The following is a 57,671-nucleotide window of genomic DNA, read 5'->3' on the forward strand; positions in this document are numbered from 1 at the left end:
CGTTTCACTGGGATGGATTTCTTCTAAATAGCGGCAAATAGCCACGGATTCACATAGGTAGCTACCATCATCGAGTTCGAGCAGTGGAATGCGTCCGTTTAAGCTTTTGGCTTTAAATTCAGGGCTGAGATTTTCACCGCCGCGAATATCAACATTCACACGTGGGATATCGATGCCTTTTTCGGCGAGGAAAATACTCACGCGTCTTGCGCTTGGCGTAGGGGCTAATTCATAAAGCTTCATGCTCTTTCCTTCTGTTAATCTTTAAGTTTGGCTAAATAGAGCTTTAACGGAACGATCGGTTAGGATAAAATTTACGCCATATCTAAACGATCAGTCAAGAATGTTTTGCCGTATGCACTCCGTTTAATACAGGCATCAATGTAGGTTTGAACCATGGCACGCAGTTGTAATTTTGATAGACAAGAAAAGCTTATTCAGGCGATGGAGCTATTTTGGCAGAAGGGATTTGCCGAGACATCGATTGCCGATCTGGTCGAACACTTAGGGATTAATCGCTTCAGCTTGTATAACAGTTTTGGTGATAAACAGAGTTTATATCGTGAATGTTTACGTTTTTATCTTGACCATTATTCCTTTGGGGCGAAGGAGAAAATCCTGCATGCACAGGCGGGATTAAATGAGATCTTGACCTATTTAGCGCGATTTGTGGCCTTGCAGCGCGAGCAAGAGTATGGCTGCTTTATGCAGAATGCAGTATTAGAAAAATGTCTCGATGATGACTGCGTGCAGCAAGAGTGCCAGCGCTTATTTGCCCAGTTGCAGACTCACTTCACCGGTGTATTACGCTACAGTCAGCTAGAGGGTGAGTTATCTCAATCGGTTCAGCCTGAGTCGCTAGCGGCTTTTTTAGTGCTTCAATTACAAGGGATTAGAGTGTTAGGTAAGGCGAAGGAATACGCCCTGTTGGATAATGCATTTACGGTATTAAGCGAATATCTTAAGAGTCTCGCGCTGACGCCACTTAAGCCCGTCGATGTGAAATAGGGCGTAGGTTAAACCGATAAGCATGAGACCAAGCGCATGCTTGGCCTCGTGAACCGCAAAACTGATGCAAAAACTAAAAGTCCAACTCGAGGGCAAAGCACAAGTAGGCCATTAATTGGCTACAGTGGGCGAATTGTTCGGCGCAGTAGCGGGCGGCATCGGCTTGGCAGAGCCGTTCAAAGGGAATGGGTTTTAGCGCGATAAAGTCCTTACGTTTGAGCTCGGTTAGCATGGGGTGGTGTTTATCGAATCCCTTTGGCGGGCGAGTCAAGCTATCACCATCCATCATAAATCCATGGTCTATTAAGGTTTGCAGCGCCTTTTTGTAGCCATTGGGATTTTCATCAATACAAGTCCGAATCGCATTGAGCGCCTTCGACTCGGGGTGCCAAATACCCGCGGCAATAAAACAACCGTCTTCGGCAATGTGTAAATACAGCCCCGGCGCATGCACATCTTTGCCCTGAAAATGTCGAAACTGGATCCCCACATTGGTTTTGTAGGGTGTCTTATCGTTGCTAAAGCGACTATCGCGCTGTGGGCGCATTAAGCTGCCACCGACTTTTTTGGCAACCGCGGTCAGTCTTGGCGAAATCGCAATTATATGAGGCTGAATTTGTTCAATAAAACGCAGAGCGGGCGTTCTGACGTTATCTTCATATTCATCCTGATGAGCTTTAAACCAGTCGCGGGAATTATTGAGCGAAAGCCGTTTGAGAAAATCTAAGCTGGCAGCGGTAAATGCCAACTCGGTTTGAGGTTGTGCGGTGAGCTTAGTCATATCCATAAAACCTTTGAGGTGCTTGAGACTGAGATTCCGACTGTTAGTCAAAACAGGTTAGTGCGAGTTGAACAAATGTGTGTGGATATTGCAAATTCTTCGAGTATTTCCCTGCAGTTACCATCAGGTTGTGATTTACATGTAAAGCTAGGTGAGAATTATTCTCATTTTTAACGTTGATGCCTATAATGCCGCCCTATTTTTTACACTATGTAACAGGGGATGGGGAGATGGGATATCAACCTAAGAGCACGATATCAAAAGCAATCATGGGCTGTTTGGGCTTAAGCGTATTGCCCGCGTTGCCACTCAATGCCAAGGAAGTATTAGGAGCGCCTAAGGTCGAGCCAATTGAGATATTACAAGTACATGGCCAGCAATACCGCCGAGCGACCACTATGACTAAGCCGGGCGAGGCGATCATCTCGATGGAGCAAATTGAAGAGATGCAAGCGACCACATTTGCTGAAGTTATCGATGATATGGCCGGTGCCCATGTTGATGGTGGTACTCGCAGTGGCGGCGAGCGCATTAACGTATGGGGATTTGGCGAAACCGAAGATTTCAACATTTATGTCGATAACGCCCCCGTGGGATTTGAGCAGTATCGCTATGGGTCGTTTTTCTTAGATCCCGATTTAATCAAGCGAGTCGAAGTGATTAAAGGGGCCTACGATGTCCGCTCAGGTAACGGCGGCTTTGGCGGCTCCATGTATGTTGTGACTAAATCTGCTGATGATTTTTTAAATTACAATCAAAACCTTGGCGCCCGAGTCAAAGCCAGTTACGCCAGTAATAACGACGCCAAAAGTTACACGGGAACGGTTTATGGACGAGCGAATCAACAACTTTCAGGTTTATTACATGTCACCCGCCGTGATGCGGGGGATGTGACGCTCGCCAATGGTGAAGCATTTGAATACTCAGGTTATGAGCAAAATAATTACCTTGGCAAACTGGATTATGAGCAAGGTGACCATCAACTCATGTTGAGCCTGACCCATTATCTCGACGAAGGCCGAAAGCCTTGGGCCAATCGCCGCGGTCCTATGCCCGCGATTTCTGATTATAACATCCGTAAATATGGCTCCTATGAACTGGCGCTCTATGCCACCACGGCCTACAACACCTATGAAGACAATACCTGGTCGGCGAATTATCGCTATTCCCCGAGTAATCCTTTAATTGATACCCAAATTGTGGTTTCCCATTCTGCCAATGCACGCCATTGGGTCAGGCCGCCAATCGCGTGGGAAAAGATGATAGTCTCCGTCGGCAACTTCGGCCATGAATCTTGGTTGGATTACAAGCGTGACTACATTGACATCAACAACTTAAGTATTGTTGGTAATCATGAAATCACCACTGGATTGCAGTTCCGCAGTCTCGATAGGGATTCAATGGTCTTTAACAAAAGTTATGAGAAAAATCCCGAGAAAAACTACGGTTGGTACACTCCTTACTATCAGCCCGAAGGGCGTCAGGATACCTATGCAGTCTATTTGCGCGATGCGATTAGTGTGACGGATGAGCTGACCATCACTCCTTCGCTACGATATGACTTTATCTACAGCATTGGTCGCCCCAACATTGCCCCCGATTACAACGATATCGAGGCAGGGCACGACTACAGTTCGACTCACCATTCGGGCTTTTCACCGCGATTGGGTATCGACTACCAGTTAACAGCGAATACTCGAGTGAATTTCGATTACGCCTACAGCTTACAGGCGCCAGTGGTCGATGAAATCTATGCAGTGCAATACGCCAAGGCGAGCATTACTGGCACGAGTCGAGATATCGATGTGGAGCGTCTGCACGCCTTTAAACTGGGCTTAATGACGCAGCAAACGAGTCTTTTTGCCGCCCAAGATACGCTTTCAACCCAAGTGACCCTCTTTGCCAACTTGGGACGGGACGATATTGCTCAGCGCCGCGGTGCAAAGTCCGACCCAAATCAAGCGATTCAAAGTGGTTATACCAATCTTGACGGCTATGAGATCTACGGCGCCGATCTCGAGTCCCAATACCGTTATCAGGATTTCTTCAGTGACTTAGCCGTTTCTTGGTTACAGGGCGAGCATCAGGGATCGCTCAGAGACAGCCAAGGCGAGGATGAATACCTTGCGAATATCGCGCCGCTGGATATTCGCCTGCGTGTGGGCATGTACATTACCGATGACATTTCAGTTGCTTGGCAGGGGACTTGGTATGATGCACAGGATAATGTGCCTGAAGATGATATTTTTAATGCAGAATCCCCAAGTGAGAATTACTTCTTACAAAATATATATTTAGCCTACGAGCCTCAAGAAACACTGAAAGGGCTCAGCGTGCGCTTAATGGCAAAAAATCTCACAAATCAGCAGGTGACGCCGTTTCTGTCGGATGGCATCCCCGCGGCGGGGCGAGATATCAGACTCAGTTTAGCTTATGAATTTTAAGGATTAAATGGCAATTCCAAGGGTGAAGAAATAGATAACTCATATAAAAAATAGGGTTATCTTGCCTTCCCCCCTGCCGTGAAAAGCCAATTTATGGCATAATCCGCGTTTTATTACGCATGTAGACAGAAAAAATGACTGAAAATGAATTGCTAACTCGCTGTGGCGGCAAATGTGAACTCTGCGCAAGTGACGTCGAACTCTCTATTTATGACTTACCGGTTTCCGATGGTCATGAAAACGAGATTATGATTTGTGAAAATTGCAGCAGCCAAATTGCAGCGCCGGATACTATGGACATGAACCACTGGCGTTGTCTGAACGACAGCATGTGGAGCCAAGTCCCTGCGGTTCAAGTGATGTCATATCGCATGCTGAAACGCTTAAGCGGTGAAAGCTGGGCGCAGGATCTGCTCGATATGTTGTATCTTGAAGATGATTTACGCGCTTGGGGTGATGCCGAAGCCGCTGCCGCCAGTGATGATACGCCACCGACTTTAGACAGCAACGGTGCCGTGCTTAACGCCGGCGATACCGTGGTCATCATTAAAGATCTTAACGTCAAAGGTACCAGCTTTGTGGCAAAACGTGGCACCGCAGTACGCAATATTTCGTTGACCAACAATCCAGAGCATATCGAAGGTCGTGTGAATGGTACTCGCATTGTGATCCTGACCTGTTTTGTGAAAAAGTCTTAAGTCATTTCGCTTAAACTTGCTTAAACGTAAAACCGCCCAATTTGTATAAATTGGGCGGTTTTTTTATGCAGAATTTAATCTTATCTACCCACTAAAAGTAGCCACATATACAAATCATTAAATTAGGCGATAAAATGGTTAGCATGTGAAGAATCTTTATATAGAGATAAACCTATGGCAAACGACTCGCAACTACTCGACGCAAAGCAAATGTCGGCTTCAGTTGAAGATGGATTAGATAAAATCCTCGGCCAGTGGCGGGCTGAAGGGGTGACAGAGGATTTAGTCCCCATGGCGGTGATAGGGCGCATCGCAAGGCTGACCAAATATATGGAAAACGCTATCGCCTTATGCCACGGCGAATTTGGCTTAGGTCAGGGGGAGTTTGATGTGCTCGCGACACTCAGACGCTCAGGTAAGCCTTATACTTTATCGCCTTCGCAGCTGTATCAAAGCATGATGTTAAGTTCAGGCGCCATGACCAGTCGTTTAGACCGGCTGGAAAATAAAGGCTTGATTGCCCGTGAGCACTGTAAGGAAGATCGCCGTGCCGTGCATGTTTCGCTCACTTCGGCAGGTAAAGCACTGATTGAGGCTGCGCTCCCCAAACATATCCAATGTCAGAGCGCGCTATTATCGGGGGTCCAGACTGCTGAGCGTGTGGCATTGCAGCAAATTTTAAAACACTGGTTAACCCAGTTTGAAGGCGAATAATAGCTTGGGCGTGTTAAGGCTTAATACTAGAGTTATCACATACAGCGCAATGCAGATCAGGGAGTGACCATGGTTAAAAAACGCGAAGCGTTTGAGATTGAAGGCAAACGAGTCATTGCGGGTACTCAAATGGGGATTAAATTACCCGCTGCCAAGCTTTATACCGATACCCAACTCGATATTCATGTCGAAGTCTTTCACGGCCTCAAACCTGGGCCGACACTCTTAGTCTGTGCTGCTATCCATGGCGATGAGCTCAATGGTATTGAGATCTGTCGGCGGTTACTTGGACGGGTTAACCCTAAAAATTTAGCCGGTACTCTGATTGTAGTGCCCATAGTCAATGTGTTTGGTTTTATTCAACAATCCCGTTATTTACCCGATAGGCGCGATCTCAACCGTTGCTTCCCAGGCTCCAGTAAAGGGGCGTTGGCAAGCCGGTTAGCCAACCTGTTTGCTACTCAGTTATTAGTCCATGCAACCCATGTGATTGATTTGCATACGGGGGCTATCCATAGAGATAACTTACCGCAAATCCGTTGCGATACCGGTGATGAAACTATGTTAGCCATGGCGAATGCCTTTGGCGCACCGCTTATTATGCACTCTAAGGCGCGTAGCGTGTCGATGCGCGGCTATGCGAATCAGCAGGGCATTCCCTGTATTTTGTATGAGGCAGGCGAGGCGCTGCGCTTTAGTGAGCTTGCAATTAAGTCGGGTCTTAAGGGCGTGCTCAATGTGATGCGTAGCCTTGGTATGCTTAAGGGGCGAGTCAGTAATAAGATCGCGAGTGTCAGTGCGATACGCAGCTATTGGATCCGCAGTGAGTCCGATGGCTTAGTCAATATGAAGCTCAAACTCGGTCAACGGGTTAATAAGGGCTATATTATTGCCCATATTGTCAGTCCGCATGGCGGTGATAGTGTGGCGATCCGCGCGCCAACGGATGGCATTATCATCGGGATCAGTAATATTCCTGTGACGAATGAAGGCGAGGGCATGTTTCATATTGCGCAGTTCGAAGGCGATGAGATCGAAATTGCTAACGAGCAACTCGATGAGTTTTTAATGGAATATGCTTAGGCTGTTATTCTGCCAGTATTTGCTAAAAAAGCAGCCATCAGTTTACTGATGGCTGTTGTTTTTATGTGGTTATCTCGGCTCTGATACATTTAGCCATATAAGTATCAATGCACTTATTGCTACAGTGTAAAGCGTTCGACAGAGCGGGTGAGCGAGTGGGCTAATTGAGTCACTTGGTCACTGCGTTTTGCCATATCCATTGCCTCATGGGCATTTTGATCTGCCGCGAAGGCGACCTCCCCCATACTGGACTCAATATGTCGGCTGTAATCGAGTTGTTGGTGGGCTGCTTGGGTAATTTGTAAACTCATCTCATTAATGGCACTGAGTGTGACTTCAATCTGTGCTATTGCATGGTGTAGTGTTTTACTTTGCTCCACACAGTCGTTGGCTTGTGTTTGCCCTGAGCTTATGGCCGTTGAGGCCGTGGTAGTTTCCTGCTGTAACGCTAAGATCATCTGTTGGATTTCGGCGGTTGAGGCTTGTGTCCTTGAGGCTAATGAGCGTACTTCATCGGCAACGACCGCAAAACCTCGACCATGTTCGCCAGCCCTTGCGGCTTCGATGGCGGCATTGAGGGCGAGTAGGTTAGTTTGTTCTGCAATGCTACTAATGGTGGTGAGAATCCCACCAATATTGTGGCTGTGTGCACTAAGGCGCGACATGATAGCAACAGAATCACTTAGCTTTGTGCTTAACTCCGCTATTTTGGCTTGATTATCGGCGGCAATAAGCTGTGCTTGTTGGCTATGTTTCGATGCTTGGGTGATTTGTGTTGCCGAACTACTGGCTTGTTCAGCAACAAGGTTAGAGCTGGTAAACATTTGTTCTGTTAAGGATTTCGTGCCATTGATGCGCTCAATTTGTGCGGTAGCTGCATTAGCGATGTCTTGACCTTGCTGATGTGTTTGTGTGGCTGAATTATCTAAAGAGTGGGCGTCATTGCTGATATGGGTTAATAATTTAGCCAGATCATCACAAAGAGTATTCATATTATCAATAAGTACCCCAAATTCATCATTGTGACGTTTAGGTATTCTCTTGGATAAGTCTCCCCTCGCAATATTTGCTAGTGCACTATTTGCCAAGGTGAGTGGTACTAACATGGCCCTTAGGGTAAAGAAGGATATTGAACTGACCATAAACACAAACATGGCCGCTAGTACAATGGCCAATGTTTGACCGCGTTGAATATCGTCATTTGCAATGTTTTGCAACAGACTAAAACGTCTGTCAGCTAGGGCTAATAATTTATCTAACGCAAGGGTATTGGCATTAAATTCTTGTTCCGTATTTTTAAAATGCTGTTCTGCTTGAGTGTGATTATCAACCACTTGCTGTTGTGCCAGATATAGCTCGCCTGGGATTGAAAGTAACCGATTGAATATGGTGGCTTGTTGCTCAAAAATCTCCAGTAACCCTAGGGTGTTTATCCCCGAAGCTTGTTGTTTTAAAAAGGTAAAGTTAGTACTTAGATTCCCTAGCAATAGGGCTATATCCTGTTTATGCGAGTTTATAGAAAGAGAATCCTGAGCATGCGTTAGCTCTGACATTGTGTTGGTTAATGTGTAAAGCATATCGTCAATGCGGGTTCCTGTTCCGATTATCTCCTCCAAAAGTGCCGGATTATCGGGCAATGAGATCGTTTCTAAATCGATCATTGCATTACTTGCTTGCGTTTTTGCCTCAATAAACTGATTAAAAAGTGTTTGATAATGTTGTTTTGCTTGTTCGTTCGCGAGCTTAGCGCTAAACATATCTTGGCTTTGTTGCTGGTAGGCTTGGTAGCGTTTTTGAGCTTCATTCAGTGATGCTTGCATCTGGGGTTGGTCGCTAACCATCTGTTTCAGCTCGTTTTCAATACTTTGATATTTATGCTCTAGCGCATTGAATCCTTTTTGGCTTTGCATTAGCTCTGCGGTGTCATTTTGGCTATGGGCTAAAGTTGCAAGGCGCGACATTTTAACGAGCACAAGTTGTAAGTTATTGCTTTGCTTCTGAACCGGTATGGCGAGTGTCTCGATATTGCTATAACTGATTTGAACTTGATAGAGCGAATAGTAGAAGAAGCTATTGCCAGCTAAGAGCAGGATACCAATTGCGCTGAAGCTTAAGAGCATTTTTTGCTTGATACTGAGTGTTAACATTGAGTCATCGACCTTTTCGTCTATGATGTCAGCCAAATAAGGCGATAACATCGCGTGGACAAGGGAAGAATACGCCGTAGTACAAGTACTTAGTTGCTTGTTTTTATTGGGGTATAAAAATAAGTGTAGCAGAGAGTTGTCAGAGTAAAGTCTTAACGAAGAAGGCTTGGATAATTATGTTGTCCCGCTGATGTTTAAAGGAGCATTAATGAAAACGGTGATGTTAGAAAATAAGGCTATTGCTCCCAGCAAAATCCTTTGTATTGGGCGTAACTATGTTGACCATATCCATGAGCTTGGCAATGAAATCCCCGATGATATGGTGGTGTTTTTTAAGCCTAATTCGGCCATCAGTACTCAATTATATTCCCAGCACCTTGGTGAGACGCTGTACTATGAAACCGAGCTGTGTTTTTTGTATCAGCAGGGGCGCTTTAGCCATGTGGGCGTGGGGCTGGATCTGACTAAGCGGGAACTACAAAGCAAACTTAAGGCCAAGGGATTACCGTGGGAAAAAGCCAAAGCCTTTGATGGTGCAGCGCTTTTTAGCCCTTTTGTTGCGATTGATGATCCGAGCGCGCAATTTCAATTTAGCTTAAGTATTGATGGGGTGTTAACCCAAGAAGGCGATATTGATTTAATGATCTATCCGCCGCAAACCATTTTGTCGGAGTTGCAACGCTTTACTCGTTTAGAAGATGGCGACATTGTGATGACGGGCACCCCAAAAGGCGTCGGCATCATTCCTCCGAATCGCGTCTTTAAGGTGACCTTAGGATTAAAGGATGCGTCACACCAAGCGCCCTTGGTCGAATATGAATGGCAAAGCCAGTAATCAGCAATGACGACGTTATCACCAGATACGCTTAAGGCAACTGAGCAGGCAATCAAACCCCTTTGGCAATATTTGCTCGCTTTAGGGGCCGAGCCTGAGCATTTAGCGCCGCTACTCACCCAAGCAAGGGCGTTTTCATATCAGCCCGGGGAGTGCTTATTACCCCAAGGCGAGCACCAAACCTTTGCCTATTTTGTGGTGGATGGCATAGTGCGCGCTTGCCACTATACCCAAGAGGGGAGTGAGCGCTGCAAGGAGTTTTACTTCGAAGGAGAGCTTTGTTTCTTATATAGCAGCTGGCTAAAGCAGGATGTTGCGCCCTATCAGTTAGAAACCGTCGGTGCTTGCAGGTTAGTGCAAATACCACTTGCCGTGCTAAATGAGCCATTTATGCAACAGGTACAACTTGCGCTACTTAAACAGCAGTTATTGTATAAAGAACAAAAAGAAGCCTTTTTACTCCTCAATACGCCAGAGCAGCGTTACTTACATTTACTCGAATATTTTCCCCTCTGGGTTGAGCGCCTAACCCATGCCCAACTGGCTAATTATATTGGTATTACCGCCATTAGCTTGTCGCGTATCCGTAAACGTTTACAAGATTCGCCGTAAAATTTCCTGCCAATTAACTTAAGTTAATGCGCCTAAAAGTGATTCCCTTCATGCTCCTTAGCGATTGCTAATCCAAGCAAATCCGTTTGTTGTTGGGCGACGTCTAAGCCTATACCGAACTTTTAAGGAGCTTATTGTGGATGCTTTTACTCTGTCGCAATTGTTGGTGGCCTTTGCCATCGTATTTGACGTGATATCGTTTCAATTTAAAGCGCGCGAACGCATTGTCGCTTGCTTATTTATGTCGGGGATCTTGATTTCGATCCACTTTTGCTTGTTAGCGCAATGGACTGCGGCGGGATTGATGGGGATTGCCACAGTGCGTTACCTCACCAGTATTTTTACCACGTCTAAAAAGGCCATGTGGGGTTTTAGTGGGGCAGCGGTACTGATGAGTAGCTTGACCTTCAGCGGGCTTGTGAGTGTGATCAGTTGTATCGGTACACTATTTCAAACCCGTGCGGCATTTTGTCAGCGTGATAAAGACTTGCGGCTACTGATGATAGTCGGCACCAGTTTTTGGTTAGTCCACAATATCTTAGTAGGCTCGCCAGTGGCGGTCTTAATGGAAATGTTGTTTATTGGCAGCAATTTAGTGGGATATTATCGCCATTATTTTCGCGAGAAATTAACCCCATGGTAATGCGAAAGCTGTCGATTAAATCCCCGTCACGGCTTCCATATCGAGTTCGATATCAGTACACCCCTTAGGGCAGAAAATGCCTGCGGCTTGCTCGGCTTTGGCGGTCTCGGGCAAGATGACTTTGAGGGTTTGATTGCAGCTTGGACATTGCACTGGTTTGCCCTTAAAGACGCGCTTAATTAAGTTTTTTTGTTCATTAAACGAGTGTGCCGTAGTTTGGTTTAACACGGCAAATGGGCTAGTAGAGGCATTGGTCATTGGCAATTAAATCCTTAATACTCGATCGTTTTTTAAGACTGCTGGTGTCGTTTAAGCCAAGGAATTATAGCCCGATTGCGAACATTAATGAAAAGGCTGAATCATATATATGCCAGCATGGGTTAACTTGCTGAACTTGTGCTGACTAAAGCAAAAATATGCGATTTTGGCCTTGTAGAAAGAGCGATTTTTTGATGCTATCAGCAAGGCTGGTTTTGCCATCAGCGCAAATGATACAGCACTTAGGCTATTGGGGGAGAAAATGAGTATGTTTGTTAAAGTCACCATCGCGGCGACAGTCCTAGTGCTGAGTATTCTTGCCGTGGGAGTTTATCGCTTTAACATGACCAATGATGATATTTACATGGTCATGGAAGATGGCCAAGTATTGCAATACGATGAGGCCATGGCGCAGGCTGATGCTAAGGCAAAAGCCCAAGAAGCCAAATTATTAAGCAGTGAAGATGCGCTTGAATCTGTGGTACCCAGTGAAGTCAAGCCCGTTGCTAATGCCTCGGAAGTGATGCTTAAGCTGTTTAGCTTAAATACCGCTAATAAATTTGAAGTGAGCTTACCGGACAGCCACAAAGCCGTAGTGTTAACCCACTTTATTAACGTTAAACAAACGGAGTTTGCTATTGGGGATTATCAGGATGGCGAGGCTAAAGGCCGAGTGTTATTAGATTATTTACGAGTTACTCCGCTTAATTTTGACCCCGCTTTAGAGCCTGATACCCAAAGTGATGCGCCATTACAGGATGATCCACAGCAGCAAACCATGCCCTTTGTGGCGCCTTTTATTGTGACTAACCAAGGTTCAGGTGTGTTCTGGTATCTCGGCTTGTTTAGCCTAGATTATGGCCAAAATCGTGTGCAGCACTTAGGCAGTGTATTTATTGGCGATCGTATTGAGGTCGATAATATTGAACCTGTTTATCCCTTTGAATCCCCATTTAAAGTAGCTGTTACTTACCGTGAGAGGGCGGCTGAACAACCCATGACAACACCGCCAACTGTAATTAAAACCCTTAAAATCGGTGTCAGTGAATCAGAAATCAAAGCGCTGCATTAGGTTTAGAGCGGGGCTTATGCTAAGTTAATTTTACCTCAGCTGCGGCTGAGGTATTTATTTCATCTAGCGGCCGGAAAGCGAAGGTTTTGGCATAAAGCATAAAATTAAAACAAGGAGCGTGTTATGGAAATGACCAAAGTCACAGGCAAATTTGATGTTAAGCTCAATCCCGAGAATGCCTATGCCACAGGTGTGGGCGGTGTGAACTTGGGCAGAATGACTTTAGATAAAACCTTTTATGGTGAGCTAGAGGCCCGCAGCCAAGGCGAAATGCTTAGTGCCATGACCGCGGTAAAAGGCTCAGCGGGTTATGTGGCGATTGAACAAGTCGTGGGTAAACTGTGCGGCAGACAGGGCAGTTTTGTGCTGCAACATTTTGGCATTATGACCGATGGTCAAAACCGCTTACACCTTGAGGTCGTCCCCCATTCTGGCGCGGGTGAACTCACAGGGCTATATGGTACGATGGCGATAAGCATTGAAAACGGTCAACATTTTTATGAATTTAGCTTCTGCCTTGAACAGGAAGCCTAAGGCATGATTAACATAACATCGCGCCGATAAAACAAAACCAGCCGAAGCTGGTTTTGTGGTTTTTGCCCGAGTGACTAATACCAACAGCTGAGTTATCAAGAGTATCTAGAGCTGAATTAGCAAGGGCTGAATGTTAAGACCATTATGAGGTTTTGACTTTGATCTTATCGACGACCTTTTTCACATCATCGGTATTTTTGGCAATGGTCAGTGCTAATTGACGCTCGGCATCGCTGGCCACTTCACCCTGTAAGGTCACTACGCCATCGGCAACGTCTACATTAATTTGGGTGCCCGAAACGTCGGTCGAGAACAACAGGCGGGTTTTTACGACCGTTGCGACCTTAGAGTCGGTTAAGGTCTTCACTACCTCACTGGTGCTCTCGTTTTCATTCATCACGGTTAATTTGTTTTCAACCCCTTTTACCCCATCCAAGCTTTTGATCAGCTCCGCTGCGAGCGCCTTATCGACACTGCTTTCCACTTTACCGGTTAAGGTCACATGGCCGTTTTTCACGTCGGTCATAATGTCAAAGGAGTTGAGGTTAGTATTAAGCAACAAAGTCGTTTCGGCCTTGCCATCGAGCCAAGCATCTTTGGCATCGTCTTTCCAATCCTGTGCGGCGGTCACATTTAAGCTGATAGAACCGACAAGTAAGGTGGTTAAGGCTAAAGTTGTCGTGTTTTTCATAATGATATCCTCCGTTGTTATCTCGAAGGGACTAAAGCGTGAATCGTGCCAATATTTTTATCTGATTGATTTTAAGATAATTATATTTGTTTTCGGCTCGTTTCGACTGTTTAATCCAAAAGCAAGCTCGGCGCTTTTTACCGACAAAATGTAAATATTACCGAGGGTGATAAAGCGATTGGGCTTAAGCAAGATAGGCGTTAAGAATCGCCAGATCGCAGGCAACAAAAACGCGGCTCAGTTGGCCGCGTTATTGGCTGGCATTGCTGCCTTACAGGGCTTGGCTACGCAGGTGTAAGGTATCCAAATGGATTTGTAGCCAAGCAATATCCTCGGCCAATTGGCTGATTAACCTTGGGTGATTGGCTTTTTTAATTAACTGTTTGAGGTGGTTAAGGCGCTGACGCTCAAGCTCGCAGAGCACTGTGAGGGCATCGGCGAGTTGCTGTTTAATAAGTAAAGCATCGACATCGGCATAGGGCCGAGTCTGCGACGGCGGCACCGAGTGCGGGCCTATGTACTGTAATGATTGGGCGAGCAGTTGCCTAAATCGCGCCAGCATCCCTTGGTATGTGTTGATTTGGGCAATAAAAATGCGTTTTAGGCTGTAGTCATCGACAGTGGTATTGGCCCGAGTATAAAAATCCACGCCGGTTTGCGTCAGCTCGATTAACTCATTAACCAGCTTAATATCGGCGCTCAGCTCGGTCTGATGTTGCGCAACATTAGACGTCATAACGACCTCCTGTGGTAGTTTGGGCAGCTCCGCCGACACGGATTGCCCACATTTTCATGGAAATATCAGTTTCATTCAGCTTCTATGCATATTTCGTTCACTTTTTAATGATAAGTTAATGGTTTGATTTAACTGATGATATTTATCTATTGTCGCCAGTAGGCCGACTATTGTCGGCAACTCTTACCGTTAAGATTGTTAAAGTTTCACAGCTGGCATACAGTGATTCCTTATTCACAGGGAGTGGCACAAGATGATCCGACCAACGCTTTTCTATCATCTACAGGACGTCGAAACCGAGCAGGCATTAGTGAAGCTCGAGGGCGCGCAGACCTACAACAAGCTACGCAGTAGCGATGATTTATCTTGGATTAGTCAGCTGGAGGCCAATCGTATCGATGTGGCGATCATTGAGCTGCCCCGTCTTAGCCGTGAAGATTACTTAGCCTTACTCGAGTCCAGCGCCATTGCGGATGTGGAGTTTATTTTCCTCTCCGACGGCCTGCCGAATCCTCACCTCGATACACTCTTGTCCAAATACGCGGGCTACCATTTCCGTAAGCCCATCGATATGTCCTTGCTGTGCGAAACCTTAGCCGATTTTGCCCAGCATCTGGTTGCCAATACCTCGACGCGCATTCGTCCCTATGCTAGCGAGTTAGACCAATATGGTTTGCTGGTGGGCTCCTCGTTACCTATGCACCGTTTGTATCGCACTATCCGCCGCGTGTCGGCCGCCGAGAGCAATGTGTTGATTATCGGTGAGAGTGGCGCGGGTAAAGAACTGGTCGCCAATACCATTCATTTAGCCAGTCCGCGGGTGAATAAGCCCTATATTGCGATTAACTGTGGCGCCTTGAGCCCAGAATTGGTCGATAGTGAACTCTTCGGCCATATTAAAGGCGCCTTCACCGGCGCGACTCGCGATCACCAAGGGGTATTTGAGCAGGCCGAAGGCGGCACCTTATTCCTCGATGAAGTCACCGAAATGCCCATCGAGCATCAAGTTAAGCTATTAAGAGTGCTCGAAAATAATGAATATCGTCCCGTCGGTAGCCCTAAGGTGCTCAAGGCCAATGTGCGTATTGTGGCGGCGACAAACCGCGATCCTTTAGTGGCGATTGAGCAAGGACAACTGCGGGAAGATTTGTACTTTCGCTTAGCGCATTTCCCTATTCAAGTGCCGCCATTGCGGGAGCGCGGGGAAGATATAGTCGGACTTGCGAAGCATTTTCTGGCCTATCGCAATGCGGCGGAAAAACAGAGCAAAGTGTTCTCGCCCTCAAGTTTAGAGGCGATTGCGGCCCACGCTTGGCCGGGGAATGTGCGCGAGTTAAAACATGCTATCGAGCGCGCTTATATTCTGGCGGACCATGAGATTACCTCGGAGCATTTACAGCTTACGCTCAGTTTGGATAAGGAGGCGGCTGCGGAGGAAAATGTGGTGATCCCCCAAGGTATGCGCCTTGAGGAGCTAGAAAAAATCGCCATTTACCAAGCGCTTGAAACGAGTCAGGGCAACAAAACCGACACTGCCGAGCAACTGGGGATCAGTGTAAAAACCCTCTACAACAAGCTCAGCAAGTACGAGCAACAAGTCGAAGCGGGTGAGCCGACGGCGGAATAGTGCTGATTATCAAATTAATATTGAAACAGAGCCGATTTTTACACTATTTTTTTTGTAAATAATAACTCCTATTCTACAGCCCTTAAACAGAAAAGCGGAGATAGAATATGAAACACTTATTTACGACAGCATTATGGCTTTCTTTGACTGCCAGTAGTTTTGTAAACGCTACCCCAGCGGTAGGAAGTCTTGAAACAGTCGCTGAATTGCCAATACGACCTGGCAATGTCAGCGTCACTGCACAAGGTCGGATTTTTGCCACGGTACATCCACTTGATACGCCGTCAGGTTTACAACTGATTGAAGTTAATCGTGAAACCAATGCTTACAAAGCTTGGCCTTCAATGGATTTACAAAAAGCTTCGACTGCCAATATGACTCAATTTGATACCTTATTAGGGATTGCTCAGGACAAAGCTGGACACCTCTGGACCGCAGATATGGGGTTAGAATTAGGTCAGACGAGGATTTGGGGATTCAACATTAAGGATGGCAGTCTATATAAACAAATTGTCCTACCACAAGCACTCGCGCCCAAAGGCAGCTTTATGCAGGATTTGGTTGTCGATTCACAAAAAGGCTGGATTTATTTAGCCGATATCGCCAACCCAGGCCTCTTAGCAGTGCGTATCGACGATGGTCATACCGTACGTTTTTCAGGTCATAGCTCGCTGCAGGCCGAAGCGGATGCAGTAATGAACATAGATAACAAAACAACATTGTTTAATGGCAAGGTCGCCAGTGTCGCGGTCAATCCCATCAGTTTATCTGCCGATGGAAGTACACTCTATTATGGTGCAATGAATGGCACTCACTGGTATCAGTTATCAACTGCGGCTTTACAAACAGGCAGTAATGATAAAATTATCGCGACTGTAAAATTAGTCGGAGCTAAGCCAGTGTCAGATGGCGCTGCAACGTCCAAACAAGGTAATCATTACTTCACCAATTTGAACCACAATGCCATATCTATGCTAGATAACAAAGGTACGCTATCAACAGCGGTCAGTTCTCCACTACTGGATTTTCCCGATAGTGTGCAATTTGGTGAAACGGGCTGGTTATATATTTCAGTGAATCAATTGCATAAAGCAAAAGCCTTTAATGGCGAAGCTGAAACAGCCAAACCACCTTATCGCATCATGCGACTCTGGACTGGTGAGGATACCGCTGCGGGTCAATAACACCTTAGCTGCAACTGCAAAGTTGCAGCTTTTCGTTGCAGTATGAGCGATATCGCAACGGTTATTTCCATTGATGTGAGTCGTTGGTTTAACTCGAAAGGATCTAAAAATAAGTTAGGTGTTGATTGTGTAAACTATCAATGCCTCATATTGTTACTAGCACAGGTCAATTTGAGATGGTGAGATAATTTTTGGAACAAGGAACAAGTTCAGTGACACTTAATCAACCTCCTAAGAGTGCGCTTTATCTCAAGGCGTTGAGTACCCAGTACCGACCTCTACTGTGGTTTTTTGCCGTTGCCTTGTTAGTGCTTGGATTGCTTTGTGCGAGGGCGGCCTGGTTACAACCCGAGCCCGTGTTACGGCTTGTGCTTGGTTGGGTGGCATTTTTTCTGTTATTCCCTGTACTGCCGCTAGCGTTAGTTCGGCAACAATCTTGGTTAGATACCGAGCGACAGCAATTGTGGCTCGGTAAAGGTGTATTCAATGGGAAGTCGCCTGGATTGTGGCGTTGGCGCGCCTATGCCTTTTCAGATATTAATGCTGTGCAACTCTATCTGCTACAAACAACCCATTGGCACCAGCTCGACCGTAACCGCCAAGCGGAAGATACGGTCGATCACTATCTCGCCTATTTACAAGTGCAGCAGCCTAAAGGGAGTCAATTGAAATTGGCTAACAGCACTGACAAGCAGGAATTACAGCAAGTTTTGCAGCAATGCGCGCAAGCGATAGGCTGTAAGTTTCAGGATTTTAGCAATAGTCCTCAAAAATCCCACCCCAAAGTGAGTGAATTTAATTTTATGCGAGTGCTTATTGCGCTTGCTGTTTTTATCTTAATAAACATCGCGATAGTGTCATTTACGTGATTTTTGGGTCGATAGCATTTTCGGTCGATTCTTGATAAGGCACAAACACCTTCAAAGAGGCGGGCAGGATATCAATATTGAGTTCCTCCGGCTCACAAATCTCGCCATCAATCACATACTTGCATTGGGGCTGACTGCTGATCTTCACCTTTTTCGCGTGGGCATGTTTCACTTTGCCTGTGTTGGCCGAGGTTCCAGAGTCGCTATTGGCGGCCTCTTTAATCCAGCCGGTAAAAGCCAGTTCAGCCAAACTGATAAGCTGTTCATTCGGCTCATTATTTGAATCTAACCAAGTGATATCCAACAAGCCGTCGGTCATATTGGGTTCGCCCTTACCTTGGGCGAGTAAGCTGGTAAAAGGCGCGGCATTGGCAACCACTAGGCTGTGGGTTTGCACTGTCATTGGGGCTTGGTCATCTAAAGTCAGCTGCAACTCGAGGTTGGTGTTGGTGTTCACCGCGCGCCACAAACCATCGAGGTAGGCGAGTTGGCCGAGAGCATTTTTACGCTCGCGGCTCGCCGACTCAATCATTTGCTGCTCAAACCCAATGCCGACCAGCAGCAACACCAGTCGCTCATTGCAACGCGCCGTGTCTATGGTCTGTGTCTGGCCTTGGATAATATTATCAAGGGCTTGGGAGACAGCATTCAGCTTACTGCTTAAACCAAAGAGGGCGTGTGACAGGGCATTGGTGGTGCCTAACGGGATAATGCCTAAGGTGATATCGGTGTCGATAATCTCCGCAGCGACCTCAGTGACTGTGCCATCGCCCCCGCAAGCGATGATGATATCGGCGCCCTGAAGCTGGGCTTTTTTCGCTTGGGTTTGGGCGCTAATCTCTGGCGTGGTGAGCGCTAACTGCACCTCAAAATAGCGTTTCAGTTCAGTGCAAATTTGTTCGCCATGGGTCTGCCATTTACCCGCGCCAGAGACGGGATTGGCGATAATCCAGGCTCGCTTATGCAGTTTGATTTCCCCTTGAGTGTACATCTGCTCCAGCGCTTTAAGTTGCCAGCGATTTAACCCTGCGGTTTTACGAATGCTTTTAATCTGTTGCAGCACCTCGGCAAAGCTGAGCTCGGTGCGGCGGCACACAAGATAAGCGGCCAGCACCATTACGGATCGCCCGCGGCCGAGCGCACAGTGGATTAATACCCGCTTTTGGGCGCGTACTTGACGGTGTAACCAGTTAATCGCCTGATTTAATTGGGCGCTAGTCGGCACACTGTGGTCAAGAATAGGGATATTCAGATAGTCGATATGATCCTCATACAGGGACACATCGAGGCCGTCGAATTCGGCGGTGACATCTAAAATGGCGGTAATGCCATAACGATTTAGTTTAGGTAAATCGGCAGCGCTTAAGCGGCTACCCAAGTATAGATATTTATCAATGGCTTGCATTGAAGGTACGCTATCGCGGCGCCGCGCCCAAAGATTATAGAGTCGGCATCCTAATAAAAACGGAATAAAGCCCCAACGAATATACCAAGGGATGGAGCCATCCTGACGTTTTCTAAAAATACTGGCGAGGTTAAACCAATAGGCCGAGCCGACAAGGGCGAGGGATAGGCTGCTCCATCCCCAAATAAAGGTGAGGATAGGGGAGTGCCCCGTTACGGCGAAATAGCCAAATAACAGCGCTCCGAACAGGTAGAAATACTTAATGTGGATCCTACTCAGCATTGGCATCTCCTCCATCGATAAACGGCGAGCCTCAGGGAAACCCACTTTATCGTAACCAATGACTGTCGCGATAAAGTGGCTCGGTGGTACTCAATTGAACTGTGGTTATCCTGATAGGCTCGTTTGTGGGACTCACTACTCGCTGTCATCCGTTTTAGCAGCGGGTATCTTTCGCTTTAACGCCTTCTTTCAGTTCTTCACAGGCATCTTCAATTGCATTGCCGGTATCAGTGATGGCTTCATCGATTTTTTCGCCTGCATCCTCGGCGTGGTTGTCGCTACAGGCTGACAATCCAAAGGTTAATAATAAGGCTAAAAATGCAGTGGTAATTATGGTCATAGGTTTCATATTGATTCTCCTTTTATCCAATTTAAGCGCGTGGTGCCTTGCCCTTAAGGGCATTGACCAGCAGGGAAATCACAAGTAATACAATAAATAGGAAGAAAATAATCTTTGCGATCCCCGCTGCGGCGCCAGCGATCCCCGTAAATCCAAACAGTCCGGCGATAATGGCCACAACCAGAAACATTAAGGTCCAACCTAACATAGCCGCCTCCTTTGTCTTATTTCGGTTTTTCTGTCTTCTCTCACTCTGCATGTTTACGTCGAGTGAGCTAGTGGAGTTCGTTGTTGAGAGCTAGTGAAGTAAGTTGAATGTGCTAAGTTGCGTCTTACATACCGTTATCACTCAATCCCGCAATAAACTCACAAAGGGGATATTGCGAGCTTAATGCCAACTTTGAAATTATTGACTAATTTACTGATTATTAGTGTAATTTTTAAATGTCGTATTGGCGGGAGTGTTGGCTGATATAAGCGAGATAGGCAATTTTTACCTGCGATTCGGTAAGAGTTGCCATTAGAAAATTGTGAGAAACAGCATAATGGCTTTGGAGGAGTCCGAGAGGGTATGATGTTGTTGGTTTAGAATGGGTAGCAATATTTTCTGTCCAGAATTTTCACCTTAGCTGATAGCTACTTATTGGTGTTGGTTCGAAAACTATCACTGCTGAGTACCACCCAAGCACTACGGGATGACTTATCTCGTCCGAAACATACCATTCTTGAATTAAATTAACTCAATTTATTGCCTTGGATACTGTCTCGCGTTCTGATAACTCTCATTCAAGTCATTTAAAGCAAGAGCAATTTGTAGGTGAATTAAAGATTCTACATTTATTTTTTAAAAGATAATGTTTCATCTTCACAGTGGTCGTGATTTTTATACTAATGATGTATTTTATGTACTAAGGCTACATGGCAATATTATATCTTTAATAGAGTTTGGACGAAATTGTAAATGAGGATGTTAAAGTTTTTTCATGGTGTTTTTTTAATTTTTCCGCTTATCAGCTTTTTTTCATATGGTTCCATAACCTCAAAGACTGCAGCATACGTATGTCATAATTGTAGCAATGCAGATTTTATTAGCTTAGTGAAAAAAGAGGCTCTTTCGAATAACTGTAATTTTACAACATCAAAAGGAGGGGCTTCTCAAGACGAAAAGGGTTGTTATAAGCAAAATGAAAAAATGATTGTAGTAAATCCCACTGCAAAAATTGCAAGCAAGTTTATTGTCCAATCCACGGGGAAATTGGGTGGCAGTGAGATAAAGTCATTACCATTAACACAAGGTGAGAAGAATGATTTAGACATATTTTATCAAATTGATAATTCATTCATTCAACTTAGTTCGAAATCAATTGTGACTTATGCTGGAGAATATGATAACAGCAATTTAAATAAGAAAACGCCATCTGCAAAGTTTGATCAAAAGTTTGATTATAATAAAAATGCCCAGTGTAGTATGTCATCTTTCCCAACTGATTTTTTTACATCAAAAGATTATAAACAACGAGTGTTAAATGAGCTTGGTGCTTTAATGAAGGCAAGTTTAAAGGATCTAACTTGGACGCAGTTTGTTGGTGACTTTAAGGATAAAGATCTGACAGGGCTGAATCTAGAGCTTACTGATGTTGATATTATTTTTAATCATAGTAATGCTAGAAAAATATTTGTGCATGTGATTTATGACAAAAATGATTACCGTGTTGCTCCAGATAATAGACTAACTTTTAGTGTTTCATATGTAGGTGAATATTATAGGGAAGGGAATAAAAATATAAGTTTTATTTTTGAATTAGAGCCAGATCTTTCTTATGCTGGAGGTGTTTCAATTAGTGACCTTTTCACACCATCAGGTAGTGATAATTCAGTGCGATTTTATGGGGATAAGGTTGATCCATGCCTAGTGCAATTTTTTGAACTAAACAAAACTCAAGCCACTACACAAACTCCTCTGTCTAATGATGAAATATATGGCCATTGGGTAGGTGTTCTAGATGAGGGCGGTGGGAAAATTTGTCGCTTGCGGACGCCTATACGTGGCTATTCAGGATATGGATGCTTCACAGATAAAAACGAGGTGCAAGATCTGACTTATGAGTATATGGGGTTATGTAATTAAGTTTTTTAGGATTCTAATTCATAAAAAGCTTAGGTACTTAACAAAAAGCTAGGCTTGATGTTATTCATAATCATATGACAGATAGATTCATTTCATATCGATTTAGCTCCATTAAACGCCAAAGCTTGCAGGCGAGGATTGTCGCGCTACGTTCTGTGACAGAGTAGGCCATCGGAAAAATGGATTTTTCCGATGAGCCCCTAGGATGGGTTTACGGCGTGCCACTGAAGTGACAATGCAGAGCGGAAACGGAACTCCAATCGGTTTTAAGCCCAAAAATTGAATGTAAAAAAGCTGGTTAAGTGTTCACTTAACCAGCTCAATACGATTTAGCAAAGCGAATTAGCAGCGTTGTAGTGGTTTCCAGCGTTGCAAGCTGACTGGAATACTTACCCCTTGGGATAACAACAGGTTAATCCGTGCTTGATAGGCCGCGCCTTGCATTAAATGTTTCGCCAAATCCACCGCGTTGCGCTCGCGGTAATCATCCAAATAACTGCCTTTAGCCCAGGCATTAAAGGCGCCGAGGGCGGGACCAGCCCAGATTTGGTAATCCATTTCGCGGCCAACTTCACCCGTATTCGACCAGCGGCTCGAAAGACCCAAATACCAACGGAAAATCAGTGCCATTTTGCGTTTTGGGTTATCCAGCGCGCGTTCAATTTGCTTAGGATCGCGTTCATTAAAGTGCGCCACAGTACCTGCCCAAATTTCATCTAATGAGGCGCGAAACACTTGCTCTTCCAGCTTTTGTCTTTCCTCTGCCGGAATCGCCTCAATCGAGTCGTAGCGGGTGTAAATCTCGTAGAGTTTGTTAGCGCGCATTGGGAATAGGGTGCCGCGCTTAACTACTTGTAACTTAACGCCCATTTCAAACATATCGGCGGCGGGCGCCATAGTTACATCGGCCATTTCAGTGGTGGCGAGTAACTTACGGGTATGTTCGCTGGCTCCCGCCTCAACACAGGCTTGGTTAATTGAGCCAGTGACAATATAGGCCGCGCCCATATTGAAGGTCGCCAGCGCCGCATCGGGCGTGCCGATACCACCTCCTGCGCCCACACGGATCGGTGTCTTGTATTGGTACTTGGCTTGAATGGTCTCTTTGAGCACCAAAATGGTCGGCAATAACGTGACCAGAGGACGATTGTCGGTGTGGCCGCCAGAGTCTGCTTCGGCGGTAATGTCATCGGCCATAGGCACAGATTGCGCCATCAACATTTGATCTTCGCTGATAAGCCCTTCGTTTACTAATTGTTGCAGCATCTTAACGGGGGCAGGCTCCATAAACTTGGTGGCCACCTCGGTGCGGCTGATTTTAGCAATCACTTTATTGCCAATCACAATCTCGCCGTTGGCATCGCGACTCAGGCCTGCGGCGCGGTAATAGACGATTTGCGGCGTTAAGCCCAAGAAGGCCGAGGCCTCAACCGTACGCACTTGATGCTTAAGGAAGAGTTCGACACTGCCACGCTCAAGCGCTGGCTCGCTCGGGCTGTGAATGAGGTTAAAGGCGTAGGGGCCATTGGGCAATGCTGCTTGAATGCGTTTAATCGCCGCTTCCACGCGCGATGGAATTAACCCCGCCGCGCCAAAGGAGCACAAAATGCCCGCTTGACCTAAGGCGATAACTAACTCTTCCGAGGCGATACCGTTAGCCATGGCGCCCGCGTAGTAGGCGTATTTTACCCCATGCACGCGGCGAAAATTGCTGTCGCCTAAGCTTTGGGTGCCAAGGGCGGGGGCGAAGGCACTCACCAGATGCAACCCATTGCTGGATTGTGGTTCAGCAAGACCGACCACCTCGGCGCTTTGGGCAATGCCTAGGCCTTTCTCGGCATGATTGACTAAGTAACAGGCTTGATTGAGATCTTTAAGCTTTTTGCCAAGAGAATCGATATCGAAACTGATGGCGGCTTCATCAACCTGCCATGGCCAAGGACTGAGCTTATTATTATCGAGTGTAGTATTTGTCATTTGGGCGGTTCACTTTTGCGTGTTTGGGGCCTGAATTTGTTTGCCGCAGTGGGGTTATTCCCTTGCACTGCGGCAGTCTATGCTTCTGAAGCCAATTGTTCTTAAGCTAACTGTTGTTAATGCTGCAATGTAGTCGCTCGCGCTATGCCTCTTCGATGCAGATAGCAATATCGGTCACCTCATAAATGCGCAGGCCGTCCTTACTCAGGTTGGCATCGCCCTTGATGATGCGTTTACCGTCTTTATCTTCAATGCTGGTGATATGCACATCCAGCGACATCTGTTTGTTTAATGGATTAATTTGACCGCGATACTTCCATTTAATTTCTGACAGAATTTGGCCAAATTTCGGATTATTGAAGCCTGCGCCTAGGTCTTGGTCGATGGCATAGGTTTGCAGTAATTCGATAATAGCCTCGACGCCGAGGGAGCCTGGCATTACCGGGTCCTGATGGAAATGGAACTGGAAGAACCAATCGCTTGGGTCAATAGTGCGCTCGGCGTACAAGTATCCCAGTCCCTTCTTACCGCCAGTTTTTACAATCTCAGCTTTGTCGATAAAGTTCAGCTGCCCACCCGCGAGGCGGTAGTGTGGCTTGCCCTGGGGCGCCACGAAACTGCGGCCGTTTTTATCTAACAGGTTGATTTGGCTGTCGGCTTTAATACCGTGCTCAAGGTGCCAGGCTTGGGTGATTTTACCATTGTCGATACCCAACTGGTTTTTAAGCGCATCGGCCTTAAAGTAACCGAAAACCGCATTACCGCGGTAGAAGGGCTCGCCATCGCAGCTCAGTTCGAAACTAAAGTTTTGAATGATATTGCTGCCAGCAATCACAGTGGACAGCAGGCGCGAATCGTTGACTATGGTCTTACTGCGTAAATCCACTTCGCGCAGTAACTTGCCACTGCCGTCGAGGTTGCGGAAGAATAACTCCTGCCCTGGGAAGCCTAAGGTCGTGCCCATATAACCCGAGATAAAGCCATTGGGCTGCAATGAGATTTCCATCAGCACAGAGTAAGGCATCACACTCGGGTGGCTGTTTTTAGCGTAATACCACGCGTTGCTGGGCACTTCATACTCGGCAATACAGGAGGATGGCTTTTTCAGCTCGCCACGTTTGCCGTCAATGGCTACCACGCGGGTAGTGAGTTGCAGATCGCCACAGGGCGTGCGTGGCGGGATTAAGCCACGGTAAATACTAAAATCGGGGCCGAAGCAGTTTTCAATATCGCCAGTGGCAAACTCAAACAAATGGTAAGGCGTAAACGGCAGGGTGTCGGGCACGCGGTTGGCGTACTTAGAGCCTGCTGGCGCAATCGGCGCGCTCACATGCTTAAGCGGCACAACGCCTTTATTTACGGGAGCTGAAACATCTGGAATTTGTGCCATCAGCGGCGCTTGTTCCGCTGGATTGCCGATATTTGCTGCTTGGGCATCATTACTCTGTGAAGAACTGCTTTGCGAAGATCTGCCCAGTGAAGAATGGCTTTGCGAATAGCGGGTGCAATCCGCTTCTTCTTTAATCATCACCCCGAGGTTTTGGAAATCCACCACCACTTTGCCATTTAGCAGAATATCGATATTCGCCTTGGCATAGGGGCGAGGGCTCATGCCAATTTCGGTGACTTCCATCCGATAGGTGAGCGTGCCAGATTGTGGCAATACCTGACCGCGGCAGCGTACTTTTTGCGATGCGTTTTCAAGGGGTTGGAAACGACCGTTTGTGACACCAAGGTGCATACCAATATGCAACATAAAGAATTGCAGTAACTGACCACAACCTTCGGCCATGAGGGAGCCTGCCATCACTTGGTCGCCCTTGAAATGGCAGGGGAAATACCAATGGTCGGGGGCTAATTGCTTGTGACCTTCAATCAAGCCTAAGCCCCATGCGCCGCCATGCACGTCGAGCTTACTGACTTGCTCGATCATCAGGAATTTTTCCGAGGCGAAGCACAGTGATGGCTGGAGGCCAAACTTCGCCTGATGAGCCGCATGTTCACCGCCAAAACAGCCGCCAATGTCTGCGCTCAGCAGGCGATGGATTTGGCCGTAGCTAAAGGTCGTTTGTGCGCAGTTAAGTAGCGGTGCGAAGCGTGGCTTATTGCCGTTTCGCCCATACTCATTGGCCAGTGCAATTTGTGCCTGCTCGCGCGCCTTAATTTCGGCCTCGGTGCGGATCACCCCTTTGCCATCGGCCAGTTCTTTATCGGTAAAGAATCCCGCGCAGCCGCCGTCCATTTTTAGGATCAGCTTATCGCCCACGAAACATTCGTAGGAGAAGAAAAACAGCAGGGTATCGCCATTGCGGGCAAAGTGGTTGATGGAGATATCGTAGCGCAGGGTGTCGCCACCGCGGGGCAGATCCCCAAGGAAGGTGAGGGTGCAGTCGAGCAAGCGATAGACGCGCTCGCCTTTGTTTTCAAAATCGATACCTAAGTAGCTGATCAGCATTAAATCGCACTGACCCGATTCGACCGCCACCGCCCAAGGAATTTGGCCATCAACCAAGAAGGGTGCATCCACGGGAATGTCGTACTCTGTGGTCATAGTGCTCGGTTGATAGCGGTTCATTTGTGCGTTGAGTTTGGTCACCCGCGAGACCAGCAGATAATCCGAGGTCGGCAGGCGCACGCGCCGTGCGTAGCTGTCGATAATGGCGTAATCGGCGCCAAAGACCTTGGCAATGTCGCCCTCGGCATATTCCACTAGATCTTGATAGTTCCAAATGCAGGGCTTAGCCGCAGGAATGGGTGGCGTATAGGGTGCGACATTCGCGTGATCAGGTTTTAACTCTGGTTTTAACTCTGGTTTTAGTTCTGGGACTGATACCGCTTGCTGCGTCGCAATGGGAGCTGCATTGGCGCTGGTGGCTACATGGGGTGCAACAGAACCCATTTGTGTCGTCTGGGATAATTGCGCTTTTAACAGCGCATCGGCCAGTTTGAGCCCTTGCTCACGGCTCTGTAAAAAGGCTAAGTGCGCCTCGCGGGCCAATTGCTGGTTTTGTAACAGTTGCTGGTTTTGTAACAGTGCCGCGCTATCCTGCGACGCCCTATCCTGCGCCAAGGGCGCCGCCGAATATTGGTGTGGTGCGTTAGATGACATACCGCTCTCTACTGCTAATGGTGTGGCAAATGGGGTGGCGTTTTCAGCCGTGGTATCAAGTGCAGCTTGTACTCTGGGCTTAGTTTGTGTCGCCTGCGGTGCGACAGGCCGCAACTGGCGCATTTTGCCTTGGATGGCGGCAAGTGCGGGCAGCGGCGTATCCACAATATGTTGATAGATATCGCGGCCACCGAGCGTGACTGGTTTGATTAAGTGTTTTTGCTCACTCAAAGTTAAATCCTGCTCAAGGCGCTGCTTTAGGTGCGCCGCCTGCGTTGCAGTTTGGCTTAACAGCAGCAGCGAGCTCACTCCTTGGCTTTGAGTAGAGATTAATGCCTGCTTATCGACGTTTTTATCCGAATTGACTGACTCGTTCTTTAGACTTAACAGGGCACTCAAAAGACTGGCCATACCCGCAGCGGCAAAGTTATGTCCAAGGGTATTGGCGACTCGGCGGCATGGCGCCCCCATCAGATTAAGCTGCGCTAATAGCTGCTCTGCGGGCAGTCGCTCTTCTGGAGCAATACATTGCTCAACCATATGGATGGTAGAGGGCATAGAAGGATTGGCGATAGCCGTTTCGGTTATCAGCGAATCAAGCAGCTTGGGCAGCTGATGATGTGTGCCAAATGCTTGACCTAGAATGTTCCCGTAACCCGCTTGAGTACTCTTGCTCGCTTGTTGACTATTGCTCGCTTGCTGGCTGGTCAGCACGATAGCGCCAGCGCCTTCACCTACCTTCCACTGTGGATTCGCGCTGTTGGCATCGAGATCTACGGCGGCTTGAGTATTTTTCAATATGATCTGTTCAACACTGCCGCTTAAATCCACGGCGGCAATCACTACGCCATCGAGGGCCTCTTGGGACAGCAGGTTTTGCGCCACATCGATACTGCGAGCGACCGATTGCTCGGCGGCTGAAATGGTGAACGCCGGGCCGTTAAAATCCCACAGCGAGGCGATGCGCGACGCCATAATATTGCCAATAAAGCTGGTGTATTGATTGAGCTTGGCGGCATCGAGCACGCTGTCCATGGCGATGGCTTCGAGGGCGAGGTATTCATCATTGGAGAGGTGAACGCCTTGTTTCTTTAAGCTATCCGCAAGTTGAGTGTGCAAATTCACGCGGCCACGGAATTGGTGCAGCTCAAGCTCGGTTTCCATCGCCACTAACACGGCGACCTTGCTACCAGCGGTTAACTTGGCATCGCGAATGGCTTCATCGGCGACTTTGATCAGCAAAAGCTGCTGGGAGATAAGTCTGTCATCCTCATTAGGCGGTACTTTAAAGCGCAGAAAGTCAAAATCAAACTGCTCGATATAGGCGCCTTTGGGCGCGCGATTTAGGCCAAACTGGTTAAGGATATCGGGGTGCTTATCTAAGCCTTTCCAGCGGTTAGGCGGCAGTGGGATAAAGGCATCTGTTTGGTTTAATAGCGCTTTATCTAGTGCATTGATCGAGGCCAAAGGCCCAAAGTGCGACGCCATGCCGATAACGGTTAATGCTTGCTGCTGATAAACAGGTTTGTTGGCTTGCTTCTCGGCGCTGTGCGCTGTCGGCTGATAGGATTCCAACAACAAATGGGCATTGCAGCCGCCAAAACCAAATACAGACACCCCCGCATGGCGACGATCGTTGCCCGCTTTATCGGGCCAAGTCTGCAACTGAGTGGGAAGATTATTACCGCTAAACAGCCCCTTAGGTGATGAAATCGGCGCCGTTAAATTGATACTTGGCGGTAGATGACCTGAGCGCATGGCAAAAATCATCTTCATGATCCCTGGCATGCCAGCAGCGGTGAGCAAATGCCCAAGGTTGGATTTGGCCGAACCTATTAGTGGCGCCTTAGTGCCGCCGAGTTTATCTTCGAAAAAACGCTCCATCGAGGTGAGCTCAACCTTATCCCCCAGCGGTGTGCCGGTGGCATGGCATTCAATCACTTCGATATTTCTTGGGTGGGTGTTGGCGGCGGCATAGGCGCGCTCAAAGGCTTGCACTTGGCCCTTACTGTTGGGGCTTAAGACAAATTGGCCCTTGCCATCGTTCGATAAACCAATACCACTGACCACGGCATAAATATTATCGCCATCGCGCTCGGCATCTTCTAAACGTTTAAGCACTAATACGCCCGCGCCTTCGCCCGCGAATAGGCCTTTGCTATTGCTATCGAAAGGTGCCGAAATTCCATGATCTGGATAGGCATGGAAAATCGAGAATCCCATGTTGATAAAGAAGGGATCGGCGCCCGATACGGCGCCTGCGAGCATCATGTCGGCCTTGCCCGTGGTTAAATAATCGCAGGCTAATTTGAGCGCATAGACTGAGCTGGCGCAGGCGGCATCGAGGCTCAGCTGCGTGCCGCCAAGGCCGAGGGCATCACTGACTAACTTTGATGCGGTATGGGCAATGGCACCATTGGCGGCCTGTTGCGTGCTCGCAATCGATGCATTGGCGAAGGGCGCTAAGGCAAATTGTGGTTGATTAAGCTTGGTTTTTAATGCCTTTTCAACCGCTTGATGGTAAATCGGTAAAAACAATTCATTAGAGCTTGCAGTCGGGAACGACAGGGTACCCATTACTATTCCTGTGCGCTCAAGTAATGGTGCCGTTAAATCCACGCCCGCATCCAGCAGGGCTTTTTTACTGCAATCTAATGCCCATAAAAAGCTTTCATCGAGCCCGTCAAAGGCCGTTGGCGGCAACTGATAACCCTGTGGGTCAAAACGAAAGTTTCGGATATAGCCGCCCTTGTCGCAATAAAAACGGTCGGCTTGGCCTTGAACACCTTGGTAATCCGCAGGATTGGCATTGAGTTTAGCCGCATCAATTTGGCTGCGGGAATCTTTTTTATCCAGCAGATTTTGCCAAAACTGCTCAGGTGTGTCGGCATCGGGATATTGAACGGCAAGGCCGACGATAGCAATCTTTGGCATCGCCTTTGAGCTTTGGCGCTGGTCGTTTGGCACAGCGGTGCTGTCTTGCAGAGTCGGGTGAGCATGCATTTGAGAACTCAAAGGGGTTCTCCTTCTTGGAATACGTTTGAATAATGGCCTAAAGCGCTGGCGCTGGCCGAGTGCGGCGCTATCGTTTTCGCTGTAGCCTTATCCGCCGATTGAGGCATAAGCGGCGCAAGGGAGAGTGGCACTCTATGGCTGATAAGTTGAGCTAAACATTTGAGTAAACTGGTGATCGTATCGCTGCCCTTGGCATTACATGCCATGGCTAATATCGGTTGTTCCTGTGTTTGAATGCCATCGGCACCCAACTCTAATTGGCGGCCGATTTTATCGATAAGGGTGCTGGTTTGCCGATCGGCGCCCACTTCAACAAATAAGCGCGCACCTTGGTGATACGCGGCGTTAATCAGCGCGGTAAAATTCAGCGGCGCACAAAAGGTGTCGGCAATACTCTTGGCAATGCTTTGGCTGTCGATACTGACGGTGCTTTGCCGCGCCGCGCTAATAAAACGCACCTGAGTCTCGCAGGCATTCGCCTTTAAGCCCAAGGTATAAAACTCTTGGATAGCGTTGTGCTGTGATTGCGAGGGCGGGGTATGCATGGCGGTGACTTTATTACTGGCAATGCCACGCTTATTCAGCCTTTTAAGGAGTTGTAAGCAGCTTGCTTCGCAGCCCGCGAGAATACAGGTATCGCCCTGTTCGATGGCTAGATATACCCGTGGAAAATCAGTCAGCAGGGTATTAATTTCGGCGCGAGAGGCTCGCACTAAAAAGCTATTCCACGCCAGCGGTGCATCTTCACTCAACTGCCAATCACGGCGCACCGCAAGCAGTGGGCCTGAAATCTCCTGATTGAAGATGGCGCTGTTTTGGGTGGCGTTAATCAGGGCATGTGGCGTTTGCCAGATATCCAAACTTGCCCACATGGCCGCTTCGCCCATGGAATAGCCCAGAGCGAGTTGCGGTTGAATAGTAAAGACTCGAGTTAGCAGCCGACTAAATAGGTAACTGGCGCCAACACCACTAATCGCAAGCTGGCTTAAGCTCATGTCTGCTGCGTCTTTTACGCTTACATTAATTGCAGTTTTCGCATAAGCAGCGCCTTGGTAAATCGCCTCGGCCTGCAACATGGCGGCTAAATCCCCTTCGCGTTCAAGCTCGCGATAAAGCTCTGGGAAATAGCCATGTAAGTCGCTGAACATATTCGGGTAAACCGTGCCAACGCCGGGGTAGACAAAGGTTAAGCCTTTATCACCAAGGGGCGAGGCCGTAAAATAACTGCCCACAGGAGTTTTAAAGGCCAGATTGGCCGATGGCATTAACACTGGCGTTTGGGCTGGAGCAGGAGCCTGTTGCGTCTTTTCAATATAAGCGCGCATCGCCTTGGCTTCTTGCATTAACTCCCCAAGGGAGCCCGCCATCAGCACTAAGGCTAATTTATCCTGTGCTTGATAACGCTCAAACCAATCACTACCTTGGGTACAAAGCCAATCCGTATCAGGTTGGTTTACTGATAAATCTAATGAATCAATCAGTTGCGACAACTTAAGCGTTAAAGATTCAAGCGTGTTGCCGCTGATGGGAATAAACAGCCTGTTGGCATTAAGCAACGGCTGAGCGATAAGCCGAGTGCCTTGGGTCAAGATAAGGCTTTGGGCGGTGCTCGCTCGAGGGGCCTTATCCAAGGGCTTATTCAAGATATTCCCCAAGAGATTTAGGCTTAACACCCTTGCCTGATGGGGCTTGGTAAACCAATAGCCGTTCTGCGCGTTTTTTACGGGCTTTTCAGCGCGCTGTTCAGCGTATTGTTCAGCAAGTTGCGCTGCATTAGTCGCATCAAGCATTGGTTCAATGCCTTTGAGACTGCGATGACTTAACGCCTCAGCAGCTTGAGATAATACATTCAACTGACTGGCAAGATTGCCTGCCTGCGCGTAGCAATTTACCGCCTGAGCACAATCGCGTTTCGCCAAGCTAAAAGCGCTGTTTAAGCAGCGCTCGATTGTATTTGTATTGATAGTACTGGTATTTGTTTCTTCGACTGTTTCAGCTTGGATTTGCGCTAATGCTGAAATATAAGCCTCGGCATGCAGGTGTAACTGCGCGGCAAGCAGTCCATCGAGCAGATACAGACTACGGGCTTGCTGCTGATATTCAAAGCGAATTTCAACGAGCTGTTTCTGCGCAATATGGTCGAGTTGCTCAGTGATCAAGGCGACCAGTGTTGGCTCATCAGCTGGCTCATTAATCAGTGGCTTATCTTCAACATCGAGCTGAATTCGACAAGCCATCAACTGCTGCAGCTTGCTGACATCGGTTTGTGCATGGCTAAGCACACTCTGCATCCACCCATCACCAAGCCATACGGCTATTCGCAGTGGCTTGGCATCGGGATGCGGACTGTTTAATGCCGCATTGCTTAATGCGGCATGTGCGCTTGGGTCGAGTGTCACTTAACACTTACCTCGGCCGTGCTTTGGGCGGCTGCCAGCACATGCGTTTGTTGCTGAGGTTTATTGGCCAAAAACGCTTGGTTGAGCGTCTTACTGACAGTGACCTTAGCCCGTTTCATTTCGCAGCTTAATCGGCCATCTTGATGATAAAGCGCAATATTGGCTTCAAGTGTTCGGGACGAATGCTTGAGTACATCCAGCACTAATACTGCCTTCTCGCCAAAACCTAAGGGCGAATAGGACACGAACTCGCCAATGGCACTGGGTAAGCTTGCCGCTTGATATTTAAGGCGCGCCCACACGAGCATGGCCTGCAATAACAGATCTTCGGCAAAGGGTTGTGTGCCTTTATCCTCAAGCTTTGGCGCAAACTCGCCGCAGTCGTCTAAGGCCACTGCTGGCAGTGCTACCTTAGCGATAAGCTGCTGATCATCAAAGGCGAGCACTTCGCTTATGCCTTGCAGTCTTGGGCCATGGAACAGGGTGCCATCACTGTAGAGCGACTCGCGGCTCGCGATAGCGGGTTGCTGTGCCATCTCCTGCATCAGAGAATGCAACTCGCCAACCTCGAAACGCTGCGCATCTGGCATATCATCCGTCTGCGCCACTAACACTGCCTGATACTGCGGGCGACCTTCAAAGCTTATCAGCGCGGTTAACGCCTCAGTCGATTGCTGTGTAGCGTCGGCAAGCGGCGTGAGCATTAGTTCGAGCTCAATAGGTGCATTGCGTGCAAGCAGCGCTTCATCGAAGATTATTCCCTTGAGCAGTCGATAATCGCTGACACTCACCGCCTTACCTAAATGGGCCTTGGCGGCCTCACGCATCCAATCGATGGCGCATACCGTTGGCAACACCGCATGACCATTGATGCAATGATCCTCAATAAAGCTCATGCGTTTAGGGTCGAGGCTGCGCATGACTCGAATACTCTGCGGCACCGTTTGGGCCATAGGCTGCGGATCTAACGCCGTGGTTAGATCCGCTTCAGGCTTTTTTGCTGATGCAGCTTCAACAGTATTGGCGGTATTGCCCTGCATATCGGTTCCGACCAACAGCTGCGCACCTGTATCACTCAATAATTGGCTGGCAAATAACTCGGCACCGGCTTTGAGTGGAATGACATAGACTCCGCGGTCGATAAACATCTTTTTCAACGCAGGATTGACCATGCCGCCATCCCAAGGACCCCAGTCAAAGCTCATCACCTTGGCTTGTGGCAATTGCTGCGCGAGTTGCAGCGCAGCCTTGTTGAGAATGTCGTTAGACATGGAGTAGTCGCTCTGGCCGGTATTGCCGTAAAAACCCGCCGCCGAAGAGAACAGGGCGATGAGCGTTAACTGGCTAAGATCCAGTGCAGACAGCAGATTGTTAAGTCCGGTCACCTTAGTGCCATAAACACGTTCAAGTTCACTTAAGGTTTTGTCTTGAATATGTTTATCGGCAAGTACGCCCGCGCCGTGGATAATCCCCGTGATGGGCGATAGGGCACTGATGGGCGCAATAGTGCTGGCAATGGCGGCAGGATCGTTAACATCCAGGCTTAAGTATTCGGCGCTGGCGCCCACGGCTTCAAAGGCCTGCAAGGCATGGCTGATTTCAAGGCTGCTTTGTACTGGCCAAACTAAGGCATCCACTTGTTTTGGTGTGGGTTTATCACCCAGGCTTTGCAGATGTGCAATGGCTGCTGCTTTCAGCTCGTTGCGATTTTTACCCTGAGCCCAAGCGGGGATCCCTTGATGGGCGCTGCGACCCACGAGGATAAAATGTGCCTTGCAGCGTTTCGCTAAACTTAAGGCGCACTCGAAGGTGACGCCCTTAGCGCCGCCTGTGACGAGGATTTTGTCCGCAGACGAGAGAGAGGCGCCACTGCGGCGAAGCACGGCATTGCCCGCAACTAAGGTGGTGCGCTCAAGCTCGCTATCAATACCGACTTCGACTGGCGCATCTTGGAGGTAGTATTCCTGCACTACCGCATTGGCGACCGTTTTAGCGTCCAAGTTTGGCGCGATATCCAGTGCGCGGCAGACCACTCCTGGCCACTCGTGATTTAAGGTTTTAGTGAGTCCAAAGAGCGCCGCTTGGTTGAGTTCACTCTGGCTAATTAGAGCGCCAGCCGACTCGTCCATGCCGATATAGCCAAAGCCACCGTCGATACGGCTAACTGTGACAAAGCGGCAATAGTCACGTTCAGTTAACAGCGGTTGCAGGTGCTTGGCGAACAAGAAGGCTTGCTCGACCGAAGCTTTAGCTTCGTCTGCCAGCACTAAGCCAGCACCTTTATCTGCAACGGACTTATGCTGTGGCTGCAGATGAATAAAACCGGCAATTTGACCAAGCGCTTCAATCTGATTGATGACCGCACAAATGCTTTCATCATCAATCGCCTTCAGCGTGAAGCTGGCAATATGGCTATCGAGTGGCGATGCGCTGGTCACAACCGTTTTCGGTGAGCGTACAACCGCGACCTTAACGCCTTGGGCGTGAAGCTTTTCGGCAATCACTCCCGCGTCGTGGCCATCGTCGCCAATAACGACGTAACTGTTTGCCGTCAGTTGAACATCGCTAGTTGCTATGATGCGCGCTAACTCAGCCGCCGCTGGCAACTTTTTTAGCATCACCTCACTATGGGGCGGCAGGTCGATGGTTTCCTCGACTGTTTCAGTAATCGCTTCTTGAATTGGCGCAGCATGGTTTTGTTGTAGCGCCTCACTTGATGCTTGCGAACCAGCATAGAGGGAGACAATCTCACCCAAGGTGCGACATTCGGCTAAATCTTCAGGGCTCAGTTCTGGCAGGTTTGGCAGTTGATCTTGTACTGTGCCTAAAATCTCTACGCGCTTAATGGAATCGATACCAAGGTCAGCTTCCATATCCATACTGAGTTCCAGCATTTCAACGGGATAGCCCGTCTTGTCGGCAACGACCGCCATCATAGTGCGTTCAATCGCGTCATTAGAAACCGCCGCACTTACAGCTACTGCACTTGCGAGTACTGCATTTTGTGTCGCATGGCTAACTGTGGTCGCAGCTGTTACGGGAGCCGCTTGGCTAAAGAGCGCCACAATTTCCCCTAGGGTGCGACACTCGGCTAAATCCTCAGGGCTGAGTTCTGGCAGGTTGGGTAACTCGTCCTGCACTGTGCCTAAAATTTCCACGCGCTTAATAGAATCGATCCCAAGGTCGGCCTCCATATCCATGCTGAGTTCAAGCATTTCAACGGGATAGCCGGTCTTGTCGGCCACTACCGCCATCATAGTGCGCTCAATTGCGCCATCAGAAACCGCTGCACTTGCAGCAACTGCACTTTGTGTCGCACGGCTGACTGTGGCCGCAGCGGTTACAGGAGTCGCTTGACTAAAGAGCGCCACGATTTCCCCTAGGGTGCGGCATTCAGCGAGATCTTCTGGGCTCAGTTCTGGCAGATGTGGCAATTCGTCCTGCACAGTGCCAAGAATTTCTACACGCTTAATGGAATCGATACCAAGGTCGGCTTCCATATCCATGCTAAGTTCCAGCATTTCAACCGGATAACCCGTCTTGTCGGCTACGACCGCCATCATAGTGCGTTCAATTTCATCATTAGAAACCGCCGCACTTGCAGCAACTGCACTTTGTGTCGCATGGCTGACTGTGGCCGCAGCTGTTACAGGAGTCGCTTGACTAAAGAGCGCCACGATTTCCCCTAGGGTGCGACACTCGGCGAGATCTTCTGGGCTCAGTTCTGGCAGGTTGGGTAATTCATCTTGTACTGTGCCTAGAATTTCCACCCGCTTAATAGAATCGATCCCAAGGTCGGCTTCCATATCCATGCCAAGTTCCAGCATTTCAACGGGATAACCCGTTTTATCGGCGACCACTGCCAGCATGGCGGTCTCGATTTGCTGCACGACTGACTTCTCGGAAAGCGCGCGAGTTGCTGTCGCCACAGTTTGCACTTGTGGTTGCTGAACTTTGGGCTCACTCACAGGCGCAACAGTCGCTTTTGGCTCTGCAACTAACGCTTGAACCACGGGCGACTGTGCTGGAGCGACAGGCGTTGCCACAGCTACCGCCACTGGTGCAGCGAATTGAATGGGGGCTTGAACCTGAGGCGCAGGCATTTGGCCGAGTAGGGCTAATGCCGCTTGGCTGCTGCTGGTCTGCAATTGCATAAATTCAGCATGGCTCTTTAGGGTTTGTGCCTGATGCTGGTGGAAAAGCTCCATCGAGCGTTGCAGGCTCTCCGGAATAGCGATGCCAAGGCTTGCCATTTTGGCTTGCTCTGCCATCAGGGCACTGACGGTATAGCCGTATTGCTGCGGGATGGCTAAAAATTGTTGATGTAATTGCGCGGCCTGGGTTTGGGCGGCAAAAAAGGCGCTCAGGGCATCTTGATTCGCCTGTCCAGTGGTAAAGCTGGTTGGCTGTGCAGGCGTTTGCTGTTGAATATTATTGCTATTTTGTGCCACGGGCTTTTCCACTTCGACAACCTTTTCTAGAATTTTTTCGACAATCACTGGTTTTTCAACGACTTTTTCAACCACTTTCTCAACGAGGCGATCCACATACTGCACTTGGCTGGTAATTTTTCCCGATTGCAGCGAATCGACCATTTTGTTGCGGGTCGCTGGGCTGATGTAGTTGGTCGCGTTGAGCTTGATATTCATGGCTGAAGGCGTTGCTGGCGCAATCAATTCGGCTTGATAAGGGTCGATTTCCCCCAGTGTTACCCCCGCAACCGCCAGTTGCACCGCAGCGCTGCGCAGTTGGCTGTCACTATCGCCCTTGGGATTCGGGTTAATGCTGATAAGGCAAAGCTCGTTTAACTGCGCAGCTAAGGTATTTTCTGCCAACTTTTGCAGAATGTTTTTCGGGCCGAACTCGACAAACACCCGTGCGCCTGCGGCATACATAGCCTCTAGCTGCTCGCTAAAGTGCACCGATTGCAGTATATGATCTTTAAAGGCCGCTTTGATGGCATTGGCATCGGTGGGATGTAGCTTGCCTGTGCCATTGGCATACAGGGAAATCTTTGGCGTGTTGAACTGAGCCTTATCGATGGCTTCGCTAAAGGGCTTTTGCGCATGGGCAACCAATGGGGTGTGGAAGGCGCCGGAAACGGGCAGGGCTATCGCCTTAAAGCCTAACTCGCCAATGGCCTTCGCGGCCTGTTGTGTCGCTGTGGTAGCGCCAGCAATCACCAGTTGAGTGGGTGAGTTGTAGTTGGCAATCTTGACGTCGTCAAACTGCGCCAGGCAATCGTTAATAGCCTCAATATCTTGTTTTTGCTTAAGAATGACGGCATACATGACACCAGCATCACGACTGGAGTCGGCATCCTGAGATGACTGCGCCATCGCCTGCCCACGTTCAAAGGCAAGCTTGATGTAGTCATCCATGGAAATCACTCCTGCGGCGCACAGGGCCGAGAGTTCACCAAAGCTATGACCTGCGAGCATATCTGCGGTGAAACCCGCCTGAGTCAACAGGGCGTACTGCGCCATAGAGATCGCGCCGATGGCACTTTGGGCATAAAGGGTATTGGTTAACGCACTTTGCTGCGCTTTTCTCGATTCATCATCGAAGGCCGGGATCGGGTATAGCACGCTTGAAAGCGTCGCCTGACCACGGTCGCTAAACACTTTATCGCTGGCGTGGATATGGCGGCGAAGCTCGGGGAAGTTATTGGCAATTTCCAGTCCCATATTCAGGTACTGTGAGCCTTGGCCGGCAAATAAGGCCGCGACCTTGTGGTTATCCTTGACCAGAGCCTGGGCGCGGAAACTTATCCCAGAGGGCAGTTGCCAGCTCTCAGCGCTATTGGCTTCAAGCTGCGCTATCGCTTGGGTTAACAGAGTCTGTAACTGGGCATAGTCCTTTGCGATAAAGCCAAGACGGGCCGATTGCGGCGCTAGTTCACGCAGGGCGTAGGCTTTTGCAAAGGCAACAAAATGCGCCTGAGAAAGTTCTGCTTTGGCCGCAGTTGCTTGCTGTAGCGCGTTTTTTAACTCGGCAAGCAGTGCGGTTTTGTCGGCGGCGGCAAACAGCCAGCTTTGTGCCACGCTACGTTGACGATAGGCGTCATCGCGCGCGTGCTCGGGGTGATATTCTTCGAGCACTAAATGGAAGTTAGTGCCACCAAAACCGAAGGAGCTGATCCCAGCACGGCGCGGCGTATCGTCACTGCGTTGGATCCAAGGGCGCGCCTCGGTATTGAGATAAAAGGGCGAGCGGGCAATGTTTAATTTAGGGTTAGGCTGACTAACGTTAATTGTTGGCGGCAAGACTTTATGGTGCAGCGCCAATGCAGCCTTAATCACACCCGCCGTGCCCGCGGTGGATTTAGTATGACCCACCTGAGATTTAACTGAGCCTAAGGCAATATGCTGTAACTGCTCATTATCCTTAGAAAACACTGAGGTTAAGCCATTGAATTCGGCCACATCACCTGCGGCTGTGCCTGTGCCGTGTGCCTCAATCAAGCCAACGGTGTGAGGTGCAAAGCCTGCGTCATCATAGGCGCGCTCTAATGCCTTGGCTTGGCCTTCGGGGCGCGGTGCATAAATGCTCTTAAATTTACCGTCCGATGAAGCGCCCACGCCTTTGATTACCGCATAGATACGGTCGCCATCGCGCTCGGCATCGTCGAGGCGTTTTAAGGCGACCATACCGATCCCTTCGCCAATCATCATGCCCTTAGAGTCGATATCGAAGGGTTGGATTTGCTCATTGGTCGTAAAGGCGGGCGTCTTTGAGAAACTCATATACATGTAGGGCGAGTTGTCGGTACAGACACCGCCGGTGATCATCATGTCGCTGCGACCTTCGGTCAGCTCGGTCAGCGCCATACGCATGGCGGCAAGCGAACCGGCGCAGGCGGCATCGACGACGCAGTTCATCCCACCTAAATCGAAACGGTTGGCGATGCGTCCGGCAATTACGTTGCCAAGGGAGCCGGGGAAGGAGTTTTCTTCCCAGTGGACATATTGGTCTTGGAATTTTTTGATCAGCAGCTCGCTATCTTCATCGCTCAGGCCACTGCTTTTAAATACTTTTTTCAGCACTGGATATTGCAGGCGCGCGTTGAGGCTATGGCTTAGCTTTTGACCACCACCGATTCCTAGGGTGATGCCGATGCGGTCACGGTCGTAATCGTCTGGCAGATTGGCATCCTGCAGGACTTCCTTGGCGACGACCAGTGAGAGTAATTGTGAGCTGTCGGTGAGTTCCAAAATATTAGGCGGCAGACCAAACTCCATCGGATTGAAGTCGACCTCAGGCATAAACCCACCGCGTTTGCAGTAGCTCTTATCGGCCTTGGATTTATCTGCATCGTAATAGTCATCAATCGACCAGTGGGATTCGGGCACGTCGGTAATGGCATCAATTTTGTCGCAAATTAAATCCCAAAACTTATTCAAATAGCGGGAGTTCGCAAAGATACTCGCCATGCCAACGATGGCGATTGGCATATCTTTTAAGCGTTTATTCAGTCTCTTATCGGCTTTTTCATCGGTTGATAATTGAGGCTGTGATGGGGTATGGCTCATTATGAGTCTCCACTGGCAAAGCGGGTGGCTGTTGCCTTATTAAGGGATTTAGCGATGGCTTTTGGGGTTTGCACGCCAGGAAAGCGGGCTAAAAATGTGTGGTAGTTGCGTACCAGCAATTTACGCAGATGAAACGGCCCATCCTTCAGCACATAGGCGATGTAGCGATTGGCCGCTTGGGTATTACTGTCTTGATAAATATCGATATAAATCCAATCTGCCTTGCTATCTATACCAAGGAGCACTGATTTAGGCTCGGCTTCGGTTAATTGCGGGGGCAGCGTTAATGACACTACTTGCACTACGGTGTCGCCATCTGTGCTTGGCAGAGCGAGCGCCTTGGCTAAGGTTTCGGAGTTAACCGTATAGGTTTGTACGTCGCTGCCTTGGCTGATAGGCAATTGATTAAAATACTGTTTAGGCACAAGTTCTTGATCAAACTCATCGAGGCGCGATACCCCGTAACGCTTAAGGCAGCGGGCCAACCCCGAGCGGGACACATTGGGGTTGATAAAGGTTTGAGTGGCCTTGAGCAGCCTGTCTAACGGCAGTTTTAGCTGATACCTCAGTCCCACTACCACATATTCTTCAATTGGGGTGAGGGTGGTATTGAGGTGATGCGGGGTATTCGGGCTGTCGTTCACTGACTCGCGCTTGCGCCATTTACGTACTGTGGCTTCGGTAATATTTAAAATTTTGGCAAGCTGACTGACACTCAATTCAGATTGCTGAATAAAGTGGCGCATTTCCGGCGTGGTTGTGGCATTGCGGTGCCTTGCCGTTTTGGGGGCGGATTTGTACTCCGAGCTCGGCTTATCAGCCTGAGCATGATCCGCGGCTTGAGTACCCATTTTTCGAGAACTCATGTTGTTAGTGCTGTCCCATCTTTATTATTTTCATCCAACATAATCTATCGGGACTGCTTAAACTTGCCTGCCAAAGCGGAGTGTGGACTCATGCTTAATCTAGGCTTAAAACCCGTGAGCTATGTGTTTTGCTACGCACAATGGTGATGCAGATTACCTGAGGTTTCGGCTCGATACAATCATATGGGACTTGAAATGATTTTTTAATGTTCAAATGACACAGTTTAAAGGAGCCCAACTCCTGTTTAGCACAGGGTACACGTTTAAATAATCATTTAAATTCATAAGATTAGAAACAAAATTAAGATACTGCTCGTCAGGAGAGTAGAACTGAGTAGAATAGGGCAGCCGTTAAACTCAAGTGTTGTTGGGATAAATTAATGAATATTGAGCTTTTTTTTATTCCATTAACTGAAATGGATGTGGCCAGCACGAATGCGTGTATGGCGCTCTTGAGTGAGGACGAGCACGCTAAAGTGGCGCGTTGGGCGCCCAAGGCGCAAATGAACGGCTTATTGGTGCGAGCGGCGCTGCGCTGCGTCTTATCTCAAGGACTGCAATCTCGCGGTGGAACCTTACCTTGCTCTTCCCAACGACAGATTGCGCCCCAAGATTGGTGTTTTGAGTATGGGGCAAAGGGCAAACCCAGTCTTAACCATGAGCAGTTTCTGAGTACTGGCATTGAGTTTAACTTGAGCCACAGTGGCGACTGGTTATTGATAGCCTTAGCGCAAGATGATGACAAGGGAGAAAACGCTAACACAGCGCAACCCCGTTTAGGCTTGGGTGTGGATATCGAGCGTGCCCGCGCCAGTACTCATATTTACCCGATCCTTAATCATTATTTTTCCGCGATTGAAACCCAAGGCTTATTAGCCCTTGAGGGCGAGGATGCGCAGCGGCAGCGCTTTTTTGATCTTTGGGCACTCAAGGAATCCTACATCAAGGCAACGGGTTTGGGCCTAGCGCAGTCGCTGAAATCTTTTGGTTTTGACTTAGCCCCAAACAGTTTGCTGGCGGTTGATGGTGGCGCGCTGCAAGCTGTCGCTCCCCCTAACTGGGTTGAACTCAAGCTCAAGCTACAAGATCACTTTGCTTCACCAAGCCAAGCTAAGCCCTGTTCTTATCTTCAACTCCCAACGCGTATTCCACTATATTCCAATATTAAGCTGCGGATTGAACCTGAAACTGCACAGGATGCCACAAGCTCCCATGTACATCATTGGCGGAGTTATTTTGGCCGACTTAATGAGGAATATCGTTTTGGACTCAGCTTGGTTGATGGTGACAGCTTAGTGCAGGATGACAGGTTGGCGAAGGTGACTATTTCGATGCAGCTGACCAGTATCACTGCATTACTGGCGGCATGCTCTGCCATCTAGTGCGGCCTTCGCACGAAGGCTTAGGTCGCCTTCGTTCTTGAATAACTGCTTTACGCAAACCTTTCAAAGCACTTTCAATGAGTACTTGGAATTAAATCTTTGAATTAGTGCTTTTAATTCAGTTTCTTGTCCCTTCACTGACTTTGTTATCCCTCCGTTCATATTTCATTTTGGATTAAACCTAGCTCGCTATAGTCACGCCAGAGAACTCACTGACAAGGTTGTTAATCATGAAATTCAAATGCCTTTTATCGACCACCACTTTGCTACTGCTTGGTGGCTGTGGCTACTTTGGTGGCGATGAAAAACAGCAATTAGAGCAGGCATGGCTTGCTCAAGATCCGCAACTGCAGCAAGTGGTTGAGCAAATTCGCAGTCGCGGACTCGATGTTGTGGCTCAAAGCGCTGCGGCTGGCACTGTGTCCGCCTGCGTGACAGAAAAACTGACACAAGATCCCTTAGGTAAGTTAGTCAATGTCGAAGGCGCCTTAGTGGAGTCAGCCAAGGTGACAGAATTACTCGGCGACCTACAGAAGCTAATGGAACAAGAGGTGAGTTTTGATCAAGTCGCAGGTTTACTGCAAAAGGGTGCTGATGTGGCGGCTTATGCGAAAAACCTTATTGATCAGCAAGGATTAGATCAAGCTATACAAAGCCTTAAGCAAATGGCACTGGCGAGTGAGCAATTTGCTCAGCAGGATTTAGGCGCGCATTTTCAGCAGTTATTGTTGGAGTGTAAAACCACATCCCCAGCGACAAGCACTGCCAACTAACCAGTGTGAACGTCACGCCTTCATCTTATAAAAACGCCCTGAATATTCAGGGCGTTGGATTATTTATTTAGCAGTTGGTGGTAGTGGGACAATTTCAAAGTTGGCATCGAACTGGACTAAGGTCGACATGATTTTACCAAAAGCGGTTTTGTCGCCTTCCAGTTTGGCACTGCCGTTAGCCAGCAAGTCTTTAAGGGGCGTTTTACCGAGTAAAATACCGGTAATATAACGCTTATCAATATAAAGATTAGTATCAGCCTCCATCGGTTTATCAACTTGAATATTGCTTAAATTACCATTGCTTAGCTCTACATAGAGCGTTTCTTTAGTGTCAGGATTAATCACATTAAGCCTTAACAGCCCAAGCTCTGCGGCCTTGATGCTATCGACTTTGACGGCGAGAAAGTCAAACAGGGTTGAGATATCCATTTCACCTAAAATATCAGCTGAGGCTGATTTAGGTGCACCGGGCTGGACTCCTGCGCGTAACTCTTGGGCACCCGTCAGATAAATATTGCGCCAGCCAGCGCCTTCGGCTTGATAACCCAGTTGTTCATAGGTATCGGCAAGTAATTGTCTGGCTTCAGTGTTATTAGGTTCTGCCATCACGACTTTATTGAGTGCGGTGGCCACAAAGCGGTATTCGCCTTGGGCATAGTCGGTTTTGGCATGTTTAAGCACGGCGTTAGCGCCGCCCATATACTCAACAAATTTGGCGGATTCATCCTTTGTGGGTAATGGGTTTAAGTTGGCCGGATTCATATCAAAATAGCCTAAATACATGTTGTACACGGCTTTAGCATTGTGGCTATAAGTGCCGTGATAACCATTGGTGTACCAAGTATCGCGCACGGCTTTAGGGATAGTGGTTTGAATCGCATCGCCAATATCTTGAATACCCACCCCATTATTGGCTAATCGCAGGGTTTGATTATGGACTAGGCCATAGTTATCCCTTTGCATTCTTAAGTAGGCGTTGACATCCGTATTACCAAACACGGGCGCGGAGTGGGCTTCAAACAGTACCTGCGCATCATCACCAAAGCGTGTTAGCAATGCATTGATATCTTTAGACCATTTGATGGCATCCCGTACTTTTGCCCCACGTAAGGTGTAAATGTTGTGCATGCCATGGTAGGTGAGTTCAGCCGTCCATAGGGCCTTCATTGAGGGAATATAGGTGGCCATTTCCGACGCAGCTTCTGTGCCCGAGGCGTCCATAAACACCATTTCGATACCATCGATAGTCAGCGTTTCCCATTTATCTTTGCTGTTAAGGGTGATATCGGGTTTTACATAGGTGACTTCGCCTTTGGATAAGCCTTTGGCAAGTGCGGCATCGACAATGCCTTGCTCATTGCGCTCTAATGTGGCGCCGTATTGATAGGCGGCGCGGCGGCTCATGGCATTTCCTGCGAGGACGTTTTCGTCAACAATTTCTTTGGTGATGTTATGGGAACCATAGACTTTGACGTTTGGAAACATGTCTTTAATGGCGCGGGAACCGCCAAAATGATCTCCATGGCTGTGGGAATAAATCATTGCGACCACAGGTAAATCATTGCCCTCTGGTAAGTGTTTTAGTGCAAATTCAAGGGATTGCTTGGCGGACTCTTTGGTGAGCAATACGTCATACAGGATCCAGCCTGTTTTACCGCGGATAAGGGTTAAGTTGGCTAAGTCGGTGCCGCGCACTTGATAGATGCCGTCGGTGACCTTGTATAAGCCGTTAGACACCATATTCAACTGGGCCTGACGATACAGTGACGGGTTAACTGTGTCAGGAGTTTTATCGCCAATAAAGCTGAAATCGGCCCGTAAAATCGCTGCCGTAGGTTCATCGAGTTCGGCGATAAGATTCTTCGAAAACGCTTCAAAGGCATTTTTATCGGCAAAGTTAAGGGTGGCTGCTGTGGCCTTGTTCACCTCTATGGTTTGTTTGGTAGCAGGCTTGCCTTGATAGTGCAGGCTGATGTGTTCATGCTCGTGTTCAGCGGCGACTGCGCTTAAGGAGAAGCTGGCGAGAATACTGATTGTCATCAAAGATTTTTGCATCATTTTACCTACCGATAAGTGGGATTGTGTCGTTGATGGTTTGAGTATAGCCAGCTTGTATATTTAGATAACTCGAGTTAGCTTGGGTTGTAATATTTATCTTGTGAATGAGTGTTTCCCCTATGCCGACACAAAAGCCGTTAGATTTAAACTTATTACGTGTGTTTATGGTGGTTTATCGTACACGTTCGTTTACCCAAGCGGCGCAGGAGTTAGATTTAACCCAGTCTTCCGTGAGTAATGCCATTGGCCGATTGAGATCATGGGTAGGAGAGTCGCTGTTTACTCGGGTTGGGCGTGGAATTGAACCAACCGCAGTAGCTCGAGAGATGTATCGCAAGTTTGAGCAACCCATGGCCGATATCGAAACCGTATTACTTGGGTTTGAGCATTTTGATCCCCGCTCAAGCCAGCGGCGCTTTTATGTATATGCCAATGAGTCGGTTATTGAAACGCTGCAAGCAGGTGTGCAAGCTTTATTGTTGGATGCGGATATCGAAGTGATTTTTCGTGAGTCGCCGCCACAGGAGGCTGAGTTATATCGTGATATCTTGCTTGAGCGGGTTGCGGTGGCGATCGATATTAAACCCGCTCAGCAAACTTTGCTCTCAAGCAAATTACTCTTTACTGAACGTTTAGTCTGTATTGCCAGTAAGCAGCATCCTCGTATTCATGGAGCCATTACTCATCAACAGTATTTTGAGGAGAAACACGTATTTTTAAATTTGCGGCGTTTTAATTTGACGGCGGGGGATTTGTTTACTGAAGGCGTGTTACCAAGGCGCAGGATGTACAGTGAACAGTCCTCTCTATTAAGTATGTTTGCAACCGTAGGTAAAAGTGAGGCGATAGGTATCGCCCCTTTACGTTATGCCAGTCAATACGCTGAAATGTTTGGCCTACAAATACTACCTATGCCACTAAAAACAAGACCAATTGATTTATATATGGTGTGGAGCAGTAAATATACCCAAAACCCGAGCCATCAATGGTTACGACGTTTATTACTCAGTGCCAGTACCATGACAACAAATGAAAAAGCGCTGGTTCAGGCTCGTAGCGAGTGAATCAGCGCTTTTTGCGTGTTTATCTTATTGTTTTAAGAAGGTATCTATTACTGTCTAGCTAACCTGTGGCTTTCACCAGGATGCTCAAAGTCACTGCGGTAGGGGTTAATGTCTAAGCCGCCACGACGGGTGTAGCGGGCGTATACAGTTAACTTAGCACAGTGACAGTAATGTTTTAGGTCGACAAAAATTCGCTCGACACATTGTTCGTGAAACTCATTATGTTGGCGGAACGAAATCAAATAGCGCAGTAATTTTTCGCGATCGATTTTTGGCCCTTGATAACGGATCATCACACTGCCCCAATCGGGTTGAGAGGTAATTAAGCAGTTTGATTTCAATAGATTAGAATTGAGTGTCTCAGCGACAATCTGTTTTTCATCTGTGCTGTTTTCAAGATAATCAGGATTAAAATCATAATCACTGACTTCAATATCCAGATCGTCAATGCAAGTGCCTGGCAGTTCGACGACACGTTGAATACCAAAACTTTTAGGCTCAATAATCTTAACGTTAACATCGCCTTGGGCACATTCACTTAGATCTTTAACTAAGGTTTTTTGCACCGCATCGAGATTGTCGAATTTGGTTTGATTAAAACTGTTTAAATACAGTTTGAAGGATTTTGACTCGATCAGATTTTGGCTTGCATGACTTAGCTGAATGTCGGCGATAGCCACCATAGGTTTACCCTTTGCATTTAGCCAAGACAGCTCATAGGCCGTCCAGATATCGGCTCCGTGGAAAGGTAAACTCTCCGCAGTCAGGTTGATAGCGTTACGGTTAAGTGAGCGAGGAACCCCTTGCAGCAGCGATGCATCATACTCGGCTTGGTAATCAGTAGCTTTACCTAAAGTTAAGCTCGCAAGTTCTTTTGCATCACTATAGGGATCGTGATTCTGTGTCATCAATACTGTTTCCATGTCAAAATAGGCGCACATTATACCCGAAATTGGATTGTGCTTAAGTGTCTTGTCTGCCTGCTCTCGATAAATTTTTGCAAAACTATCATCAGTCTTACCTATCAACTTTAGGCGAATTACCGCGATATTACCCGCGAGGTGAGCCATCTTTGTGCATTCAAGGAGAGTTTGATGAATCATCCGATGAGGCGGTGAGCTGGTTACCTGTTAAACGTGAACAAGTAGGCAGCTTTGCGAATGTTGAGCATGCACTTGAACTTAAATTATGGCCTGATATCAATTACTTCTATGGTGAGTATTTTGCGGCGCCCGTGCTATTTGATTCACCATGGGGCACAGGAGAATTACTACAGGTATGGAACGAGGCGGATTTTGACGCGTTGCAGCAAAATATTATCGGTCACTTAATGATGAAGCAAAAACTTAAGCAACCGCCCACCTGGTTTATTGGTTTGCTTGATGAGGGCGATAAGATGCTAACGGTGGATAATGCCGATGGTAGTGTATGGGTGGAAATCCCCGGCGAGCTTCCCTCTTCCCAATTGGCGCCGAGTTTAGCGGCGTTTATTGAGGCGTTATCGCCACGTATCGCGCCGCCCGTGAAACATGAAGAATTGCCTATGCCAGCGCTCGAGCATCCTGGGATTTTTGCCAGCTTTAAACGTATGTGGCACAACCTGATTGGTAAGCGTTAAGCGCGTTGAAATGCAGCAAGGCCTAAACATAGTAAACTCGACATGCATCTCTAGCCTGTCGAGTTTACGCTTCAATAAGGCAAGGCTATTGATGGTCCCAAGACAAGTTAGACACTATGCGGCAAGGTTCGCAGCGAAAGTGAAACATATCCAATAATGGCTCATCGAGCTTCCAGGTGTGACTGCCACAACGCGGGCAGGGGCGTGCCAGCTCAGATTGCAGATCCTGCCCCCCGACACGATACAAATAATAGTAAGTGGGAATTTTAGTAAGGTATTCGATTCGACCGCGTAAATCCCAACCTCGTCTAAATAAATCACTGTTTGGGCTCGATAATTCTTCTAGCGCTGCAAACTCTGCCTTAGTGGCGGCCGCCATTTGTAACTCATCACAGGCTTGCCACTCGGTTTGCCAGCGGATAACTCGCTTATGATCGCCATTAAAGGTCGCAGGGATTTGATACAGCGGAATAGGCAATAAGTTATCACCACTACGCAGGGGGGAACACATATGCACATAGCTAGTGTAGAGCAACTGCCAGCTGGGTGGCTCAGTGTTACTGACCTCAGAATTAATATCCTGACCGATAAACTTTTCACGTGGCGCCAGTAGTTTAGCCTCGGTTAATTCCGCCAGCGCTTTTTTCACCCAAGGGCTGTGGTAACGATGGGCCAAACTGTTTTTTTCCGGCGTGAGTAGGCGTACTCGAAATTCGCCCTCATTAAAGGCTACGGCAAATTCGCGGCCGAGGATTTGGCCATTAGCGCGATAGGCTTCGAGTAATTGATTGATGGCACGTTCTGCCGCACTGATGGTGGTATCGGCAAAGCATTCAAAGCGCAATTCGGTGACAAACATTAAGCGGATTTTCCTTGGGATTCGAGTTGACTGACACGTTGTTTCAGCTCGATAAGTTCATTTCTGAGTTGCATGATCTCGTTGTTTTTTAACGCGAGGGCCTGTTCAATGCCTTGTTGCAACTGGGCTAACTGTTGCGCCAATGTGGCGACTGTGAGTGGTGAAGCTTCGGCGGTATGTGTTTCTTCAATCACGGGCTGTGATTGGGCCGCTAAACGTTCCCGCTCGGCTTTAGGTACCGATTTAAATTGCTGTAATCCTTGGATTAATATCGGCATAGGGATTTTGTTACCGACACGGCTTTTTATCAGGGCAAGGCTTGGTGTTTTACCGCTGGCTTCGAGTGCGCAGGCTGCTGCTAACACTTGGTCAATGGGACTCATAATAAGTGAAATTCCTTAATGTATATCGTGTTTTTCACTAACTTACTGTGATGTGGTTATTTTAGTTTTTATAAATCAATGTATTGCTGTTTGGCATTGATTTTGCTTTTTAACAATTTTTATAACAAGTACACAGGAAGTCATAATATGAACGCAAATATTAATCGCAAACTCATCGCGGTCACGTTTTTAGGGTTAGCAAGCTTAGGTCTTAGCGGTTGTGTGGTCAATGTCGGCGATGGTGAATCTAAGTGGGATAGCAGCGAATCTTGGGAAAAAACACAGGATAAAAACCGCACTAATCTGACTAAGCTCAGCCTTGGCATGAGCAAAGACCAAGTGATGACGCTAATGGGAGCAGCAGACTTTAGCGAGTCCTATTTACAACAAAGCGCAGGACAAGCAGACAAAGAAGTGTTGGTCCTCTTTTATCGCACTCAGCACTCCCATAGCGATGGTAAAACCACTAAGGATGAATGTACGCCTGTAGTGTTGAGTAACCATGTTTTAGTCGGTTGGGGCGACACTGCGTATCAAAAGATTTAACCCCAACTGCCCCAAAATATACTTGAAAGCCCTAAAAAATTAGGGCTTTCTTAACTGAGCATCAAGCTGCTCAATCAGTTCGGTCCATTGTGCATCAGCCTCTAACGCTTCGGTGAGAAAACTCTTTTGCGCTTGTGTCCAAAAAGGCGCTTCAGTTAAGTGTATTTGTGCTGCCAGCTTGTGAGTCGCAATAAATTGCGCAATAGCATTGGGTTGGCTCTCTAATCCCAGTTGTTCAAATAGATGGCTTAAATCAATTGGCGTAGTATCCATTCGATCTCTCCCTTGGTTAGCTTTTTATCTAGGTTATGCATCTCTTTAGGAAATGCAATCGATGATTAAAATTTGCACTTTTTGGTTTCCTTGATACATTGATAAAGACTCATAAGAGTGTGATCTAAATCAAGGAATTCTAACAATGGACAATAAAACCTTGGATGAGTATCGTGCCGTTTATCTCACCGCAGAAGATTTACGCTTGGCCGCTTCAATTATCTACAATGCGTATCATGATGATCCCTTTTTCATTAATGCGTTATCCACCGCGGATAAATTTGCCTACGAACAAAAATTACGCGCCGCAATTCGCGAAGAACTCAATACTCTATGGCAACAAAAGCAGGCCTTAATCGGACTTTTCGATGGTGCTCATTTAGTGGGGGTTGCTTGCGTTGTCACCCAAGAAGTGCCACTCGGAGAAGGTCGCTATTGGCACTGGCGGCTCAAAATGTTGCTGGGTACGGGGTGGCAATCGACCCAAGCTATGATGAAAAAGGAATCGATTATTTTGGAACTGTTACCCAGCCAGCGTTGTGGGATTTTGCAATTTATTGCCTTAGCGCCAAACGAGCAAGGTAAAGGGCTGGGCCATCAACTTGTTCAAGCGGTAGTGAGTTGGTGCGATGAGCAGCCAAATCTTGAAGGTATTGGGGTATTCACCTCGCAGGAAGCTCATATGCATTTATTTAAACAACATGATTTTGTTTTCTTGGGTGAATTGACTATTGGTGGTGTGGCTGGGCAATTACTTTTTTATACAGGCCAACAAGATGAATAAACGTTATCGCTCTTTCGCTGAGTTTTATCCTTTCTATCTCTCCCAGCATCAAGACAGTCGTTGTCGGCGGCTACATTTTATTGGAAGTATTCTGGTATTGTTTTTATTAGGGGCTGCATTTATCACTGCCGCATGGTGGTTGTTGATGCTGATCCCGCTTGTGGGATATGGATTTGCTTGGGTTGGTCATTTTGTCTTTGAGCGTAATCGACCTGCGACCTTTCAATATCCTTTGTACAGCTTGATGGGGGATTGGGTGATGTTTGTCCAAATTCTTTTGGGAAAAGTAAAGTATTGAATCTGATATTCCGGTAAGAAGCTGACAAGCGTGTGAGAGATCGCTTACAAAGCCTGTAAGACAATATGTTTTCTTTTTGATTGTTTTATAATCTGTAGTTTTAAAAGTTATTTAATTTCAATTTGTTATAAATTCCACTTTGCTGGTTGAATGAGATTTTCCCGGGTTGTTGTTCTTATGGGGGAACAACAAAGACAGAATTCACGTAGAATTTATCTGTCGCCAAAACACATGGATAGCACGGATTGCAATACAGGCGAAACGGACGCAAGAAGCAACTAATTTAGGTTCTTGGATTTGAACCCCTGGCGGTAGGAAAACTGTCATAAACCAAGGATAGGCTAAGGAGAAGCAGGATAGCTTTGTCAAGGATGATACAGGATATAATACTTGTTAGGACGACAGGTTTCAGGATGATAAAGGACAAGCTTAAGGATTAAGCATGTACTCGGTGCAGGATGTATCGAGTTAAGGGATAAGTATAAGGGTGAACAGCTTGTACTCGTCTATGGAAGGCATTGAGCAGGATGCATTATGGAATGAGTCATAGGATGTGACTGGTGCCGGAATAGGATTTCCGGGTCAAAGGATTGAGTGTTATGGTTAAGCCATAACACAGGGAGGATTAGGGGTACAGGGATGCTGTAGGATGCACGTAAACGCATGGATGGTGCAGGGAGCACAAATAAGCAGGATGGCTTACAGAGAATAAATGGGGCGTACACAGTACGCCCTTTTCTTTTTTGTCTTTTGAAGCTGCAGCTTGTATCTAGGCATCTTATAAATATGGAATTGCAAATCCGTCCAATCACCCAATTCACAGCTCACCAAGATTGTAATATCAACCCGCTTATACATTGATAACAATGCGCAATGATACTTTTGAGTTGCTTGGTTCTTGTGGTTGATACTAACCAAAGTATATGGAACTTGGCGTCGCTTAGAGGCTGTTCATAATTCTGTGTCAAAATGTCCATTTTTATAATTTTAACGGTAGTGGGATAAAAGAGATTGTCGATTATTGCTCCTTTATGCGGCGATTTACGGCTTGGTTGGTTCTGAGTCTTTCTTAGCAAGCAGACTAAATTAGTTGAGAGGATTAAAATTGCCAGTTTCTTTGTGAGATATGTCTCACAAGCATGTAAGTAATTTGTAAGTTTTTTGACTGATAAAAACCGTCATATTCCATCAAATATAGTTTAATCAGTGTGTTAGGTTTTGCTTTTAATTATGTCGTTATTATTGCGGTTTATCTTTTTATTTTAACTAGCGCAAATTTCATCATGACTATCCTAAGATTCATTTGCAGAGGGAGCGAGAGACAACAGGATGTTAGCGGTCAGGATGGCCGGACAGTGTTTAATGGATTAACACTCACGGAATGGTAAGGAAAGACTTTCAGGATGAAAGCGTTACGAACCACGGAAGGATAGACTATCACGGATAGATAGCCTAGTTGCACAGGATTGCGATGGCACAAGGAGTGCAGCAGAAAGGAAGCAACTTAACCTATTTCATGGATGATGCTGGAACCGCTCAGGAAAGAGCAAGCTTGGTAAAAGGAACGCCAAGAAATAGGGATGTACTTGAGTACAGGGAGATATCAAGGATTGAACAGGGATGATGCAGGATGCAAGTTGACGCATGGATGGTGCAGGGAGCACGAAAATAGCGGGATAGCTTAACAAAGTACAGAAGGGCGTGATCTTAGGATCACGCCCTTTCTTTTTGGTATTCATACAGATGATGCAGATATTGAACCGAGCTATGGCTGAGTGTTATCAATATGGCTTGGCGTTATCAATTCAGCTCAAAGGTCAACGGCAGTGGCTTAATGGCACTTGCCCGAGCTACAACTACTTTGGCTCCCACAGCCACCAAATTTACCTTTCGCCGTCGGTGCTTCTTGCCATTCGGGTTCTGGGAATATAGGCCATTCAATCTTTTGAATTTTTTTACCTAGCATCCATATATGACCACGATATTGATTTATACCATCTGTGCTGAACTCGAAGAGATACTTTGCCTTCCAACAGATCCCGGTAGTGCCGCCAAGGCTAGGACGAGCGGTTTCCATTGCGATCGCTAATAGTTGTACTTTTTGTCTACAGCATTCTTTTTCAGCAAAAATACGGCTTAATTCTGCCATTTGACGAAGTTGCCAAAAGAAAGCGGCAACGACAATCAGCGCAATAATTAACAGAAGATCTGACATCATTTACTTGCAGCCTTAAACAAGCCACCAATGGCTTGTGATAGTTGAACACTACGATTGGGATTTCGTAATTCACGCAGTAAGTGATTGCGTAAATTAGGAATAGCCACAATATCAGCAAAGACCTGATTAAAAAAGGCTTGCGGCTGAAGTGCAAGTGCTTCTAAGTAAATACTGCGACTCAGCTCTTGCTTTAGTATCGACCAATTTCGACCTGCAATACTGATGAGGGCGTTTGCATCAAGCTGGTCTGTATGCTGTAAGTGGGCTAAGGCTTGTTGGCTTAATTCAGACTGTGATGCTAATGCTCGCATGTAATAGGATTGGTACTCATTAGGTGCCTTGATGAACTTACTAAAGATCTTCTCCGCAATAGCCTCAGTCAACTGTAGATGTTCGAGGCACTGACATAGAGCGATTTGCACTTCAATGGCGGCATGGTCAAAACTGGCAAGGATATGTTGCTCATGATCTAATTCATTGAGACGGACACAAACATCACTCAAACCTTGCAGGCCAATATGTTGCCATTCACTCGGAGCAATTTGGCCTGATAAGTATTGCATGGCAAATTCATATTGGATTGATGCCTTTAACCCTAATTGCTTACGCACTAAGGCGTTGAATAACGCTAGTTTCTCTTGGCTAGGTTTAAAACTAAATGGATTATTGGCGAGGCGATCCTGCTGTTCATCGGTTAATGGCTGAGTTGGATCTTGTCCCAGTGCCGTGAGTACCATTTCAATAAATTGTGAACGGGGTGCAGGCGAGAGCAGGCCTTGCTCATCTAAAGGAAGCTTGAGGAACCAAATAAAATGCTGCTGGCTTTCATTCCAAAAAACAATGGCAAACTGTGCATGGCCTTGAATGGGGTAGGGATAAGGTGTGGCTAGAGATTCGATTTGATGGAAGGCCAACATGTCGATGTGCTGTACCCTTCGACCCAGTTCATAGACTTGGAATTGGGTTTTGGCTGTCGTTAAAAATTGGCTAAGCGTAGTAATTTCAGTCATTTGGCTGCTATATCAATCAAAAAGGCTCAATAAATTGGCGACATTATAGGGGGAAGTTGTTCACGATGGTATGATTGCTACACTTTTATCGCCCCCTGTCGCTGAGCGTTATCTTCTAATGACAGCGAGCTAAAGGACGTCACATTGATGCTTTACAGCCAAACTCAAATAAAATTAGCCCAAATTATTCACGAGCTCCAAGGTGTTGGACTTTGGTCGGCCAATGCGCCAAGTGATAAAGCGATGGCCAGTACTGCGCCGTTTGCCTGCGATCTTATGCCGTTTGAACAATGGTTACAGTTTATCTTTATCCCGCGAATGCAAGCATTGATCGATGCTGGTCAACCCTTGCCTCGCCAAATTGCCATTGCGCCTATGGCTGAACATGTGTGGTCTGAGCAGGCGACATTAGCACCCTTAATCGGTGTCTTAAATGAATTGGATATATTGTTAAATGAACCAAGATGATATCTGGTTAGATATGCCAGAGAGTAAGCAATTGAATACCGATAGTGATGATGTAGAAGCCGCGCCTGAACTGCACATTTTATATCAAGACGAGCATCTCGTTGCTATCCACAAACCTGCGGGATTGCTGGTGCATCGCAGTTATTTGGCACGCCGTGAACGTTTTTTTGCGATGCAATTAACACGCGATCTGGTGGGGTGTCATGTGTTTCCGGTACATCGTTTAGATAGACCGACCTCTGGCGTGTTGTTATTTGCCAAAAATAGTGAAGTGGCTAACGCGCTTTGCGAACAATTTGCCGACCATAGTATCGAAAAACAGTACCTAGCGTTGGTGCGTGGCAATATGCAGGAGAGTGGTGTATTGGATTATGCGCTCAAGGTGGAATTGGATGAAGTGGCGGATAAGTTCTCAAATCAAGATAAAGCAGCCCAAGAAGCGGTGACTCAATATGAACCGCTACTCAATGCTGAAATCCCCTATCCGTCAGGACGTTATGCAACGAGTCGATTTGCTTTAGTTAAACTGAGTCCTAAAACGGGGCGCAAGCATCAACTAAGACGCCATATGGCGCACTTACGTCATCCGATTATTGGTGATACCACCCATGGTGATGGTAAGCAAAATGCATTTTTTAGAACCCATTTTGACATCAATCGACTATGGCTGATTGCGAAAAAATTAACCTTCACTCACCCGATAACCCATGAGCGCTTAAGCATTGAAACAGAGCTTGAGCCTGAATGGGAAACCGTTTTTGCTCGCCTAGGTTGGGATGATAGCGCATTATCTTCCACACCCAGCATATTGATTGCGGGTTAAGCTGAAATGTATTAGGTCGCCACGTGTTTATTTGCGTGACTAAGATAGTGTGGCCTGTTTACTTGCTGTTGGCCCTGATGTTAATAGCTTAACGACTCGCTAGCTTTAGTTCTTGCATTAAGGTGACTAAGCTTGAAAATCCCGTGGTGGGCTTAAGTGGCGTTTGCAGGTTTTGCTGTGCGGCATGAAAGTAATGTTTACGTCTAATTTGAGTGCTTTTATGTTGGTGCTTGAGGTGTTTTTGCCTATTGCTCTGTCGCATCAGTTTAGTTCCTCATGCTCAATAACTTGATTTAATTTATAAAATTTTACCTTGTTGCTTGCCCTAAAGCATAACAATAAAGTAACTTCAGCTGAGTTGCGTTTACGCATGTGGGACGGAGTATATCATGAAAAAAGTTAATCTGATCTTTGGCACTGTGTATGGTAGCGCACAATTTACCGCCGAAACCTTAGAAAAAGCGCTGACAGAACTTGGTTATGAAGCCAGATTGTGGCAACCGAATGAAATTAGCCAATTTACACCACCACAGGATGAGCTGTTAGTGGTTGTCACCTCAACCACCGGGCAGGGGGATTTACCCGATGATATCCAGCCTTGGTTTTATCATCTCCAAACAACAGCTCCCTATTTGCCAGAGCTGAAATACAGTGTTATTGCGCTGGGAGATTCAAGTTACGATACCTTTTGTGGTGCAGGCAAGTCAGTGGATGCATTGCTGAGTGAATTAGGCGCAAAAGCCGTTGTGGAGCGTCTCGATATTGACGCCTGTGAAACCATGGAACCTGAGGTCGAAGCGATAAAATGGCTGCAAAGCTGGAACCAAATCGTCAAATCCGAGCGCGCCGCTTAGGCCATTTGGTCACTCAGCAGTGGTTTAAATTTGCTCAGCGCTTAAGCCAAGCGCTGTTAATCCCTATTGCCATTTTACCCGCGGCTGGGGTTATGCTGGGGTTGACGGTAAGCCCAATCCCCTTTATGCCTGAAGTACTTAATGTATTAATGCTGGCTGTGGGTAAGCTGATTTTCGCGATTATGCCGATTTTGTTTGCGGTGGCAGTGGCGATTGGTTTTTGTCGAGATCAAGGGATTGCTGCATTTACCGCGGTGTTTGGCTATGGCGTGTTGACCGCAACCTTGGCTGCTTTAGCTGACTTATACCAATTGCCAACTCAGTTAGTTCTTGGCATGGATACCTTAGATACTGGGATTGCTGGCGGCATGCTGATTGGCGGCGTGACTTGCTTTGCGGTGCGTTGGAGCCAATATATTCGCCTGCCAGCGATTTTTTCCTTTTTCGAAGGGCGGCGTAGCGCCTCTTTATTGATCATTCCGTTGGCTATGGGGTTAGGTTATGTACTCGCCCATGTATGGCCATCAATCTCCTTATTGATTGAGCGAGTCTCTGATTGGGCTGTTTACCAAAAGCCTGCAATTGCGTTTGGTGTTTATGGTGCGCTTGAGCGTTTACTCATTCCCTTAGGGCTACATCATATTTGGAATGCACCATTTTATTTAGAAGTTGGCCAATATCAGTTGCAGGACGCCGAAGTGGTACGCGGTGAAGTGGCGCGTTATTTAGCGGGTGATCCGCAAGCAGGGAATTTAGCGGGGGGCTACCTGATTAAAATGTGGGGATTACCAGCAGCGGCGCTGGCCATTTGGCGCTGCGCTGATGCCTCGGAGCGAAATCGTGTTGCGGGTATTATGCTTTCCGCTGCGGCAGCCAGTTGGTTAACAGGTGTGACTGAGCCAATTGAGTTTGCCTTTATGTTTGTGGCGCCTATCTTGTTTCTTATCCATGTCATGCTGGCGGGCTTGGCTTACTCTGTCTGCATTATGCTTGATATTCACCATAGTATTGTATTTTCCCACGGACTGGTTGACTTCACTTTGCTATTTTCCCTGTCCCGTAATACGGGATGGTTTGCAGTCTTGGGGCCGCTTACGGCGGTGATTTATTACATTTTGTTTAGGGGAAGTATTCTGGCATTTAATTTAAAAACGCCAGGGCGGCTTGAATCCTATGACGCCAATCGCTCCAAAGAGAGCTTAAGAGCAATTATTGCGGCATTAGGTGGTCGCGATAACATCGTTGAACTCAATGCCTGTTTAACGCGATTA

47 protein-coding genes (2 of these 47 running past the window's edge) are annotated in these 57,671 nt (G+C 47.4%); 25 read left to right on the top strand and 22 right to left on the bottom strand.

Annotated elements, in window-relative coordinates:
- Positions 1–243: the 5' portion of a glutathione S-transferase gene (locus M0413_RS01000; protein ID WP_037416624.1), read on the bottom strand. 384 nt of this gene lie to the left of the window's left edge; 243 of the gene's 627 nt are visible here — the first part of the coding sequence; it begins with the start codon at positions 241–243; its stop codon lies off the left edge, out of view.
- 153 nt (positions 244–396) lie between these two features.
- On the opposite strand from M0413_RS01000, the gene M0413_RS01005 reads away from it, so the two are divergent.
- Complete coding sequence (locus M0413_RS01005) at positions 397–1,008, top strand: TetR/AcrR family transcriptional regulator (RefSeq protein ID WP_249552840.1); 612 nt, start codon at positions 397–399, stop codon at positions 1,006–1,008.
- Positions 1,009–1,081: 73 nt separating this feature from the next.
- On the opposite strand, the gene M0413_RS01010 is transcribed toward M0413_RS01005, so the two are convergent.
- A complete protein-coding gene (locus M0413_RS01010; RefSeq protein ID WP_156143189.1) occupies positions 1,082–1,789 on the bottom strand; it encodes a DUF2461 domain-containing protein in 708 nt (235 codons plus the stop codon).
- Positions 1,790–2,019: 230 nt separating this feature from the next.
- On the opposite strand from M0413_RS01010, the gene M0413_RS01015 reads away from it, so the two are divergent.
- From M0413_RS01015 to M0413_RS01030, 4 genes are all read left to right on the top strand, one after another.
- Complete coding sequence (locus tag M0413_RS01015) at positions 2,020–4,233, top strand: TonB-dependent receptor domain-containing protein (protein WP_249552842.1); 2,214 nt, start codon at positions 2,020–2,022, stop codon at positions 4,231–4,233.
- A gap of 134 nt (positions 4,234–4,367) precedes the next feature.
- A complete protein-coding gene (locus tag M0413_RS01020) occupies positions 4,368–4,931 on the top strand; it encodes a PhnA domain-containing protein (RefSeq protein ID WP_249552844.1) in 564 nt (187 codons plus the stop codon).
- Between the two features lie 174 nt (positions 4,932–5,105).
- Complete coding sequence (locus tag M0413_RS01025) at positions 5,106–5,645, top strand: MarR family winged helix-turn-helix transcriptional regulator (RefSeq protein ID WP_249552846.1); 540 nt, start codon at positions 5,106–5,108, stop codon at positions 5,643–5,645.
- Positions 5,646–5,714: 69 nt separating this feature from the next.
- On the top strand, positions 5,715–6,728 hold the full coding sequence (locus M0413_RS01030; RefSeq protein ID WP_037416636.1) for a succinylglutamate desuccinylase/aspartoacylase family protein: 1,014 nt from the start codon (positions 5,715–5,717) through the stop codon (positions 6,726–6,728).
- A gap of 119 nt (positions 6,729–6,847) precedes the next feature.
- Here M0413_RS01030 and M0413_RS01035 read toward each other — a convergent pair whose 3' ends face one another.
- Positions 6,848–8,875: a methyl-accepting chemotaxis protein gene (locus M0413_RS01035; RefSeq protein WP_249552848.1), complete on the bottom strand. Its 2,028-nt coding sequence runs from the start codon at positions 8,873–8,875 to the stop codon at positions 6,848–6,850.
- 208 nt (positions 8,876–9,083) lie between these two features.
- Between M0413_RS01035 and M0413_RS01040 the strand changes: the two genes are divergently transcribed.
- The 3 genes from M0413_RS01040 (at position 9,084) to M0413_RS01050 (ending at position 10,965) form a co-directional block, all read left to right on the top strand.
- Positions 9,084–9,710 carry a fumarylacetoacetate hydrolase family protein gene (locus M0413_RS01040; protein WP_249552850.1) on the top strand — a complete coding sequence of 209 codons (627 nt, stop codon included), beginning with the start codon at positions 9,084–9,086 and terminating at the stop codon, positions 9,708–9,710.
- Between the two features lie 6 nt (positions 9,711–9,716).
- Positions 9,717–10,322 (top strand): Crp/Fnr family transcriptional regulator, encoded by a 606-nt coding sequence (locus M0413_RS01045; protein ID WP_218738269.1) that lies wholly within the window; start codon positions 9,717–9,719, stop codon positions 10,320–10,322.
- Positions 10,323–10,458: 136 nt separating this feature from the next.
- A complete protein-coding gene (locus M0413_RS01050; protein ID WP_224020815.1) occupies positions 10,459–10,965 on the top strand; it encodes a YgjV family protein in 507 nt (168 codons plus the stop codon).
- A 15-nt stretch (positions 10,966–10,980) separates the two neighbouring features.
- Here the strand turns inward: M0413_RS01050 and M0413_RS01055 are convergent, their stop codons facing one another.
- Positions 10,981–11,223 (bottom strand): hypothetical protein, encoded by a 243-nt coding sequence (locus M0413_RS01055; protein WP_037416640.1) that lies wholly within the window; start codon positions 11,221–11,223, stop codon positions 10,981–10,983.
- 262 nt (positions 11,224–11,485) lie between these two features.
- On the opposite strand from M0413_RS01055, the gene M0413_RS01060 reads away from it, so the two are divergent.
- Both M0413_RS01060 and M0413_RS01065 read left to right on the top strand, forming a co-directional pair.
- Positions 11,486–12,295, top strand: coding sequence for a hypothetical protein (locus M0413_RS01060; protein WP_186295930.1), 810 nt, complete (start codon positions 11,486–11,488; stop codon positions 12,293–12,295).
- Between the two features lie 123 nt (positions 12,296–12,418).
- Entirely contained in the window at positions 12,419–12,829 is a 411-nt protein-coding gene (locus M0413_RS01065) for a DUF3224 domain-containing protein (protein WP_088585841.1), read from the top strand.
- A gap of 142 nt (positions 12,830–12,971) precedes the next feature.
- Here M0413_RS01065 and M0413_RS01070 read toward each other — a convergent pair whose 3' ends face one another.
- Both M0413_RS01070 and M0413_RS01075 read right to left on the bottom strand, forming a co-directional pair.
- A complete protein-coding gene (locus M0413_RS01070; RefSeq protein ID WP_037425750.1) occupies positions 12,972–13,520 on the bottom strand; it encodes a BON domain-containing protein in 549 nt (182 codons plus the stop codon).
- A 271-nt stretch (positions 13,521–13,791) separates the two neighbouring features.
- A complete protein-coding gene (locus tag M0413_RS01075) occupies positions 13,792–14,256 on the bottom strand; it encodes a hypothetical protein (RefSeq protein ID WP_047536301.1) in 465 nt (154 codons plus the stop codon).
- A 253-nt stretch (positions 14,257–14,509) separates the two neighbouring features.
- Between M0413_RS01075 and M0413_RS01080 the strand changes: the two genes are divergently transcribed.
- The 3 genes from M0413_RS01080 to M0413_RS01090 all read left to right on the top strand — a co-directional run bounded on the left by M0413_RS01080 (position 14,510) and on the right by M0413_RS01090 (position 17,936).
- A complete protein-coding gene (locus M0413_RS01080) occupies positions 14,510–15,883 on the top strand; it encodes a sigma-54 interaction domain-containing protein (RefSeq protein ID WP_249552852.1) in 1,374 nt (457 codons plus the stop codon).
- 107 nt (positions 15,884–15,990) lie between these two features.
- Positions 15,991–17,067 carry an L-dopachrome tautomerase-related protein gene (locus M0413_RS01085; RefSeq protein ID WP_037425745.1) on the top strand — a complete coding sequence of 359 codons (1,077 nt, stop codon included), beginning with the start codon at positions 15,991–15,993 and terminating at the stop codon, positions 17,065–17,067.
- Between the two features lie 212 nt (positions 17,068–17,279).
- The gene (locus tag M0413_RS01090) at positions 17,280–17,936 is read left to right on the top strand and encodes a hypothetical protein (protein ID WP_047536305.1); all 657 of its coding nucleotides are present in this window, start codon (positions 17,280–17,282) and stop codon (positions 17,934–17,936) included.
- On the opposite strand, the gene M0413_RS01095 is transcribed toward M0413_RS01090, so the two are convergent.
- The 3 genes from M0413_RS01095 to M0413_RS01105 form a co-directional block, all read right to left on the bottom strand.
- The gene (locus M0413_RS01095) at positions 17,929–19,623 is read right to left on the bottom strand and encodes a YegS/Rv2252/BmrU family lipid kinase (protein ID WP_069454593.1); all 1,695 of its coding nucleotides are present in this window, start codon (positions 19,621–19,623) and stop codon (positions 17,929–17,931) included. The genes M0413_RS01090 and M0413_RS01095 overlap by 8 nt on opposite strands.
- Positions 19,624–19,777: 154 nt before the next feature.
- Complete coding sequence (locus M0413_RS01100; protein WP_023267356.1) at positions 19,778–19,972, bottom strand: hypothetical protein; 195 nt, start codon at positions 19,970–19,972, stop codon at positions 19,778–19,780.
- Between the two features lie 22 nt (positions 19,973–19,994).
- On the bottom strand, positions 19,995–20,171 hold the full coding sequence (locus M0413_RS01105; protein WP_011626732.1) for a DUF1328 domain-containing protein: 177 nt from the start codon (positions 20,169–20,171) through the stop codon (positions 19,995–19,997).
- A 759-nt stretch (positions 20,172–20,930) separates the two neighbouring features.
- Here M0413_RS01105 and M0413_RS01110 point away from each other — a divergent pair.
- Positions 20,931–22,091: a hypothetical protein gene (locus M0413_RS01110; RefSeq protein WP_249552854.1), complete on the top strand. Its 1,161-nt coding sequence runs from the start codon at positions 20,931–20,933 to the stop codon at positions 22,089–22,091.
- 342 nt (positions 22,092–22,433) lie between these two features.
- Here M0413_RS01110 and pfaD read toward each other — a convergent pair whose 3' ends face one another.
- The 5 genes from pfaD to M0413_RS01135 all read right to left on the bottom strand — a co-directional run bounded on the left by pfaD (position 22,434) and on the right by M0413_RS01135 (position 40,989).
- Positions 22,434–24,068: an eicosapentaenoate synthase subunit PfaD gene (pfaD, locus tag M0413_RS01115; RefSeq protein WP_249552857.1), complete on the bottom strand. Its 1,635-nt coding sequence runs from the start codon at positions 24,066–24,068 to the stop codon at positions 22,434–22,436.
- A gap of 142 nt (positions 24,069–24,210) precedes the next feature.
- Positions 24,211–30,180, bottom strand: a complete 5,970-nt coding sequence (locus tag M0413_RS01120) for a hotdog fold thioesterase (RefSeq protein WP_249552939.1) — start codon at positions 30,178–30,180, stop codon at positions 24,211–24,213.
- 8 nt (positions 30,181–30,188) lie between these two features.
- Complete coding sequence (locus M0413_RS01125) at positions 30,189–32,591, bottom strand: PfaB family protein (protein WP_249552859.1); 2,403 nt, start codon at positions 32,589–32,591, stop codon at positions 30,189–30,191.
- Positions 32,588–40,123: a type I polyketide synthase gene (locus M0413_RS01130; protein ID WP_249552861.1), complete on the bottom strand. Its 7,536-nt coding sequence runs from the start codon at positions 40,121–40,123 to the stop codon at positions 32,588–32,590. Before M0413_RS01130 ends, M0413_RS01125 begins: the two co-directional genes overlap by 4 nt.
- Positions 40,123–40,989, bottom strand: coding sequence for a transcriptional regulator (locus M0413_RS01135; protein WP_249552863.1), 867 nt, complete (start codon positions 40,987–40,989; stop codon positions 40,123–40,125). The genes M0413_RS01130 and M0413_RS01135 overlap by 1 nt, the downstream gene beginning before the upstream one ends.
- 380 nt (positions 40,990–41,369) lie before the next feature.
- Between M0413_RS01135 and M0413_RS01140 the strand changes: the two genes are divergently transcribed.
- Both M0413_RS01140 and M0413_RS01145 read left to right on the top strand, forming a co-directional pair.
- Complete coding sequence (locus M0413_RS01140) at positions 41,370–42,371, top strand: 4'-phosphopantetheinyl transferase family protein (protein WP_249552865.1); 1,002 nt, start codon at positions 41,370–41,372, stop codon at positions 42,369–42,371.
- A 230-nt stretch (positions 42,372–42,601) separates the two neighbouring features.
- Positions 42,602–43,144 carry a hypothetical protein gene (locus M0413_RS01145; RefSeq protein ID WP_249552867.1) on the top strand — a complete coding sequence of 181 codons (543 nt, stop codon included), beginning with the start codon at positions 42,602–42,604 and terminating at the stop codon, positions 43,142–43,144.
- Between the two features lie 63 nt (positions 43,145–43,207).
- Here M0413_RS01145 and M0413_RS01150 read toward each other — a convergent pair whose 3' ends face one another.
- Positions 43,208–45,199, bottom strand: coding sequence for an alkyl/aryl-sulfatase (locus M0413_RS01150; RefSeq protein ID WP_218738279.1), 1,992 nt, complete (start codon positions 45,197–45,199; stop codon positions 43,208–43,210).
- A gap of 122 nt (positions 45,200–45,321) precedes the next feature.
- Between M0413_RS01150 and M0413_RS01155 the strand changes: the two genes are divergently transcribed.
- Positions 45,322–46,266 carry a LysR family transcriptional regulator gene (locus M0413_RS01155; RefSeq protein WP_249552869.1) on the top strand — a complete coding sequence of 315 codons (945 nt, stop codon included), beginning with the start codon at positions 45,322–45,324 and terminating at the stop codon, positions 46,264–46,266.
- A gap of 47 nt (positions 46,267–46,313) precedes the next feature.
- On the opposite strand, the gene queF is transcribed toward M0413_RS01155, so the two are convergent.
- Complete coding sequence (queF, locus tag M0413_RS01160) at positions 46,314–47,174, bottom strand: NADPH-dependent 7-cyano-7-deazaguanine reductase QueF (RefSeq protein ID WP_037416675.1); 861 nt, start codon at positions 47,172–47,174, stop codon at positions 46,314–46,316.
- 59 nt (positions 47,175–47,233) lie between these two features.
- Here queF and syd point away from each other — a divergent pair, with 59 nt between their 5' ends.
- Complete coding sequence (gene syd, locus M0413_RS01165) at positions 47,234–47,884, top strand: SecY-interacting protein (protein ID WP_249552871.1); 651 nt, start codon at positions 47,234–47,236, stop codon at positions 47,882–47,884.
- A gap of 85 nt (positions 47,885–47,969) precedes the next feature.
- Here the strand turns inward: syd and M0413_RS01170 are convergent, their stop codons facing one another.
- Both M0413_RS01170 and M0413_RS01175 read right to left on the bottom strand, forming a co-directional pair.
- A complete protein-coding gene (locus tag M0413_RS01170; RefSeq protein ID WP_069454603.1) occupies positions 47,970–48,743 on the bottom strand; it encodes a Zn-ribbon-containing protein in 774 nt (257 codons plus the stop codon).
- Complete coding sequence (locus M0413_RS01175; protein ID WP_069454604.1) at positions 48,743–49,126, bottom strand: hypothetical protein; 384 nt, start codon at positions 49,124–49,126, stop codon at positions 48,743–48,745. Before M0413_RS01175 ends, M0413_RS01170 begins: the two co-directional genes overlap by 1 nt.
- 147 nt (positions 49,127–49,273) lie before the next feature.
- Between M0413_RS01175 and M0413_RS01180 the strand changes: the two genes are divergently transcribed.
- The gene (locus tag M0413_RS01180; protein WP_047534614.1) at positions 49,274–49,672 is read left to right on the top strand and encodes a DUF3192 domain-containing protein; all 399 of its coding nucleotides are present in this window, start codon (positions 49,274–49,276) and stop codon (positions 49,670–49,672) included.
- A 39-nt stretch (positions 49,673–49,711) separates the two neighbouring features.
- Here the strand turns inward: M0413_RS01180 and M0413_RS01185 are convergent, their stop codons facing one another.
- Positions 49,712–49,945 (bottom strand): DUF2789 domain-containing protein, encoded by a 234-nt coding sequence (locus tag M0413_RS01185; protein ID WP_037416690.1) that lies wholly within the window; start codon positions 49,943–49,945, stop codon positions 49,712–49,714.
- 145 nt (positions 49,946–50,090) lie between these two features.
- Here M0413_RS01185 and M0413_RS01190 point away from each other — a divergent pair, with 145 nt between their 5' ends.
- A complete protein-coding gene (locus tag M0413_RS01190) occupies positions 50,091–50,729 on the top strand; it encodes a GNAT family N-acetyltransferase (RefSeq protein WP_037416694.1) in 639 nt (212 codons plus the stop codon).
- The gene (locus M0413_RS01195; RefSeq protein ID WP_037416696.1) at positions 50,722–51,027 is read left to right on the top strand and encodes an Mpo1-like protein; all 306 of its coding nucleotides are present in this window, start codon (positions 50,722–50,724) and stop codon (positions 51,025–51,027) included. The genes M0413_RS01190 and M0413_RS01195 overlap by 8 nt, the downstream gene beginning before the upstream one ends.
- Positions 51,028–52,858: 1,831 nt before the next feature.
- Here the strand turns inward: M0413_RS01195 and M0413_RS01200 are convergent.
- Positions 52,859–53,245: a DUF3301 domain-containing protein gene (locus M0413_RS01200; protein WP_099457812.1), complete on the bottom strand. Its 387-nt coding sequence runs from the start codon at positions 53,243–53,245 to the stop codon at positions 52,859–52,861.
- Complete coding sequence (locus M0413_RS01205) at positions 53,242–54,255, bottom strand: DUF3549 family protein (protein ID WP_037416706.1); 1,014 nt, start codon at positions 54,253–54,255, stop codon at positions 53,242–53,244. Before M0413_RS01205 ends, M0413_RS01200 begins: the two co-directional genes overlap by 4 nt.
- A gap of 147 nt (positions 54,256–54,402) precedes the next feature.
- Here M0413_RS01205 and M0413_RS01210 point away from each other — a divergent pair, with 147 nt between their 5' ends.
- Both M0413_RS01210 and truC read left to right on the top strand, forming a co-directional pair.
- Positions 54,403–54,723, top strand: a complete 321-nt coding sequence (locus M0413_RS01210; RefSeq protein ID WP_203431964.1) for a YqcC family protein — start codon at positions 54,403–54,405, stop codon at positions 54,721–54,723.
- The gene (gene truC / locus M0413_RS01215; protein WP_249552873.1) at positions 54,710–55,546 is read left to right on the top strand and encodes a tRNA pseudouridine(65) synthase TruC; all 837 of its coding nucleotides are present in this window, start codon (positions 54,710–54,712) and stop codon (positions 55,544–55,546) included. Before M0413_RS01210 ends, truC begins: the two co-directional genes overlap by 14 nt.
- A gap of 88 nt (positions 55,547–55,634) precedes the next feature.
- On the opposite strand, the gene M0413_RS01220 is transcribed toward truC, so the two are convergent.
- Positions 55,635–55,808 carry a hypothetical protein gene (locus M0413_RS01220; protein WP_249552875.1) on the bottom strand — a complete coding sequence of 58 codons (174 nt, stop codon included), beginning with the start codon at positions 55,806–55,808 and terminating at the stop codon, positions 55,635–55,637.
- Between the two features lie 127 nt (positions 55,809–55,935).
- Between M0413_RS01220 and M0413_RS01225 the strand changes: the two genes are divergently transcribed.
- Entirely contained in the window at positions 55,936–56,400 is a 465-nt protein-coding gene (locus M0413_RS01225; RefSeq protein ID WP_047534629.1) for a flavodoxin, read from the top strand.
- Positions 56,352–57,671, top strand: partial view of a PTS transporter subunit EIIC gene (locus M0413_RS01230; protein WP_088585828.1) — the 5' portion only. It continues 162 nt past the right edge of the window; only the first 1,320 of its 1,482 coding nucleotides appear in the window; its start codon is at positions 56,352–56,354; its stop codon lies beyond the right edge, outside the window. The genes M0413_RS01225 and M0413_RS01230 overlap by 49 nt, the downstream gene beginning before the upstream one ends.

The organism is Shewanella sp. 8A (assembly GCF_023475945.1).
Taxonomy (GTDB): Bacteria; Pseudomonadota; Gammaproteobacteria; order Enterobacterales; family Shewanellaceae; genus Shewanella; species Shewanella xiamenensis.

What these genes read in the sequence shown, in the direction of transcription:
- M0413_RS01040 (WP_249552850.1), top strand. Translation starts at nt 9,084, where the DNA reads ATGAAAACGGTGATGTTAGAAAATAAGGCTATTGCTCCCAGCAAAATC.
- M0413_RS01105 (WP_011626732.1), bottom strand. Translation starts at nt 20,171, where the DNA reads ATGTTAGGTTGGACCTTAATGTTTCTGGTTGTGGCCATTATCGCCGGA.
- M0413_RS01035 (WP_249552848.1), bottom strand. Translation starts at nt 8,875, where the DNA reads ATGTTAACACTCAGTATCAAGCAAAAAATGCTCTTAAGCTTCAGCGCA.
- M0413_RS01135 (WP_249552863.1), bottom strand. Translation starts at nt 40,989, where the DNA reads ATGAGTTCTCGAAAAATGGGTACTCAAGCCGCGGATCATGCTCAGGCT.
- M0413_RS01130 (WP_249552861.1), bottom strand. Translation starts at nt 40,123, where the DNA reads ATGAGCCATACCCCATCACAGCCTCAATTATCAACCGATGAAAAAGCC.
- M0413_RS01195 (WP_037416696.1), top strand. Translation starts at nt 50,722, where the DNA reads ATGAATAAACGTTATCGCTCTTTCGCTGAGTTTTATCCTTTCTATCTC.
- M0413_RS01095 (WP_069454593.1), bottom strand. Translation starts at nt 19,623, where the DNA reads ATGCTGAGTAGGATCCACATTAAGTATTTCTACCTGTTCGGAGCGCTG.
- M0413_RS01140 (WP_249552865.1), top strand. Translation starts at nt 41,370, where the DNA reads ATGAATATTGAGCTTTTTTTTATTCCATTAACTGAAATGGATGTGGCC.
- M0413_RS01180 (WP_047534614.1), top strand. Translation starts at nt 49,274, where the DNA reads ATGAACGCAAATATTAATCGCAAACTCATCGCGGTCACGTTTTTAGGG.
- M0413_RS01005 (WP_249552840.1), top strand. Translation starts at nt 397, where the DNA reads ATGGCACGCAGTTGTAATTTTGATAGACAAGAAAAGCTTATTCAGGCG.
- M0413_RS01225 (WP_047534629.1), top strand. Translation starts at nt 55,936, where the DNA reads ATGAAAAAAGTTAATCTGATCTTTGGCACTGTGTATGGTAGCGCACAA.
- M0413_RS01220 (WP_249552875.1), bottom strand. Translation starts at nt 55,808, where the DNA reads ATGCGACAGAGCAATAGGCAAAAACACCTCAAGCACCAACATAAAAGC.
- M0413_RS01015 (WP_249552842.1), top strand. Translation starts at nt 2,020, where the DNA reads ATGGGATATCAACCTAAGAGCACGATATCAAAAGCAATCATGGGCTGT.
- M0413_RS01150 (WP_218738279.1), bottom strand. Translation starts at nt 45,199, where the DNA reads ATGCAAAAATCTTTGATGACAATCAGTATTCTCGCCAGCTTCTCCTTA.
- M0413_RS01085 (WP_037425745.1), top strand. Translation starts at nt 15,991, where the DNA reads ATGAAACACTTATTTACGACAGCATTATGGCTTTCTTTGACTGCCAGT.
- M0413_RS01175 (WP_069454604.1), bottom strand. Translation starts at nt 49,126, where the DNA reads ATGAGTCCCATTGACCAAGTGTTAGCAGCAGCCTGCGCACTCGAAGCC.
- M0413_RS01120 (WP_249552939.1), bottom strand. Translation starts at nt 30,180, where the DNA reads ATGCATGCTCACCCGACTCTGCAAGACAGCACCGCTGTGCCAAACGAC.
- M0413_RS01100 (WP_023267356.1), bottom strand. Translation starts at nt 19,972, where the DNA reads ATGAAACCTATGACCATAATTACCACTGCATTTTTAGCCTTATTATTA.
- pfaD (WP_249552857.1), bottom strand. Translation starts at nt 24,068, where the DNA reads ATGACAAATACTACACTCGATAATAATAAGCTCAGTCCTTGGCCATGG.
- M0413_RS01190 (WP_037416694.1), top strand. Translation starts at nt 50,091, where the DNA reads ATGGACAATAAAACCTTGGATGAGTATCGTGCCGTTTATCTCACCGCA.
- M0413_RS01030 (WP_037416636.1), top strand. Translation starts at nt 5,715, where the DNA reads ATGGTTAAAAAACGCGAAGCGTTTGAGATTGAAGGCAAACGAGTCATT.
- truC (WP_249552873.1), top strand. Translation starts at nt 54,710, where the DNA reads ATGAACCAAGATGATATCTGGTTAGATATGCCAGAGAGTAAGCAATTG.
- M0413_RS01080 (WP_249552852.1), top strand. Translation starts at nt 14,510, where the DNA reads ATGATCCGACCAACGCTTTTCTATCATCTACAGGACGTCGAAACCGAG.
- M0413_RS01210 (WP_203431964.1), top strand. Translation starts at nt 54,403, where the DNA reads ATGCTTTACAGCCAAACTCAAATAAAATTAGCCCAAATTATTCACGAG.
- M0413_RS01185 (WP_037416690.1), bottom strand. Translation starts at nt 49,945, where the DNA reads ATGGATACTACGCCAATTGATTTAAGCCATCTATTTGAACAACTGGGA.
- M0413_RS01025 (WP_249552846.1), top strand. Translation starts at nt 5,106, where the DNA reads ATGGCAAACGACTCGCAACTACTCGACGCAAAGCAAATGTCGGCTTCA.
- M0413_RS01075 (WP_047536301.1), bottom strand. Translation starts at nt 14,256, where the DNA reads ATGACGTCTAATGTTGCGCAACATCAGACCGAGCTGAGCGCCGATATT.
- M0413_RS01070 (WP_037425750.1), bottom strand. Translation starts at nt 13,520, where the DNA reads ATGAAAAACACGACAACTTTAGCCTTAACCACCTTACTTGTCGGTTCT.
- M0413_RS01145 (WP_249552867.1), top strand. Translation starts at nt 42,602, where the DNA reads ATGAAATTCAAATGCCTTTTATCGACCACCACTTTGCTACTGCTTGGT.
- M0413_RS01170 (WP_069454603.1), bottom strand. Translation starts at nt 48,743, where the DNA reads ATGTTTGTCACCGAATTGCGCTTTGAATGCTTTGCCGATACCACCATC.
- M0413_RS01060 (WP_186295930.1), top strand. Translation starts at nt 11,486, where the DNA reads ATGAGTATGTTTGTTAAAGTCACCATCGCGGCGACAGTCCTAGTGCTG.
- queF (WP_037416675.1), bottom strand. Translation starts at nt 47,174, where the DNA reads ATGACACAGAATCACGATCCCTATAGTGATGCAAAAGAACTTGCGAGC.
- M0413_RS01200 (WP_099457812.1), bottom strand. Translation starts at nt 53,245, where the DNA reads ATGATGTCAGATCTTCTGTTAATTATTGCGCTGATTGTCGTTGCCGCT.
- M0413_RS01205 (WP_037416706.1), bottom strand. Translation starts at nt 54,255, where the DNA reads ATGACTGAAATTACTACGCTTAGCCAATTTTTAACGACAGCCAAAACC.
- M0413_RS01065 (WP_088585841.1), top strand. Translation starts at nt 12,419, where the DNA reads ATGGAAATGACCAAAGTCACAGGCAAATTTGATGTTAAGCTCAATCCC.
- M0413_RS01055 (WP_037416640.1), bottom strand. Translation starts at nt 11,223, where the DNA reads ATGACCAATGCCTCTACTAGCCCATTTGCCGTGTTAAACCAAACTACG.
- M0413_RS01010 (WP_156143189.1), bottom strand. Translation starts at nt 1,789, where the DNA reads ATGACTAAGCTCACCGCACAACCTCAAACCGAGTTGGCATTTACCGCT.
- M0413_RS01110 (WP_249552854.1), top strand. Translation starts at nt 20,931, where the DNA reads ATGTTAAAGTTTTTTCATGGTGTTTTTTTAATTTTTCCGCTTATCAGC.
- M0413_RS01020 (WP_249552844.1), top strand. Translation starts at nt 4,368, where the DNA reads ATGACTGAAAATGAATTGCTAACTCGCTGTGGCGGCAAATGTGAACTC.
- M0413_RS01155 (WP_249552869.1), top strand. Translation starts at nt 45,322, where the DNA reads ATGCCGACACAAAAGCCGTTAGATTTAAACTTATTACGTGTGTTTATG.
- M0413_RS01045 (WP_218738269.1), top strand. Translation starts at nt 9,717, where the DNA reads ATGACGACGTTATCACCAGATACGCTTAAGGCAACTGAGCAGGCAATC.